The organism is Pseudomonas sp. LB1P83, assembly GCF_054897885.1.
The window spans coordinates 4,603,169-4,659,343 of sequence record NZ_CM142709.1 but is presented as its reverse complement, the minus strand read 5'-3'; the positions used below and the strand labels follow the sequence as shown (position 1 = coordinate 4,659,343).

The 56,175-nt window shown below is 59.1% G+C and carries 55 protein-coding genes and 1 pseudogene (2 of these 56 only partly in view); 37 read left to right on the top strand and 19 right to left on the bottom strand.

Features of this window, described 5'->3' with window-relative positions; all coding sequences use genetic code 11:
* From ACYZTY_RS21400 to gap, 6 genes are all read right to left on the bottom strand, one after another.
* Positions 1-63 carry the 5' portion of a biliverdin-producing heme oxygenase gene (locus tag ACYZTY_RS21400; RefSeq protein WP_461955365.1) on the bottom strand. It extends 546 nt beyond the left edge of the window, so 63 of the gene's 609 nt are visible here — the first part of the coding sequence; it begins with the start codon at positions 61-63; its stop codon lies beyond the left edge, outside the window.
* A 113-nt stretch (positions 64-176) separates the two neighbouring features.
* Positions 177-2,741 carry a TonB-dependent receptor gene (locus ACYZTY_RS21395; protein WP_461955364.1) on the bottom strand — a complete coding sequence of 855 codons (2,565 nt, stop codon included), beginning with the start codon at positions 2,739-2,741 and terminating at the stop codon, positions 177-179.
* A 122-nt stretch (positions 2,742-2,863) separates the two neighbouring features.
* On the bottom strand, positions 2,864-3,772 hold the full coding sequence (locus ACYZTY_RS21390) for a FecR family protein (RefSeq protein ID WP_461955363.1): 909 nt from the start codon (positions 3,770-3,772) through the stop codon (positions 2,864-2,866).
* A gap of 195 nt (positions 3,773-3,967) precedes the next feature.
* Entirely contained in the window at positions 3,968-4,486 is a 519-nt protein-coding gene (locus ACYZTY_RS21385; protein WP_461955362.1) for an RNA polymerase sigma factor, read from the bottom strand.
* Positions 4,487-4,563: 77 nt separating this feature from the next.
* Entirely contained in the window at positions 4,564-5,028 is a 465-nt protein-coding gene (locus tag ACYZTY_RS21380; protein WP_109634252.1) for a methylglyoxal synthase, read from the bottom strand.
* A gap of 183 nt (positions 5,029-5,211) precedes the next feature.
* Positions 5,212-6,213, bottom strand: a complete 1,002-nt coding sequence (gene gap / locus ACYZTY_RS21375; RefSeq protein WP_010457403.1) for a type I glyceraldehyde-3-phosphate dehydrogenase — start codon at positions 6,211-6,213, stop codon at positions 5,212-5,214.
* 220 nt (positions 6,214-6,433) lie between these two features.
* Between gap and edd the strand changes: the two genes are divergently transcribed.
* The 11 genes from edd (at position 6,434) to ACYZTY_RS21320 (ending at position 20,193) form a co-directional block, all read left to right on the top strand.
* Positions 6,434-8,260, top strand: a complete 1,827-nt coding sequence (gene edd / locus ACYZTY_RS21370; RefSeq protein WP_461955361.1) for a phosphogluconate dehydratase — start codon at positions 6,434-6,436, stop codon at positions 8,258-8,260.
* Positions 8,257-9,216 (top strand): glucokinase, encoded by a 960-nt coding sequence (locus ACYZTY_RS21365; protein ID WP_461955360.1) that lies wholly within the window; start codon positions 8,257-8,259, stop codon positions 9,214-9,216. The genes edd and ACYZTY_RS21365 overlap by 4 nt, the downstream gene beginning before the upstream one ends.
* A gap of 177 nt (positions 9,217-9,393) precedes the next feature.
* Positions 9,394-10,122 (top strand): response regulator, encoded by a 729-nt coding sequence (locus tag ACYZTY_RS21360; protein WP_131059773.1) that lies wholly within the window; start codon positions 9,394-9,396, stop codon positions 10,120-10,122.
* Positions 10,112-11,581, top strand: a complete 1,470-nt coding sequence (locus ACYZTY_RS21355; RefSeq protein WP_461959372.1) for an ATP-binding protein — start codon at positions 10,112-10,114, stop codon at positions 11,579-11,581. The genes ACYZTY_RS21360 and ACYZTY_RS21355 overlap by 11 nt, the downstream gene beginning before the upstream one ends.
* A 225-nt stretch (positions 11,582-11,806) precedes the next feature.
* Positions 11,807-13,066 (top strand): D-mannose isomerase, encoded by a 1,260-nt coding sequence (locus tag ACYZTY_RS21350; RefSeq protein WP_461955359.1) that lies wholly within the window; start codon positions 11,807-11,809, stop codon positions 13,064-13,066.
* A gap of 117 nt (positions 13,067-13,183) precedes the next feature.
* Complete coding sequence (locus ACYZTY_RS21345) at positions 13,184-14,485, top strand: ABC transporter substrate-binding protein (RefSeq protein ID WP_010457391.1); 1,302 nt, start codon at positions 13,184-13,186, stop codon at positions 14,483-14,485.
* A gap of 148 nt (positions 14,486-14,633) precedes the next feature.
* Positions 14,634-15,542: a carbohydrate ABC transporter permease gene (locus ACYZTY_RS21340; protein ID WP_010457390.1), complete on the top strand. Its 909-nt coding sequence runs from the start codon at positions 14,634-14,636 to the stop codon at positions 15,540-15,542.
* Positions 15,535-16,380, top strand: a complete 846-nt coding sequence (locus ACYZTY_RS21335; protein WP_403107319.1) for a carbohydrate ABC transporter permease — start codon at positions 15,535-15,537, stop codon at positions 16,378-16,380. Before ACYZTY_RS21340 ends, ACYZTY_RS21335 begins: the two co-directional genes overlap by 8 nt.
* A 2-nt stretch (positions 16,381-16,382) precedes the next feature.
* Complete coding sequence (locus tag ACYZTY_RS21330) at positions 16,383-17,543, top strand: ABC transporter ATP-binding protein (RefSeq protein ID WP_461955358.1); 1,161 nt, start codon at positions 16,383-16,385, stop codon at positions 17,541-17,543.
* A gap of 173 nt (positions 17,544-17,716) precedes the next feature.
* Positions 17,717-19,063, top strand: a complete 1,347-nt coding sequence (locus ACYZTY_RS21325) for a carbohydrate porin (protein ID WP_461955357.1) — start codon at positions 17,717-17,719, stop codon at positions 19,061-19,063.
* A 275-nt stretch (positions 19,064-19,338) separates the two neighbouring features.
* Entirely contained in the window at positions 19,339-20,193 is an 855-nt protein-coding gene (locus ACYZTY_RS21320; RefSeq protein ID WP_461955356.1) for a D-hexose-6-phosphate mutarotase, read from the top strand.
* 150 nt (positions 20,194-20,343) lie between these two features.
* On the opposite strand, the gene ACYZTY_RS21315 is transcribed toward ACYZTY_RS21320, so the two are convergent.
* The gene (locus ACYZTY_RS21315) at positions 20,344-21,204 is read right to left on the bottom strand and encodes a MurR/RpiR family transcriptional regulator (RefSeq protein ID WP_178083825.1); all 861 of its coding nucleotides are present in this window, start codon (positions 21,202-21,204) and stop codon (positions 20,344-20,346) included.
* A gap of 228 nt (positions 21,205-21,432) precedes the next feature.
* Here ACYZTY_RS21315 and zwf point away from each other — a divergent pair, with 228 nt between their 5' ends.
* The 4 genes from zwf to ACYZTY_RS21295 all read left to right on the top strand — a co-directional run bounded on the left by zwf (position 21,433) and on the right by ACYZTY_RS21295 (position 25,281).
* Positions 21,433-22,902, top strand: a complete 1,470-nt coding sequence (gene zwf, locus ACYZTY_RS21310) for a glucose-6-phosphate dehydrogenase (RefSeq protein ID WP_461955355.1) — start codon at positions 21,433-21,435, stop codon at positions 22,900-22,902.
* Positions 22,889-23,602: a 6-phosphogluconolactonase gene (gene pgl, locus ACYZTY_RS21305; RefSeq protein WP_461955354.1), complete on the top strand. Its 714-nt coding sequence runs from the start codon at positions 22,889-22,891 to the stop codon at positions 23,600-23,602. Before zwf ends, pgl begins: the two co-directional genes overlap by 14 nt.
* A 17-nt stretch (positions 23,603-23,619) precedes the next feature.
* Positions 23,620-24,285 (top strand): bifunctional 4-hydroxy-2-oxoglutarate aldolase/2-dehydro-3-deoxy-phosphogluconate aldolase, encoded by a 666-nt coding sequence (locus tag ACYZTY_RS21300; protein WP_461955353.1) that lies wholly within the window; start codon positions 23,620-23,622, stop codon positions 24,283-24,285.
* Between the two features lie 270 nt (positions 24,286-24,555).
* Positions 24,556-25,281 (top strand): intradiol ring-cleavage dioxygenase, encoded by a 726-nt coding sequence (locus ACYZTY_RS21295; protein ID WP_461955352.1) that lies wholly within the window; start codon positions 24,556-24,558, stop codon positions 25,279-25,281.
* 2 nt (positions 25,282-25,283) lie between these two features.
* Here ACYZTY_RS21295 and ACYZTY_RS21290 read toward each other — a convergent pair whose 3' ends face one another.
* Both ACYZTY_RS21290 and ACYZTY_RS21285 read right to left on the bottom strand, forming a co-directional pair.
* Positions 25,284-26,465: an aminotransferase class V-fold PLP-dependent enzyme gene (locus ACYZTY_RS21290; protein WP_461955351.1), complete on the bottom strand. Its 1,182-nt coding sequence runs from the start codon at positions 26,463-26,465 to the stop codon at positions 25,284-25,286.
* A 22-nt stretch (positions 26,466-26,487) separates the two neighbouring features.
* The gene (locus ACYZTY_RS21285; RefSeq protein ID WP_007949456.1) at positions 26,488-26,724 is read right to left on the bottom strand and encodes a DUF3820 family protein; all 237 of its coding nucleotides are present in this window, start codon (positions 26,722-26,724) and stop codon (positions 26,488-26,490) included.
* A gap of 203 nt (positions 26,725-26,927) precedes the next feature.
* On the opposite strand from ACYZTY_RS21285, the gene ACYZTY_RS21280 reads away from it, so the two are divergent.
* The 4 genes from ACYZTY_RS21280 (at position 26,928) to ACYZTY_RS21265 (ending at position 30,694) form a co-directional block, all read left to right on the top strand.
* Complete coding sequence (locus ACYZTY_RS21280; protein ID WP_461955350.1) at positions 26,928-27,395, top strand: ferritin-like domain-containing protein; 468 nt, start codon at positions 26,928-26,930, stop codon at positions 27,393-27,395.
* A 246-nt stretch (positions 27,396-27,641) separates the two neighbouring features.
* A complete protein-coding gene (locus ACYZTY_RS21275; protein ID WP_461955349.1) occupies positions 27,642-29,630 on the top strand; it encodes an FUSC family protein in 1,989 nt (662 codons plus the stop codon).
* Positions 29,617-29,823, top strand: a complete 207-nt coding sequence (locus ACYZTY_RS21270; protein WP_461955348.1) for a DUF1656 domain-containing protein — start codon at positions 29,617-29,619, stop codon at positions 29,821-29,823. Before ACYZTY_RS21275 ends, ACYZTY_RS21270 begins: the two co-directional genes overlap by 14 nt.
* A gap of 10 nt (positions 29,824-29,833) precedes the next feature.
* On the top strand, positions 29,834-30,694 hold the full coding sequence (locus tag ACYZTY_RS21265; protein WP_461955347.1) for an efflux RND transporter periplasmic adaptor subunit: 861 nt from the start codon (positions 29,834-29,836) through the stop codon (positions 30,692-30,694).
* Between the two features lie 116 nt (positions 30,695-30,810).
* Here the strand turns inward: ACYZTY_RS21265 and ACYZTY_RS21260 are convergent, their stop codons facing one another.
* Complete coding sequence (locus tag ACYZTY_RS21260; protein WP_008151121.1) at positions 30,811-31,281, bottom strand: MaoC family dehydratase; 471 nt, start codon at positions 31,279-31,281, stop codon at positions 30,811-30,813.
* Positions 31,282-31,322: 41 nt separating this feature from the next.
* Positions 31,323-32,267, bottom strand: a complete 945-nt coding sequence (locus ACYZTY_RS21255) for a lysophospholipase (protein WP_461955346.1) — start codon at positions 32,265-32,267, stop codon at positions 31,323-31,325.
* Positions 32,268-32,517: 250 nt separating this feature from the next.
* Between ACYZTY_RS21255 and fadD2 the strand changes: the two genes are divergently transcribed.
* Both fadD2 and fadD1 read left to right on the top strand, forming a co-directional pair.
* Complete coding sequence (fadD2, locus tag ACYZTY_RS21250; protein WP_461955345.1) at positions 32,518-34,206, top strand: long-chain-fatty-acid--CoA ligase FadD2; 1,689 nt, start codon at positions 32,518-32,520, stop codon at positions 34,204-34,206.
* Positions 34,207-34,586: 380 nt separating this feature from the next.
* Positions 34,587-36,287, top strand: a complete 1,701-nt coding sequence (gene fadD1 / locus ACYZTY_RS21245) for a long-chain-fatty-acid--CoA ligase FadD1 (protein WP_461955344.1) — start codon at positions 34,587-34,589, stop codon at positions 36,285-36,287.
* A 209-nt stretch (positions 36,288-36,496) separates the two neighbouring features.
* Here fadD1 and ACYZTY_RS21240 read toward each other — a convergent pair whose 3' ends face one another.
* Complete coding sequence (locus tag ACYZTY_RS21240) at positions 36,497-36,874, bottom strand: hypothetical protein (protein ID WP_109634211.1); 378 nt, start codon at positions 36,872-36,874, stop codon at positions 36,497-36,499.
* Positions 36,875-37,074: 200 nt separating this feature from the next.
* Between ACYZTY_RS21240 and ACYZTY_RS21235 the strand changes: the two genes are divergently transcribed.
* The 3 genes from ACYZTY_RS21235 (at position 37,075) to def (ending at position 38,930) form a co-directional block, all read left to right on the top strand.
* Positions 37,075-37,266, top strand: a complete 192-nt coding sequence (locus tag ACYZTY_RS21235) for a CsbD family protein (protein WP_400507342.1) — start codon at positions 37,075-37,077, stop codon at positions 37,264-37,266.
* Between the two features lie 171 nt (positions 37,267-37,437).
* Positions 37,438-38,394, top strand: coding sequence for a YihY/virulence factor BrkB family protein (locus tag ACYZTY_RS21230; protein WP_461955343.1), 957 nt, complete (start codon positions 37,438-37,440; stop codon positions 38,392-38,394).
* Complete coding sequence (gene def, locus ACYZTY_RS21225) at positions 38,391-38,930, top strand: peptide deformylase (RefSeq protein WP_461955342.1); 540 nt, start codon at positions 38,391-38,393, stop codon at positions 38,928-38,930. Before ACYZTY_RS21230 ends, def begins: the two co-directional genes overlap by 4 nt.
* Positions 38,931-39,052: 122 nt before the next feature.
* Here def and ACYZTY_RS21220 read toward each other — a convergent pair whose 3' ends face one another.
* A complete protein-coding gene (locus ACYZTY_RS21220; protein ID WP_461955341.1) occupies positions 39,053-39,478 on the bottom strand; it encodes a GNAT family N-acetyltransferase in 426 nt (141 codons plus the stop codon).
* 399 nt (positions 39,479-39,877) lie between these two features.
* On the opposite strand from ACYZTY_RS21220, the gene ACYZTY_RS21215 reads away from it, so the two are divergent.
* The 4 genes from ACYZTY_RS21215 (at position 39,878) to ACYZTY_RS21200 (ending at position 43,584) form a co-directional block, all read left to right on the top strand.
* Positions 39,878-40,819 (top strand): fatty acid desaturase, encoded by a 942-nt coding sequence (locus tag ACYZTY_RS21215; RefSeq protein WP_461955340.1) that lies wholly within the window; start codon positions 39,878-39,880, stop codon positions 40,817-40,819.
* A 192-nt stretch (positions 40,820-41,011) separates the two neighbouring features.
* Entirely contained in the window at positions 41,012-41,803 is a 792-nt protein-coding gene (locus tag ACYZTY_RS21210; RefSeq protein ID WP_461955339.1) for a phosphate/phosphite/phosphonate ABC transporter substrate-binding protein, read from the top strand.
* A gap of 246 nt (positions 41,804-42,049) precedes the next feature.
* A complete protein-coding gene (locus ACYZTY_RS21205; protein ID WP_461955338.1) occupies positions 42,050-42,574 on the top strand; it encodes a sigma-70 family RNA polymerase sigma factor in 525 nt (174 codons plus the stop codon).
* Positions 42,571-43,584, top strand: a complete 1,014-nt coding sequence (locus tag ACYZTY_RS21200) for an ABC transporter substrate-binding protein (protein ID WP_461955337.1) — start codon at positions 42,571-42,573, stop codon at positions 43,582-43,584. Before ACYZTY_RS21205 ends, ACYZTY_RS21200 begins: the two co-directional genes overlap by 4 nt.
* A gap of 142 nt (positions 43,585-43,726) precedes the next feature.
* Here the strand turns inward: ACYZTY_RS21200 and gstA are convergent, their stop codons facing one another.
* Positions 43,727-44,326 carry a glutathione transferase GstA gene (gstA, locus tag ACYZTY_RS21195; protein ID WP_461955336.1) on the bottom strand — a complete coding sequence of 200 codons (600 nt, stop codon included), beginning with the start codon at positions 44,324-44,326 and terminating at the stop codon, positions 43,727-43,729.
* Positions 44,327-44,425: 99 nt separating this feature from the next.
* Here gstA and ACYZTY_RS21190 point away from each other — a divergent pair, with 99 nt between their 5' ends.
* From ACYZTY_RS21190 to ACYZTY_RS21180, 3 genes and pseudogenes are all read left to right on the top strand, one after another.
* Positions 44,426-45,319, top strand: a complete 894-nt coding sequence (locus ACYZTY_RS21190; protein ID WP_461955335.1) for a LysR family transcriptional regulator — start codon at positions 44,426-44,428, stop codon at positions 45,317-45,319.
* 362 nt (positions 45,320-45,681) lie between these two features.
* Positions 45,682-46,410, top strand: a pseudogene (locus ACYZTY_RS21185) (PAS domain-containing protein); the annotation flags it as partial.
* Positions 46,411-46,428: 18 nt separating this feature from the next.
* Positions 46,429-47,001, top strand: coding sequence for a methyl-accepting chemotaxis protein (locus tag ACYZTY_RS21180; protein WP_461959371.1), 573 nt, complete (start codon positions 46,429-46,431; stop codon positions 46,999-47,001).
* An 80-nt stretch (positions 47,002-47,081) separates the two neighbouring features.
* Here ACYZTY_RS21180 and ACYZTY_RS21175 read toward each other — a convergent pair whose 3' ends face one another.
* The 4 genes from ACYZTY_RS21175 to gntR all read right to left on the bottom strand — a co-directional run bounded on the left by ACYZTY_RS21175 (position 47,082) and on the right by gntR (position 50,205).
* On the bottom strand, positions 47,082-47,495 hold the full coding sequence (locus ACYZTY_RS21175) for a hypothetical protein (RefSeq protein ID WP_461955334.1): 414 nt from the start codon (positions 47,493-47,495) through the stop codon (positions 47,082-47,084).
* 188 nt (positions 47,496-47,683) lie between these two features.
* The gene (locus tag ACYZTY_RS21170) at positions 47,684-48,235 is read right to left on the bottom strand and encodes a hypothetical protein (RefSeq protein ID WP_461959370.1); all 552 of its coding nucleotides are present in this window, start codon (positions 48,233-48,235) and stop codon (positions 47,684-47,686) included.
* Between the two features lie 163 nt (positions 48,236-48,398).
* The gene (locus ACYZTY_RS21165) at positions 48,399-49,031 is read right to left on the bottom strand and encodes a glutathione S-transferase family protein (protein ID WP_461955333.1); all 633 of its coding nucleotides are present in this window, start codon (positions 49,029-49,031) and stop codon (positions 48,399-48,401) included.
* Positions 49,032-49,173: 142 nt separating this feature from the next.
* Entirely contained in the window at positions 49,174-50,205 is a 1,032-nt protein-coding gene (gene gntR, locus ACYZTY_RS21160) for an HTH-type transcriptional regulator GntR (RefSeq protein ID WP_131059738.1), read from the bottom strand.
* A gap of 215 nt (positions 50,206-50,420) precedes the next feature.
* Between gntR and ACYZTY_RS21155 the strand changes: the two genes are divergently transcribed.
* Positions 50,421-50,954, top strand: a complete 534-nt coding sequence (locus tag ACYZTY_RS21155) for a gluconokinase (RefSeq protein WP_461955332.1) — start codon at positions 50,421-50,423, stop codon at positions 50,952-50,954.
* Positions 50,955-51,036: 82 nt separating this feature from the next.
* Positions 51,037-52,389, top strand: coding sequence for a GntP family permease (locus ACYZTY_RS21150; RefSeq protein WP_461955331.1), 1,353 nt, complete (start codon positions 51,037-51,039; stop codon positions 52,387-52,389).
* Between the two features lie 100 nt (positions 52,390-52,489).
* On the opposite strand, the gene alaC is transcribed toward ACYZTY_RS21150, so the two are convergent.
* Complete coding sequence (gene alaC / locus ACYZTY_RS21145; RefSeq protein ID WP_461955330.1) at positions 52,490-53,710, bottom strand: alanine transaminase; 1,221 nt, start codon at positions 53,708-53,710, stop codon at positions 52,490-52,492.
* A 138-nt stretch (positions 53,711-53,848) separates the two neighbouring features.
* Between alaC and ACYZTY_RS21140 the strand changes: the two genes are divergently transcribed.
* The 4 genes from ACYZTY_RS21140 to kdpA form a co-directional block, all read left to right on the top strand.
* Entirely contained in the window at positions 53,849-54,511 is a 663-nt protein-coding gene (locus ACYZTY_RS21140; RefSeq protein WP_461955329.1) for a LysE family translocator, read from the top strand.
* 68 nt (positions 54,512-54,579) lie between these two features.
* A complete protein-coding gene (locus ACYZTY_RS21135) occupies positions 54,580-55,065 on the top strand; it encodes a GyrI-like domain-containing protein (protein WP_461955328.1) in 486 nt (161 codons plus the stop codon).
* A gap of 263 nt (positions 55,066-55,328) precedes the next feature.
* Positions 55,329-55,427: a K(+)-transporting ATPase subunit F gene (gene kdpF, locus ACYZTY_RS21130; RefSeq protein WP_095130908.1), complete on the top strand. Its 99-nt coding sequence runs from the start codon at positions 55,329-55,331 to the stop codon at positions 55,425-55,427.
* Between the two features lie 167 nt (positions 55,428-55,594).
* Positions 55,595-56,175 carry the start of a potassium-transporting ATPase subunit KdpA gene (gene kdpA, locus ACYZTY_RS21125; protein ID WP_461953587.1) on the top strand. 1,126 nt of this gene lie beyond the right edge of the window, so the window shows 581 of its 1,707 coding nt (coding positions 1-581); it begins with the start codon at positions 55,595-55,597; its stop codon lies off the right edge, out of view.

Sequence of the window (56,175 nt, the reverse complement as noted above, 5' to 3'; positions counted from 1 at the left end):
GGTGATCTGGTTCAAACGTTGTGAACGCAAAGCAGCGCGTTGAGCGGTGTCCTGAGTGGTCATGAGAATCCTTGAGAAAAAGAGGCGCTTGGTAACGAGACGAATAAGAAGGGGCAGGACAGTAAAAAAACCTCACAGCACCGCTTCTAGAAAGCGGCGCAGTGAAGTGATTAATGTCAGATGTCCCAGACCAGATTGATCGCGAAGTTGCGGCCCGGTTGGGTCAGGCGATCGAGGTTGGCCGGTTGCGTCACCGAGGCCTCGCCGACGCTGTCGTAGCCGCGCACGTCGTCCCACTGCCAGTATTTTTTGTTGGTCAGGTTGTACAGGCCGGCGTTGACGGTCACGTCGTCGGTCACCTTGTAGAAACCGGCCAGGTCGAGCACGCCATAACCCGGGGTCTTGAACTGGGTGCTGGTGCCGTCCGGGGTTTTGAAGCTGGTGCTGTCGACGCGGGTCTTGCGTTTGACCAGGGTCCAGCTCAACAGGGCGCCGTAGTTATCTTGGTCGTAGCCGAGTCCGAACACGCCGGTCAACGGGTTGATGCTGTTCAACGGCTGACCGTTGTCGTCGTTGCGGCCGTACAGGTAAGCCACCGAGCCTTGAGTGTAGAGGCCGGTCGGGGCGCCGAAGCTGTCGAGGTTCAGGCGACCCTTGAGCTCCACGCCCTTGATGGTGGCGTGGGCAATGTTATTGCTCTGGAACGTGGTCTCGGTGTAGCCGGGGGTGATGGCGTTTTCATCGATGAAGTCGCGGTATTTGTTATAGAACACCGCCACATCGAACGTGCCTGCGTCGAACTGACCGCGCAGGCCGGTTTCATAGCTCTTGCTCTTTTCCGGTTCCAGGTCCGGATTCGGCGCGACCTGGTAGCCGCCCGCCAGGTTTTCGAAACGACCATACAAGGCCTTGGCGGTCGGCGTGCGGAAGCCTTCGGCGTATTGGCCGTACCAGGTGTAGTTGTCGTTGAAGCTGTAAGTGGTGCCGAATTTTGGCGACAGACGATGCCAGGTCTTGGTGCTGTCGCTTACCACGCCATTGCCGCTCTGGTCGGCGGTGGCCAGGAACTCGTCGGTGATGTGCGGCTTGAGTTCGGTGTAGTCGTAGCGTGCGCCAGGCAGGAAGGTCCAGTTGCCCCAGCTGATCTGATCCTGGGCGAACAGGCTGTAGCTGTTGATGGTCGGGTCCGGGAAGTCGCTGGCCGGTTTCAGGGTGTCGGCGGCACTCGGCGCACCGATGACCCGGCAAGCACCGGCCACGGTCAGGCAAGTGCCGCTGCCGGTACGCAGGCCGGTGACTTTGTCCTGCTTGATGGTGGTGCCATAGGTGACCAGGTGATCGGTGTCGGCGATGGCAAACGACTTGTCAGCCTGGGCATCGAACACCCATTGGCGATCCTTGTAATTGGTATCGCGGTTACGCAGCACGGTCCGCGACGGCGCGTAGATCTCTTCGGTGCTCTGGTCGGTCTTGGCGATCTGGTAATTCAGCGACCACTTGATGTTGTCGGCCAGCAGACTGTCCAGGCCGAAACTGTGCTCCAGGCCGAAGCGCTCGCGGGTGACTGTGTCATTGCCGGTGCGCGATTTATAGAAGCCGAAACCGCGTCCCGCGTTGAACGGGCCGCCGACTGCGCTCATCTGATTGGTGTCGCGGTCGTCTTTGTAGTGCTCGTAGGTCAGGCCGAAGCGCGCGTCGTCGGCATAGTTCCAGCCCAGCTTGGCCAGCACGTTGGTGGTGCGCACGTCTTCGGGGTTGGCTTCGGTGCGGTTCAAACCGATGCCGCCAGTTTCGCCGTAGGATTCGGTTTCATGACCGTTGCGTTGGCTCAGGTGCAGCAAACCGTCGAAGTCGCCGGTGCGACCAGCGACTGTGCCGGAGGTCAGCCAGCTGTCATCCGCCGAGCTGTAACCGGTTTTCAGACGTGCGCCGACGTCCTTGCCCGGTTTGATGATGTCGTCCGGGTCCAGCGTGTAATAGCTGACTGCGCCGCCGATGGCGTTACTGCCGTAAAGCACAGACGCCGGGCCGCGCAGGATTTCCACGCGTTTGACGATCTCGGGGTCGACGTAGTTGCGGTTGGTCTGAGCGTAAGGGCCGTTGAAGAAACTGTCAGGCACTTGCACGCCGTCGACCTGAGTCAGCACGCGGTCGCCGTCGATGCCACGGATGTTGTAGCCGGTGAGACCGGCACGCTGACCAGCACCACCGACCGATACACCCGGTTCGTAGCGCACCAGATCCTTGATGTTATTGACGTTGTTGCGGTCCAGGTCTTCGCGGGTCTGGACCGTCACCGTGCTCGGCACACTGCTCATGTCCTGTTCATTACGGGTGGCGCTGATCGTCACCTGGTCCAGGTTGAGCGCGTTACTGTTGCTGCGCTTTTCCAGCACGATGTTGTTGCTGCCCAGTTTGCGATAGCTCAGGTTGGTCCCCACCAACAGGCGATCGAGGGCTTTTTCCGGCGGCAACGAGCCGCGCACACCCGGCGAGGCCACACCGTCCGCCAGTTCGGCGGGCAAGCCGACTTGCCAGCCTGTCACCGCCGTAAAGGCATTCAGTGCCGAGACCAGCGACTGCTGCGGGATGGCAAATGAGTAATCGCCCATGTTGCGGGTCGGCTGCCCGGCGGCGGTGGCGGCCATCAGCGGCGCGCTGCCGGCCATCAGGATGGCGGCCGTCAGCAGCGACAGCACGCGGGAAGGTGAAGAGGACTGGCGGGTATGGCGAGAGGACATCGATAGCGCTCCGTGTCGCACGAATCTTTATAGGTGCTGATTGGCATGTCGAGATGCGAATCAATTGCATTGGCTATAACGAGACGAACGAGCTTCGGCTATCGAGTAAAAATAATTCTCATTTAGTTCAAGATCACCAGCGCGGGGAATTCCTGAAGGCGCGCCGAGGTGATGTGAGCGAGGGAGCGGACCACGTCCAGCGGCTGGTCGAGACGGTAATTGCCAGTCACGGCGACGTCGGCCAGCTGCTCGTTGTTGTTGATGATCCAGCCCGGATAATAGCGCCGCAACTCCGCCAGCACCTGGCTCAGCGGGCAGTTCTCGAACACCAGTCGGCCCTGGACCCACGCCAGGTCCGTGGCGGCATCGAGCTTGGCCGGGCGGTCGAAACCGTTGGGACCGATGCGGATGCTTTCCCCGGCAGAGAGTCGTACCCGGGCATCGTCGCGGGTGGCCCGCAGATCGACATCGCCACGCTGCACCCGAACCTGTGCCACGCCGTCCAGATAGCGCACGGCAAACGCGGTATCGCGCACGCTGGCCTTGACCGGTCCGGCGTCGATTTCCAGTGGCTGGCCGCGATTGGCCGGCACCTCGAAAAACGCCTCGCCCTGATACAGTCGGGCCACGCGCTGTTGATCGTTGATGGTGCTGGAGAACGCCGAGTTGGTATTGAGCAGGACTTTCGAACCGTCCTCCAGTTGCAGGCGCTGGCGTTCACCGACCACGGTCAAGTGATCGGCCTGGAGGCGCATCGGCAGGTTGCTGAAACTGAACAGACCGAGAACCAGCACAGCAGCCGTGGCCAGCGGTTTCCAGTGCGGACGCAGGCGCGACAGCACCGTCACTTTCGGCGGCCGGTCGGCCAGGCTTTGTGCACATTGCACCACTTGCGGGCCATCCCAGATCGCCTGGGCCTTGGCGAATGCCTCGGCGTGCAGCGGATCGGCGGCCAGCCAGTCATGAAACTGTCGGGTCTGTTCCTCGCTCGGACTGCCCAGCACGATCAGCCAGTCCAAAGCCTGGTCCATCGCGCTTGCGGCATCCCGCGCCGGGGAGGGCGGAGGGGGGGCGGGGGGAGGCACTGGAAGCGTGTCCGTCACGGTGTTTCCTCGGCAGTGTCTGTGCACGGCTGTTTTATGAGTGAAGCTTGAAAGTGGGCAAGGGTAGCAAAGCCCGAGTGTCAGCGCAGTCGATCCCGGCAGGTAGAGAATAAGCCTGCAGAATCAGTCGCCGTTTAACCGTTCGGCAACACCGATGCAGATCGCCATGATCAACTTCAGTTCTTTTTGCACGGTGCTCAATGAGACGTCGAGCTTTTCGGCGATCTCCAGATAACTGTGCCCGTGCAGCCGGCTGAGGATGAAAATCTGCTGCTGCCGATGGCTGAGTTCACTGAGGCTCACGTTCAAACGCTCCAGCAATTGTTCGGCATGGGCAGCATCCTCGGCACTGCTGACGGGGGCGGCAACGCTTTCCACCACGTCCAGTGGCACGTCGTCGAGCATCGTGCGCGACTGAATGCGCCGCGCACGCAAATGATCCAGCGCCAGGTTGCGGGCGGTCTGGAAAACGAAGGGTTCAAGGTGATCGATGGCCCGTTCACTGAGCGCCCGGGTCACTCGCAGGTAGGTCTCCTGCAAGAGGTCTTCGGCGGTGCTGTGATTGTTGACCATCCGCTCCAGCGTGCGCAGCAGAGAGACTCGCTGGGCGATGAAGACGTGATTGAAGCGAGATTGACTCACGGGAGGACCTGATCCATTTCGAGCGAATGATAATGCTTATCATCCGCTCGAGTGGTCAAGTGCTGATTTGTGAAGCTTTACGCGCGGCCCAGCAGATAGGTCGCGTAATCGGGGATGCGGTGTTCGTGTGCCTGCTCCATCATCGGGCTGCTGAGCAGGTAGTCGGCGCTGCATTCGTTGCACGCCACCGGAATGTTCCAGACCGCAGCGACTCGCAACAATGCCTTGATGTCCGGGTCATGCGGTTGCGGTTCGAACGGGTCCCAGAAGAACACCAGCATGTCGACCCGCTGCTCGGCGATGCGCGCACCCAGTTGCTGATCGCCGCCCAAGGGGCCGCTGATCATGCTCTCCACCGGCAGATCCAGGCGTTGTTGCAACAACAACCCCGTGGTGCCGGTGGCGACCAGTTCATGCTGCGCGAGCTTGTCTTTCTGCCGCTCGGCCCAGTCCAGCAAAAACACTTTGCAGTGGTCATGGGCGACCAAGGCGATACGCTTGCGCGCCGCCATGGTCTTTTGCGTGAAGCTGATACCGATCATGGTTTATTCCACAGGCGATTTTCGAGGCTGATTCTGAGGACGCCTTCGCCTGTAGGAGCGAGCGGGCGGCGATCCGACTTGCCCGCGAACCAAGCGGCGCGATGTATCTGTCAGACCGCGTCATCGTTCTTCGCCGGCAAGCCTGGCTCCTACAGACGCGGGTACGGCGCAACAGGCACTGAGTTACTCTGCGTTGCACAGCGCCAGGCAGTTATCGAGCATGCGGTTGGAGAAGCCCCACTCGTTGTCGTACCAGGCCAGCACCTTGAGCAGCTTGCCGCTGGACTTGGTGTGGTTGGCGTCGAAGATCGACGACAGCGGGTTGTGGTTGAAGTCGCTGGAGACCAGCGGCAGGGTGTTGTAGCCGAGAATCTTCGAGTGCTGGCTGGCTTCTTTCAGCAGCGCATTCACTTCATCGGCCGACGCTTCACGCTTGAGCTGCACGGTCAGGTCCACCAGCGACACATTGATAACCGGAACACGTACCGCCATGCCGGTCAGCTTGCCGGCCAGTTCCGGTAGCACCAGGCCGACCGCTTCAGCGGCGCCGGTCTTGCTCGGGATCATGTTCTGGGTGGCCGAACGGGCGCGGTACGGATCGGTGTGGTAGACGTCGGTCAGGTTCTGGTCGTTGGTGTAGGCGTGGATCGTGGTCATCAGACCGCTTTCGATACCCAGTTCGCGGTGCAGCACCTGAGCCACCGGGGCCAGGCAGTTGGTGGTGCACGACGCGTTGGAAATGATCTGGTGCGATTGGCGCAGAATGTCGTGGTTGACCCCGTAAACCACGGTGGCGTCGGCGCCTTTGGCCGGTGCCGAAATGATCACTTTGCGCGCGCCGGCCGTAATATGCGCGGCGGCTTTGGCACGGTCGGTGAACAGACCGGTGCATTCGAACACGACATCAATTTTTTCCGCGGCCCAAGGCAGCTCGGCCGGGTTGCGAATGGCGCTGACTGCAATACGGTCGCCGTTGACGGTCAGGCTTTCCTGATCGTGCTGGACATCGGCGTCGAACGTGCCGTGAACAGTGTCGTACTTGAGCAGATGAGCGTTCATCGCGCTGTCGCCCAGGTCATTGATGGCAACGATCTGCAAATCTTGGCGATAGCCTTGGGTATACAGTGCGCGGAGGACGTTACGGCCAATTCGGCCAAAACCATTGATTGCGATTCGAAGAGTCATTTAACAGGGCCGCCGTCGTTTTGTTGTTGGAATTACAAGATTATTCGCATAAAAATAGAAAACAAGCCTTTTTAATGGCAATATTTTGTTCAATCTACAACGAGTGACCTGAATCAACTGGTCCGACCGATCAAGAAAACCGTCTGTCATCCCATCGACACCGGCTCTTGCTCAGCATAGACAATCAGGTCGCCACATCCGTTAGCCTGGAGTTCTACACATGCATCCCCGCGTCCTTGAGGTCACCGAACGGCTTATCGCCCGCAGCCGTGCAACCCGTGAGGCTTACCTTGCGCTCATTCGCGGTGCAGCCAGCGACGGTCCGATGCGCGGCAAGCTGCAATGCGCCAACTTCGCCCACGGCGTGGCCGGTTGCGGCACCGAAGACAAAAACAGTCTGCGGATGATGAACTCCGCCAACATTGCGATTGTTTCGTCATATAACGACATGCTCTCGGCGCACCAGCCGTACGAAGTCTTCCCTGAACAGATCAAAAAAGCCCTGCGCGAGATCGGCTCTGTCGGCCAGTTCGCTGGCGGCACTCCAGCGATGTGCGATGGCGTGACCCAGGGCGAGCCGGGCATGGAACTGAGCCTGCCAAGCCGCGAAGTGATCGCGCTGTCCACCGCCGTGGCGCTGTCCCACAACATGTTCGATGGCGCGCTGATGCTCGGCATCTGCGACAAGATCGTGCCGGGCCTGATGATGGGCGCGTTGCGCTTTGGTCATCTGCCAATGATCTTCGTACCGGGCGGACCGATGGTCTCCGGCATTTCCAACAAGCAGAAAGCCGATGTGCGCCAGCGCTATGCCGAAGGCAAAGCCTCGCGTGAGGAGCTGCTGGAATCGGAAATGAATTCCTACCACAGCCCCGGCACCTGTACTTTTTACGGCACCGCCAACACCAACCAGCTGCTGATGGAAGTCATGGGCCTGCACTTGCCGGGCTCTTCTTTCGTCAACCCGAACACGCCATTGCGCGATGCCCTGACCCGCGAAGCGGCGCATCAGGTCACTCGTCTGACCAAGCAAAATGGCAACTTCATGCCGATCGGTGAAATCGTCGATGAGCGTTCGCTGGTCAACTCCATCGTGGCGTTGAACGCGACTGGCGGTTCGACCAACCACACCTTGCACATGCCGGCTATCGCGATGGCTGCCGGTATTCAATTGACCTGGCAAGACATGGCCGACCTCTCCGAAGTCGTGCCGACCCTGAGCCACGTCTACCCGAACGGCAAAGCCGACATCAACCACTTCCAGGCGGCGGGCGGCATGTCGTTCCTGATCCGCGAACTGCTGGAAGCTGGCTTGCTGCACGAAAACGTCAACACCGTGCTCGGCCATGGCCTGAGCCGCTACACCCAGGAACCGTTCCTCGATAACGGCGAACTGGTCTGGCGCGAAGGCGTGACCGACAGCCTCGATGAAACCATCCTGCGTCCGGTGGCGCGTGCGTTCTCGCCAGAAGGCGGACTGCGCGTGATGGAAGGCAACCTCGGTCGCGGTGTGATGAAAGTCTCCGCCGTCGCCCTGGAAAACCAGATCGTCGAAGCGCCAGCGATGGTGTTCCAGGATCAGCAGGATTTGGCCGATGCGTTCAAGGCCGGTTTGCTGGAGAAGGATTTTGTTGCGGTGATGCGCTTCCAGGGCCCGCGCTCCAATGGCATGCCGGAGCTGCACAAAATGACGCCGTTCCTCGGCGTGCTGCAGGATCGCGGCTTCAAAGTGGCGCTGGTGACTGACGGGCGCATGTCCGGCGCGTCGGGGAAAATCCCGGCGGCGATTCATGTCAGTCCCGAAGCTTATGTCGGCGGTGCTCTTGCGCGGGTGCAAGAGGGCGATATTATCCGCGTCGATGGCGTCAAAGGCACCCTGGAGCTTAAGGTGGACGCCGAAGAATTCGCAGCGCGCACCCCGGCCAAGGGCCTGTTGGGCAATAACATTGGCAGCGGTCGCGAACTGTTTGGTTTCATGCGCATGGCCTTCAGCTCCGCAGAGCAGGGCGCCAGCGCCTTTACTTCTGCCCTGGAGACGCTTAATTGAAACTGGCTTTGGTCGGTGACATCGGTGGGACCAACGCACGTTTCGCGTTGTGGAAAAACCAGCAACTGGAAGCGATCCAGGTGCTGGCGACGGCCGATCACGCCAGCCCGGAAGAGGCGATTGCCCTCTACCTGAGCGGGCTTGGCCTGGCGTTGGGTTCGATTGGCTCGGTGTGCCTGTCGGTGGCCGGCCCGGTGAGCGGTGACGAATTCAAGTTCACCAACAACCACTGGCGGCTCAGTCGCAAAGGTTTCTGCAAGACCTTGCAGGTCGATCAACTGTTGCTGGTCAATGATTTCTCGGCAATGGCGCTGGGCATGACCCGTTTGCAGCCGGACGAGTTTCGGGTGGTCTGCGAAGGCACGCCGGAACCGTTGCGCCCTGCCGTGGTAATCGGTCCTGGCACGGGCCTGGGTGTTGGCACCTTGCTGGATCTGGGCGAAGGCCGTTTCGCCGCGTTGCCGGGGGAGGGCGGTCACGTCGATCTGCCCTTGAGCAGCCCGCGTGAAACGCAACTGTGGCAACACATCTTCAATGAGATTGGGCATGTCAGCGCTGAAACCGCATTGAGCGGCAGCGGTTTGCCTCGGGTCTACCGGGCGATTTGCGCGGTGGACGGTCATGAACCGGTGCTCGATACCCCGGAGTCGATTACCGCTGCCGGTCTGGCCGGCGATCCGATTGCGCTGGAAGTGCTGGAGCAGTTCTGCTGCTGGCTCGGCCGTGTGGCCGGCAATAACGTGCTGACCACGGGTGGACGTGGTGGCGTGTACATCGTCGGCGGGGTGATTCCACGGTTTGCCGATTTCTTCGTCGAAAGCGGTTTCGCCCGGTGCTTCGCCGACAAGGGCTGCATGAGCGATTACTTTAAAGGCATCCCGGTGTGGCTGGTGACGGCGCCGTATTCCGGGTTGATGGGGGCGGGTGTGGCGCTGGATCAATCCATCCCGACTTGAAATGCAATCAACCTGTAGGAGTGAGCCTGCTCGCGATAGCGGTGTATCAGTCAACCAATGTGTTGAATGTAAAACCGCAATCGCGAGCAGGCTCACTCCTACAGTGGTTTTGTGGTGTTTGTAAAATCGGTGCTTAAGGCATAATCCGCCCAATTCAAACAACAAGGACGCCGCCCCGTGAGCTCAGTCAGGTCGATTTTGTTGGTCGATGACGATCAAGAGATACGCGAGTTGCTGGACACCTACCTGACCCGCGCCGGTTTCCAGGTCCGTACCACGCCCGATGGTGCAGGCTTTCGCCAAGCGATGAACGAAGCGCCGAGCGACCTGGTGATCCTCGACGTGATGCTGCCGGACGAAGACGGTTTCAGCCTCTGCCGCTGGATCCGCCAGCACCCGCGTCAGGCGCAGGTGCCGATCATCATGCTCACCGCCAGCTCCGACGAGGCCGACCGCGTTATCGGCCTGGAGCTGGGCGCCGACGACTACCTCGGCAAACCCTTCAGCCCCCGTGAATTGCAGGCACGCATCAAGGCCTTGTTGCGTCGTGCGCAGTTCGGTCAGGAGCGTTCCGGCGGTGAAGTGCTGGCGTTCGATGACTGGCGGCTGGACATGGTCAGCCACCGGTTGTTCCACATCGACGGCGAAGAAGTGATTCTCTCCGGCGCCGATTTTGCGCTGCTGAAACTGTTCCTCGATCACCCTCAGGAAATCCTCGATCGCGACACCATCGGCAACGCCACCCGTGGCCGCGATCTGATGCCGCTGGATCGCATCGTCGACATGGCGGTCAGCCGTTTGCGTCAGCGTCTGCGCGATACCGAAAAACCGCCGCGACTGATCCGTACCGTGCGCGGCAGCGGCTACCAACTGGCAGCCAATGTGGTTGCCAGCAATGGCCACTGAGTTTCTCCGTCAGCTCGCCGCCCGCGTGCCGGTGCCGCGTTCGCTGCTCGGGCGCATGTTGCTGCTGACCTTGCTGGCCGTGTTGTTCGCGCAGACCTTGTCGAGCGTGATCTGGGTGTCGCAACTGCGCGCCACCCAGCTCGAAGGCCTGGTGACCAGCGCCCGCAGCCTCGCCCATTCGATGACGGCCAGCGTCAGTTACTTTCGCTCGCTGCCGGTGGCGTTTCGTCCCTTGGTGCTCGATCAATTGCGCAGCATGGGCGGCACCCGTTTCGTGGTGACGCTCAACGACAAGCCCTTGGGCATGGACGTGCTGCCGATCACCCCGCGCAAGGAAGCCGTGCTCAAGGCGGTGGACCAGGTGTTGCGCGAGTCTCTCGGCCAAGACACGGATATCTCGGTGACCTTCGTCAGCCCCGAAGACCTGCGGATCTTCAACAGCGGGCTGAAACTCGATGAATTGCCGCGCTCATGGGCGCATTACGCGCTCACGCTGGAGCCGGTGAACCCGCCCGTGCTGGTCACGCAAATCCAGATGGCGCCGGGCGAGTGGCTGTACATCGCCTCGCTCTTGCCCGAGCCTTACACCAGTCTTGAAGAGCAAGGCCTGCCGGCGCAGCAAGTTTGGTTCATCGTGCTCACCAGCGGCTTCTTGCTGTTGTTCATTGGCCTGCTGGTGCACTGGCAGAGTCGTCCGCTCAAGCGTTTGGCGCGGGCGGCGCGGGACATGTCCCTCGGTGCCGAAGTCGAGCCGGTGGCCGAAGGCGGCGGCAGTGAAGTGGTCGAAGTGGGCCGCGCTTTCAACGCGATGCGTGAACGCATCAGCCGTTATCTGACCGAGCGCAGCCAATTGTTCAGCGCCATCTCCCACGACTTGCGCACGCCAATCACTCGCTTGCGGTTGCGGGTCGAATTGCTCGAAGACGAAACGCTGCAAGCCAAATTCGGTCGCGATCTGGATGAGCTGGAGCTGCTGGTCAAGGGCGCGCTGCAATGCGTGAAAGACACCGACATTCACGAAAACATCGAACCGGTGGACCTCAATCATGTGCTCGACTGTCTGGTGGAACCGTACCTGGCGCCTAATGGCAATGGTCGCGTGACCCAGCAGGGCCGGGCGCTGGCGGCGTATCCGGGCAAACCGCTGGCACTTAAGCGCTGCATCGGCAACCTGATCGACAACGCGTTGAAGTATGGGCAGAACGCGCATTTGCATATCGATGACGACGAGAGCGCCTTCATCCTGCATGTCGATGACGAAGGGCCGGGCGTACCGGAGCAACGGATGGAACAGGTGTTCGAACCGCACTTCCGCCTGAGCGGGCAGCAGCAGGGATATGGGTTGGGCTTGGGGATTGCGCGCAATATCGCGCATAGCCATGGCGGTGAGGTCAGCCTGCAAAACCTGCGTGAAGGCGGGTTGCGGGTGACGTTGCAGTTGCCGCGCAGTGTTGATTAATTAGACCGCGTTATCGTTCATCGCGAGCAGGCTCACTCCTACAGTGGATTTGTGTAGGACGCATAACCCCTGTAGGAGTGAGCCTGCTCGCGATGGCGTCAGATCATTCAACACATCATTTGACTAATGTCACAACCCGGTGACATAACTCGCCCCCTTCGTTACATGCCCGCCCCCGCCCGTTGTTTAGACTGCCCCCAGTCATAACAACAAAAAAGGCACCCCATGGACACCTTCCAACCTGCTTTCAGCAGTTGGCTCAACGCACCTGCCCACCAGCAATGGCTCGCCGCCGAAGGCTTGCGCCTGCTCGCATTTGCCAAGGCTTCAAAGCTTGCCGAAGGCTTCGGCAATCTCGATGAAAAGGGCCGTCTCCCGGCCAACGCTCAAGCCGAAACCATGAACACCGCCCGCATGACCCACAGCTTCGCCATGGCGCACATCCAGGGCTTGCCGGGTTTTGCCGAGCTGGTCGATCACGGCATCCAGGCGCTCAGCGGCCCGTTGCGCGATGTCGAGCACGGAGGCTGGTTTGCAGTGGCCCATCATCGCGATGACAACACCGGCAAGGCTGCTTACCTGCACGCCTTCGTGGCCCTTGCCGCCAGTTCCGCAGTGGTCGCCCGGCGCCCCGGCGCACAAGCCTTGCTCGACGATGCGATCAATATCATCGACACGCATTTCTGGAGCGAGGAGGAGGGCGCGATGCGCGAATCCTTCAACCGCGACTGGAGCGAAGAAGAAGCCTACCGCGGCGCCAACAGCAACATGCACGCCACCGAAGCCTTTCTCGCCTTGGCGGATGTCACCGAAGACAACCGCTGGCTATGCCGCGCTCAACGCATCGTCGAGCGAGTCATTCATGGTCACGCCGCGGCCAACGATTACCTGGTGGTCGAGCATTTCGATCGCGACTGGCAGCCGCTGCGCGAGTACAACCACGACAATCCAGCCGACGGTTTTCGACCCTACGGCACCACGCCGGGCCACGGGTTCGAGTGGGCGCGGCTGTTGCTGCACCTCGAAGCCGCGCGGGGGCAGGCCGGGATGCTCACGCCGGGTTGGCTGGCCACCGACGCGCAGAAACTCTTCGATCACAATTGCCGTCACGGCTGGGATATCGACGGGCTGCCCGGGATCGTCTACACCCTCGACTGGGACAATCGCGCGGTGGTTCGCCATCGCTTGCACTGGACCCATTGCGAAGCCAGCGCCGCCGCCAGCGCGCTGCTTAAACGCACGGGCGAGGCGCAATACGAAACCTGGTACCGACTGTTCTGGGAATTCTGTGACAGTCATTTCATCGACCGCTGCGACGGCAGTTGGCACCATGAACTCGATCCGCAAAACCGCCCGAGCGCCGATATCTGGGCCGGCAAACCCGATCTGTATCACGCCTGGCAAGCTGTTCTTATTCCGCGCCTGCCGTTGGCGCCGAGCATGGCGACTGCCTTGGGGCAGTTGTCCCAGAGCGCTCCTGTGTAACCATGTGGTGACATTCAAGCGTCCCTTCGTTACCTGCGAGGGGATAATTCCTGTTTAAAATCCTATGCAGCGCAAGCACCAGACTTGCATGCATAACAACAAGAAAGGTAATTCTAGATGAATGCGATTTCTCGCCTCGCTACTGTCATTTCTCTTGCCTCATTGCTTCCTATCTCTGCATTCCCTGTCAGTGCACTTGCCGCCGATTCCAAAGGATCGGTAGAAGTCGTTCACTGGTGGACGTCCGGTGGCGAAAAAGCTGCTGTTGATGTGCTCAAGGCCCAAGTCGAAAAAGACGGTTTCACCTGGAAGGACGGCGCAGTCGCCGGTGGTGGCGGTGCTACTGCCATGACCGTACTCAAAAGCCGCGCCGTTGCCGGTAACCCGCCGGGCGTAGCGCAGATCAAAGGTCCGGACATCCAGGAATGGGCGTCTACCGGTCTGCTCGACACCGACGTCTTGAAAGACGCTGCCAAGACCGAGAAGTGGGACAGCCTGCTCGACAAGAAAGTCTCCGATACCGTGAAGTACGAGGGTGACTACGTGGCCGTGCCGGTGAACATTCACCGCGTCAACTGGCTGTGGATCAACCCGGAAGTCTTCAAGAAAGCCGGCATCGAAAAAGCGCCAACCACCCTTCAGGAATTCTACGCAGCCGGTGACAAGCTCAAGGCGGCGGGTTTCATCGCGCTCGCCCACGGCGGCCAGCCTTGGCAGGACAGCACCGTGTTCGAAGCGGTGGTCCTTTCGGTCATGGGCGTCGACGGCTACAAGAAAGCCCTGGTAGACCTGGACAACGCAGCACTGACCGGTCCTGAAATGGTCAAGGCGCTCACGGAGCTGAAGAAAGTCGCGACCTACATGGACGCCGACGGCAAGGGCCAGGACTGGAACCTGGAAGCGGCCAAGGTCATCAACGGCAAGGCCGGCATGCAGATCATGGGTGACTGGGCCAAGAGCGAGTGGACAGCGGCCAAGAAAGTCGCCGGCAAGGACTACGAGTGCGTAGCGTTCCCGGGCACCGACAAGGCCTTCACTTACAACATCGACTCCCTGGCCGTGTTCAAGCAGAAAGACAAAGGCACTGCTGCCGCTCAGCAGGACATTGCCAAGGTCGTGCTGGGTGAGAACTTCCAGAAAGTCTTCAGCATCAACAAGGGTTCGATCCCGGTTCGAATCGACATGCTGAACGACATGGGCAAGTACGGTTTCGACTCCTGCGCCCAGACCGCTGCCAAGGATTTCCTGGTGGACGCCAAGTCCGGCGGCCTGCAGCCAAGCATGGCGCACAACATGGCGACCACGCTGGCAGTACAAGGCGCGTTCTTTGATGTCGTGACCAACTTCATCAACGATCCGAAAGCCGATCCGGCCACTGCCGCCAAGCAACTCGGCACTGCCGTCAAAGCGGCCAAGTAATGCTTGGCCCCTGTAGGAGCGAGCCTGCTCGCGATAGCTGAGTGTCAGACGCTGGATGTATCAACTGACACACCGCGATCGCGAGCAGGCTCACTCCTTCAAGGGGAGCATTTTCAACGTAACTTTTTCTCTCGTACTGGATTTTCCCATGAGTTCTGTTGCTGTGTTCAGCAAGGCCTCGCCGTTCGATGCATTGCAACGCTGGCTCCCAAAACTGGTGCTGGCGCCGAGCATGTTCATCGTCCTGGTGGGCTTCTATGGCTATATCCTGTGGACGTTCATCCTGTCGTTCACTACGTCGACTTTCCTGCCGACCTACAAATGGGCAGGCCTGGCGCAATACCAGCGGCTGTTCGACAACGACCGTTGGTGGGTAGCGAGCAAGAACCTGGCAGTGTTCGGCGGCATGTTCATCGGCATCACCTTGGTGATCGGTGTGCTGCTGGCGGTGTTTCTTGACCAGCGCATTCGTCGCGAAGGCTTCATTCGCACCATTTACCTGTACCCGATGGCGCTCTCGATGATCGTCACCGGTACCGCGTGGAAATGGCTGCTCAACCCGGGTATGGGCCTGGATAAATTGCTGCGGGACTGGGGCTGGGAAGGCTTTCGCCTGGACTGGCTGATTGACCCGGATCGCGTGGTGTATTGCCTGGTGATCGCTGCGGTATGGCAAGCCTCGGGCTTCATCATGGCGATGTTCCTCGCCGGCCTGCGCGGCGTTGATCAATCGATCATCCGTGCCGCCCAGATCGATGGCGCGAGCATGCCGCGCATCTACCTGAAAGTGGTGTTGCCGAGCCTGCGTCCAGTGTTCTTCAGCGCAGTCATGATCCTGGCTCACATCGCAATCAAGAGTTTCGACCTGGTGGCGGCAATGACTGCCGGCGGCCCGGGTTACTCCTCCGACTTGCCTGCGATGTTCATGTATTCGTTCACCTTCAGCCGCGGCCAGATGGGCATGGGTTCGGCCAGTGCGATTCTGATGCTCGGTGCGATTCTCGCAATCATCGTGCCTTACCTGTACTCCGAGCTGAGGACCAAGCGCCATGACTAGTTTCTCTGCCAAACCTTCCATCAGCCTGAGTCGCATCGCGATCTACGGCGTGCTGATCCTGGCCGTATTGCTTTACCTGATACCGCTGGTGGTCATGCTGTTGACCAGTTTCAAGACGCCCGAAGACATCAACTCCGGCAACCTGTTGAGCTGGCCGACCGTGGTCAGCGGCATTGGCTGGGTCAAGGCCTGGGGCACGGTGGACGGGTACTTCTGGAACTCGATCAAGATCACCGTCCCGGCGGTGCTGATCTCCACCGCCATCGGTGCACTGAATGGCTACGTGCTGTCGATGTGGCGCTTCCGTGGCTCGCAACTGTTCTTCGGTTTGCTGCTGTTCGGTTGCTTCCTGCCGTTCCAGACCGTCCTGCTGCCGGCCTCGTTTACCCTCGGCAAGATGGGCCTGGCGAGCACCACCACGGGCCTGGTGTTCGTGCACGTGGTCTACGGCCTGGCGTTCACCACGCTGTTCTTCCGTAACTACTACGTCAGCGTTCCCGATGCGCTGGTGAAGGCGGCACGGCTCGATGGCGCGGGTTTCTTCACCATCTTCCGCTTGATCATCCTGCCGATGTCCACCCCGATCATCATGGTCTGCCTGATCTGGCAGTTCACCCAGATCTGGAACGACTTCCTGTTCGGCGTGGTGTTCTCCAGCGGTGATTCGCAACCCATTACGGTGGCGTTGAACAACTTGGTCAACACCAGTACCGGGGCCAAGGAATACAACGTTGATATGGCGGCGGCGATGATCGCCGGGCTGCCGACCCTGCTGGTCTATGTGGTCGCAGGCAAGTATTTCGTGCGCGGGCTGACGGCCGGCGCAGTCAAGGGGTAATCATGGCTACGCTCGAACTTCGCAATGTAAACAAGACCTATGGCCCCGGCCTGCCGGACACCCTCAAGAACATCGAACTGTCGATCAAGGACGGTGAGTTCCTGATCCTGGTCGGACCTTCGGGTTGCGGTAAATCGACCCTGATGAATTGCATCGCCGGCCTGGAAACTATCACCGGCGGCGCGATCATGATCGGTGATCAAGACGTCAGCGGCATGAGCCCGAAAGACCGCGACATCGCCATGGTGTTCCAGTCCTACGCGCTGTACCCGACCATGAGCGTGCGCGAGAACATCGCCTTTGGCTTGAAGATCCGCAAAATGCCCGCCGCCGACATCGAAGCGGAAGTGGCGCGGGTGTCCAAGCTGCTGCAGATCGAACACTTGCTCAACCGCAAACCCGGCCAGCTCTCCGGTGGCCAGCAACAGCGCGTGGCCATGGGCCGTGCCCTGGCGCGTCGGCCGAAGATTTACCTGTTCGACGAACCGCTGTCCAACCTCGATGCAAAGCTGCGCGTCGAAATGCGCACCGAAATGAAACTGATGCACCAGCGCCTGAAAACCACCACGGTCTACGTGACCCACGACCAGATCGAAGCGATGACCCTGGGCGACAAAGTGGCGGTGATGAAGGACGGGATCATTCAGCAGTTCGGCACGCCGAAAGACATCTACAACAACCCGGCCAACCTGTTCGTGGCGAGCTTCATCGGTTCGCCACCGATGAACTTCATCCCCCTGCGTTTGCAGCGCAAGGACGGCCGTCTGGTGGCACTGCTCGACAGTGGCCAGGCGCGCTGCGAATTGCCAATGGGCATGCAGGACGCCGGCCTTGAAGACCGCGAAGTGATCCTCGGCCTGCGCCCGGAACAGATCGTGCTGGCGAACGGCGAGCCGAATGGTTTGCCGACCATTCGCGCCGAAGTCCAGGTCACCGAACCGACCGGTCCCGACACCCTGGTGTTCGTCAATCTCAATGAAACCAAAGTCTGCTGCCGCCTGGCGCCGGACGTCGCGCCGAACGTGGGCGAGACCCTGACCCTGCAATTCGATCCATCGAAAGTGCTGTTGTTCGATGCCAAGACCGGGGAGCGTCTGGGGGTGGCCGGTCTGCCAAAAGCCGAGAGCCACAGCGCCAACGTCACCCAATTCAAAGGCCGGTAAAGATCAAAAACTGTAGGAGCCAGGCTTGCCGGCGAAGGCGATTTCAGGGACGCCTTCGCCGGCAAGCCTGGCTCCTACAGGGGGGATATGCGGTGAGCGGCCTGTCGCTCTCCGCAACTGATGTAACCGCGTTAAATAAAAACAGTTAATAACAATAAAACGAGGATGTAGGGATGAAGAAGAAGAACAACGCTCAGCTTATCTGCCAGTTGTCAGCAGTAGCGGCAATGATGCTGGCCGGCAGTGTGCATGCAGCTGACGCGTTCAGCGCCGATTCCGAATGGATGACCGGTGATTGGGGTGGCGAGCGGACCAAGCTGATCGAGCAGGGCATTGACATCAAGATGGACTATGTCGGTGAAGTCGGCGGCAACCTCCACGGTGGCTACAACAACGACAAGACCGCGCGTTACGCTGACCAGTTTGGCCTGGGCGTGGCGTTGGACCTGCAAAAACTGTGGGGCTGGGATAACACCCAGGCCAAGGTCCAGTTCACCAACCGTAACGGCGAAAACATCTCCAATGACCGTGTCGGCGACCCGCGTGCCGGCACCTTGAGTTCCTCCCAGGAAGTCTACGGTCGTGGCCACATGGTCCGCCTGACCCAGTTGTGGATCAAACACCAGTTCCTCGACGGTAAACTGGACGTCAAGGCCGGTTACTTCGGCGAAGGCGAAGACTTCAACACCTTCCCTTGCGAGTTCCAGAACCTGGCGTTCTGCGGTTCCCAAGCGGGTAACTGGGCCACCAACATCTGGTACAACTGGCCGGTCATGCAGGCTGCGGTCCGCGTGAAGTACAACATCTCGCCTGAGTTCTATGCGCAGATCGGCGCGTACAACCAGAACCCGTCGCAACTGGAGCACGGTAACGGCTTCAAGCTCAGCGGCAGTGGCACCAAGGGCACCGTGTTGCCGGTCGAACTGGTCTGGTTGCCTAACCCTGGCAACCTGCCGGGCGAATACCGTGTCGGTTACTACAAAAGCACGGCCAATGCCGATGACGTCCGCGAAGATGCCAACGGCAATGATGCGGCCACCAGCGGCAACGCCTATCGCAGTCACGATAGCAAGTCCGGCTACTGGTTCGTGGCGCAACAACAACTCACCACCCACAACGGTGACGCGTCGCGCGGTCTGAACATCGCAGCCAACGCCACCTTCCACGACAAGGACACCAACTTCGTCGACAACTACCAGTCGCTGATGTTGGTGTACAAGGGCCCGTTTGATGCACGTCCGAAGGATGACTTCGGTATCGGTGCCGCCCGTATCCATGTCAACGATGACGTGAAGAAAAACTCAGAGTTGGTCAACGCCTCCAACAATGTCACGGACTATCAGGACCCGCTGTTCGCGCCGCTGCGTAACACTGAGTACAACTACGAAATCAACTACGGCTTCCACGTAACCAACTGGCTGACCGTACGTCCTAACCTGCAATACATCACTCACCCGGGCGGTGTCGATGAAGTCGATAACGCGCTGGTGGCCGGCCTGAAAATTCAGTCGGTGTTCTAACGCTGTTGCGATAAGCTCCTCTCTATGTGCGCATTTTTGCGGACAGCCCAGGCTGTCCGCTTTTTTTTGTGTGGGTCGATGAGGGCCTGTGGCGAGGGAGCTTGCTCCCGCTGGGCTGCGAAGCAGCCCCAAAACCAGCCACCACAGTGTTTCAGGCAAACCGCGTTCAACGGGTTTACGACTGCTTTGCAGCCGAGCGGGAGCAAGCTCCCTCGCCACAGTGAGTTCGCTGATACAGCGTATGAGTACACCCATGATTTTCAGGACCGTGGCACATGCATGAGCATCCGCTACAACGCTTCTTCAAATCCTTGCGCGAACGTCCGGTGTTTGCGTGGGAGCGCTATCAGAAGCGCGACGTGCTGGTGATCGACCATCCGCTGTGTCAGGCGGTGTTCAGTCGGCAGGGTGCACAGTTGCTGCACTTCCAGCCAAAGGGCCAGAAGCCCTGGCTCTGGTGCGCGGCGAAGTGGCCGCAAGTCGGCGCGATTCGTGGCGGCGTGCCGGTGTGCTGGCCGTGGTATGGCCGTCATCCGAGCGAAAACGCCTGGCCTTCCCATGGCTGGGCACGGTTGATCGACTGGAAGCTGCTCGACAGCAGCCATGACGACGATGGCGTGCGGCTGCACTGGCAGCTTCAACTGTGCGACTGGCAAGTGGACCTCCACGCACACCTTGGCGAACGCATGGATTTGCGCCTGAGCACCGAGCATCAGGACAGCCTGCCGTGCCAATTGAGCCAGGCGTTGCATGCCTATTGGCGTATTGGTGATGTCGGTGAGGTAGCGCTGTCTGGGCTCGATGGCGCGCAGGGCTACGACCAGTTGAACCGCCAGGTTTGCCAGCAGGAAGGTGAGTTGCGAGTTGACGGTGGGTGTCAGCGGGTGTTCCAGCATGACGGTGAATTGCAGCTCAAGGACCACGCCTGGCAGCGGGAATTGTGTATCGACACCGGTGACCATGCGGACACGGTGGTCTGGCATCCCGGCTCGCGGCCGCTGCTGGGGGTGAGCTGGAACGAGATTTCAGAATTTGTCTGTGTTGAAGCGGCGAGTGGCGGGACGGACAGCTTGAGCCTGGCACCGGGGCAGAAGGCGCATTTGAGTTTGCAGGCGCGGGTTGGGGTTTAGTTCAAAGTCTATGGTGTTGCCGCTGACGCCTTCGCGGGCAAGCCTCGCTCCTACAGGGTTGATGCTGGCCGCGAATGGATGGCCAACCGAAAACTTGTAGGAGCGAGGCTTGCCCGCGAAGAGGTCAGCACAGGCAATGAAGATCCTGGCCTAGTTGAACTCGTCACCCACCGGATACCGGCTCGCATTCAGGCTCTCTTTGATCTTGCGCAAATGCGGCTGGAAATCCACGCCCCGGCGCAAGGTCATGCCGGTCGCCAGCACATCCAGCACGGTCAGCTGAATGATCCGCGACGTCATCGGCATATAGATGTCGGTGTCTTCCGGCAGCGGAATGTTCAGGCTCAACGTACTGGCCTTGGCCAGCGGCGAGTTCTCCGCGGTCAAGCCGAGCACCGAAGCACCGTTCTCCCGGGCAATGCGCGCCACCTCCACCAGTTCGCGGGTGCGGCCGGTGTAGGAAATGATCACGAACAACTCGCCGGTATGCGCCACCGACGCAATCATGCGCTGCATCAGCACGTCGGCATGGGCGGTGACGGCCAGGTTGAAGCGGAAGAACTTGTGCTGCGCATCCAGCGCCACCGGGGCTGAGGCGCCGAGGCCGAAGAAGTGGATTTGCCGGGCCTGGATCAGCAGGTCGACGGCGCGGCTGATCAGGTTCGGATCCAGCGCCTGCAAGGCACTGTCCAAAGAAGCGATGGCGCTGCCGAAAATTTTCTTCGTATACGCTTCAGGATTGTCATCGGCCTCGACCGCACGGCTGACATAGGCCGCGCCACTGGCCAGGCTCTGGGCCAACTGAAGTTTGAGTTCCGGGTAGCCGCTGACGCCGAACGAGCGGCAGAAACGGTTGACCGTCGGCTCGCTGACCTTGGATGCCTGGGCGAGGGCGGCGATGCTGAACCGGGTGGCCTGCTGTGGGTTGAGCAGGATCACTTCGGCGACTTTGCGTTCAGCCTTGTTCAGGTCTTCAAGGCGATTCTGGATCTGTTCCAGTAAATTTCGCACGCGGTCCATTTCATGTTCCTTAGGTCAGCAGCGCAAATAAGCGTTCGGCTAATGCAAATTGGGCCTTTGATACGGCCCGTAACGGTGGCCTATCCTACTGATGGCTCCGACCGACCACCACTCGGAATCTGTATTTTGCGAAAATGTTGTGGTTATTACTACATTTTCCCTTGAGTGATGCCTTGAAAAAAGGTATTTGTAGCTTAACTTGATAAAAGAACAAACATCATGCCTTCGATTACGGTTGAACCGTGCACCTTTGCCTTGTTCGGCGCCCTCGGCGATCTGGCCCTGCGCAAACTGTTTCCTGCCCTTTATCAACTCGATGGCGCAGGCCTCTTGCACGAGGATACGCGCATTATCGCGCTGGCCCGTGAGCCTGGCAGCGAGCAGGAGCACCTGGCGTTCATTGCCTCCGAACTGCGTCGATATGTGGGTGCCAAAGAGCTGGACGAAGCTGTGGTCGAACGCTTCCTGGCCCGCTTGAGCTACCTGCATGTCGACTTCCTCAAGGCTGACGATTACGTCGCCCTGGCCGAAATGGCCGGCAGCGCTCAGCGTGTGATTGCTTACTTCGCCACGCCGGCGGCTGTTTACGGTGCGATCTGCGAGAACCTGGCGAAGGTCGGCCTGACCGAAAACACCCGCGTCGTGCTGGAAAAACCCATCGGTTCGGACCTGGAATCCTCGCGCAAGGTCAACGACGCCGTGGCGCAGTTCTTCCCGGAGAACCGCACCTACCGCATCGACCACTACCTGGGCAAAGAGACCGTCCAGAACCTGATCGCCCTGCGTTTCGCCAACAGCCTGTTCGAAACCCAGTGGAACCAGAATTACATCTCCCACGTGGAAATTACCGTGGCCGAGAAGGTCGGTATCGAAGGCCGTTGGGGTTACTTTGACAAGGCCGGTCAGCTGCGGGACATGATCCAGAATCACCTGCTGCAACTGCTCTGCCTGATTGCCATGGACCCGCCGGCCGACCTGTCCGCCGACAGCATCCGTGACGAGAAAGTCAAAGTGCTCAAGGCCCTGGCGCCGATCAGCCCGGAAGGCCTGACCACGCAAGTGGTGCGCGGCCAGTACATCGCCGGATACAGCGAAGGAAAATCAGTACCGGGGTATCTGGAAGAGCCGAATTCCAACACCCAGAGCGACACCGAAACCTTCGTCGCCCTGCGTGCCGACATCCGCAACTGGCGCTGGGCCGGCGTGCCGTTTTACCTGCGTACCGGCAAGCGCATGCCGCAGAAACTGTCGCAGATCGTCATCCATTTCAAGGAACCGTCGCACTACATCTTCGCCCCCGAGCAGCGCCTGCAAATCAGCAACAAGCTGATTATCCGCCTGCAACCGGACGAAGGCATTTCCTTGCGCGTGATGACCAAAGAACAAGGCCTGGACAAGGGCATGCAGCTGCGCAGCGGTCCGTTGCAGCTGAATTTTTCCGACACCTATCGCAGCGCGCGGATTCCCGATGCCTACGAGCGGTTACTGCTGGAAGTAATGCGCGGCAATCAGAACCTGTTTGTCCGTAAAGATGAAATCGAAGCCGCGTGGAAGTGGTGTGACCAGTTGATCGCCGGATGGAAAAAGTCCGGTGATGCGCCCAAGCCGTACGCGGCCGGGTCCTGGGGACCGATGAGCTCCATTGCTCTGATCACGCGGGATGGGAGGTCGTGGTATGGCGATATCTAATTTGCAACTGCCTCAGGGCGTCAGCGCCCATGAGTTCAAGAGCCCGGTGCTGCTGGCCGATGGTTTGGCGCTGAATGTGGCCAAGCACCTGAGTGACGCCATCGACGCTCGCGGCACTGCGACGCTGGTGGTGTCCGGTGGCCGCAGCCCCGTGGCGTTTTTCCAGAACCTGGCCAAGCAGAAACTGGACTGGTCCAAGGTTGTCATCACCCTGGCGGACGAGCGCTGGGTGCCGGTCGAGCACGCCGACAGCAATGCAGGTCTGCTCAAGCGTTACCTGCTGCAAGGCCCGGCGGCCAAGGCTCAGTTTCTGAGCCTGTACAGCGCCACTGCGAACCTTGAGCTGGCAGCCGAGCAGGCCGACCGCTTGCTCGCCGAGTTGCCGCCGATCGACGTGTTGATCCTCGGCATGGGCGACGACGGTCACACCGCCTCGCTGTTCCCGAACAGCCCGAACCTGGCCGACGCCTTGAAAGCCGACGGCACCCGTCGTTGCTACCCGATGCTGGCGCCGACCGTGCCGCATCAGCGCCTGACCATGAGTCGCGCGCTGCTGGCTTCGGCCAAACACACAGTTCTATCGATTTCCGGTCAGTCCAAGCTGACTACCCTGAGTGCCGCATTGGCCGGTGACGATGTCGCCGCCATGCCGATTCGCGCGTTTCTGCAACCCACGTTAGAGATTTACTGGTGCCCATGAGCCAAGGATCAGCCGCTATGACAATGACATCCCCGACCGTTTCCATGGCGGACAAAGTTGCCCTGATCGACAGCCTCTGCGCCAAGGCGCGGATCCTGCCGGTGATCACCATCGCTCGCGAACAGGACGTCTTGCCACTGGCCGACGCCCTGGCCGCCGGTGGCCTGACAGCCCTGGAAGTGACGCTGCGTTCGCAGTTCGGTCTCAAAGCCATCCAGATTCTGCGTGAGCAGCGTCCGGAGCTGGTGACCGGTGCCGGTACGGTGCTGGATCGCACCATGCTCGCCGCTGCCGAAGCCGCCGGCTCGCAGTTCATCGTCACGCCGGGCATTACCCGTGACCTGCTCGAAGCCAGTGTCGACAGCCCGATCCCGCTGTTGCCAGGCATCAGCAACGCTTCCGGCATCATGGAAGGTTATGGTCTTGGGTATCGCCGCTTCAAGCTGTTCCCGGCGGAAGTCAGCGGTGGCGTTGCCGCCATCAAGGCCCTCGGCGGCCCGTTCGGTGAAGTGAAATTCTGCCCGACTGGCGGCGTCAGCCCGGCCAACATCAAGAGCTACATGGCGTTGAAAAACGTGATGTGCGTGGGCGGTAGCTGGATGCTTGATCCGGAGTGGATCAAGAACGGCGACTGGGCCCGCATTCAGGAATGCACCGCCGAGGCACTGGCGCTGCTGGACTGATCGGCTTTTACCCAACACTTCGTTGTGTGTTCTACGGCTTTACGGTGCGCTTGGTCGGTGCACCGTTTTTTTTGCCCGCAAAAAAACACTCATTTGTAGGAGCGAGGCTTGCCCGCGAAGGCGTCAGACCAGTCACCTTCAATGCTGACTGTACCGATGCCTTCGCGGGCAAGCCTCGCTCCTACAGGGGACATCACGCGATACATAGTTACCGCATCTCGCCGCTCGACCAGCGTTAACCTGCGTTCATCTTAAGGAAGAGAGAACGTCATGGACGACAACACCTCCGCTGCACCCACATCCCCGGTTTACCTGCTGTCTCCCGAGCAAATCGCCGGCCCGTATTTCCGCAATCCGAAACTGATCCGACGCAACATCAGCGAAAGCGCCGATGGCATTCCCTTGGTGCTGCGACTGGCGATTGTCGATGCCATGACCGGCGAGCCTGTGACCGGGGCCCTGGTCGACATCTGGCATTGCAATGCTCGAGGTGCGTACTCGGGCTGGAGCAAGATCAACCCGGACAAGGAAGTCGATGTCGGTGACATCGGCTCGGTCCCGCGTACCGACGACGACACTTATCTGCGTGGCGGGCAATTCACCGACAAAAAAGGCGTGGTGCGGTTTACCACCATCTACCCGGGGTTCTATGCCGGTCGAGCCATGCACATTCATGTCGCGGTACGCATCACGTCCGGCAACAATTTTCTCGACGAGCGCCACGTCGCCTGGGTCGGCCAGCTGTACTTTCCCGAACCCGCCTCGCGCTCGGTGCTCAATGCCCGAGAGTACAGCGGTCGGTCCGCCTTACCGCTGTCCAACGATGAAGACGTTCATTACCGGCATCAGGGTGGCGAGGTCTCGACGTTAATCGTCCACACCCTCGGTCGAGATTCGAACGAGGATGGGTTTTTCGGGCACACGACCATCGGTATCGACACGTTCGCCGCTTCGACGCAAATCAAACCGGAGGACTTCGACAAGTACACGGTCTGACCTCAGCGCAGTTCCGTCAGCGCCCGCGCCAGCAGATCCATGTCGGCAGCGGTGGTGGTGAGCCCCGGCGTAATGCGTATGCATGGCCCACTCGCGGCGCCGCTGCGGGCCACGGTGAACAGGTTGTAGTCGCTGAGCAGCCGTTCGACCGTCGCCTGTTGATCGTTATGACGGGTAAAGCGCATCGAGGTAATGCCGCAATAGAGTCGCGGGTCATCGGGTGTCATGACATCGATCCCCGGCAGCTCGCGAACCGCATTGACCCACCGGTTGCGCAAGTAGTTGAGCCGTGTGCTCTTGGCAGCAGCGCCGCCCATGGCGAGATGCTCCTCGAACACCAGCGGCAGCGTCAGCAGTGCCGGGATGTTCGGCGTGCTGTAAGGCGTGCGGGCGCGAATATCGGTGACCGGGAAATGCATCTCGCCCATGTCCGGATCGATGTCGGCCAGGCGCTCAGGGGCGATGTAAATGAAGCCCAGCGTCAGCGGTGCGCCGATCCACTTGTGCAGGTTGAAGCCGGCGAAGGAAACGCCCAGTTCATTCAGGTTGAACTCGATCTGGCCGAGGGCATGCGCGCCATCGAGGATCACGTCGATGCCGTGTTCCTTGGCGGCAGCAGCGATAGCCTGCACCGGCATGACCAGTCCGGTGCGATGGGTGACGTGGGTCAGGGCCATTAATTTGAGCTTGGGGTAGCGCACGAAGGCGTCGCGATAGGTGGCCAGCAAGCTGTCGAAACTCGCGGGGTGCGCGTGGTCGATTTCGATCACTTCCACGCCGCGATGCCGGGCCAGCCAACGCATTGCGCCTTTTACCGTGTCGTACTCCAGATCGCAAATCAGCACCTGATCGCCCGGCTGCAGGCGATTGTAATTGCGGATCAGCGACTGCAGGCCGTCTGAAGCGTTACGGGTGAGGGCCATGGTGTCAGCGGGAACGCCCATCATCCCGGCAAGCTGCGCCCGGATCTCAAGGCTTTCGACCTGTTCGAAACGCTGGCGCACATGCACCGAGTTGCTGCGGTTGATCAGCTCGATGTTGCGCTGATACTCCTCGACCACGGTGCGCGACATTCGCCCGAAGTAACCGTTTTCAAGGTTGATAGGCCCGGGTTCTACCGCGTAGCGGTCGGCAAAGGTCTTCCAGAAATGTTCATCACGGGCGCGACGGGTGTTATCAGGCATGGGCTACTCGGTTTCGGCAATTTCAGTGGCGCGGGGCAGGTTTGCCGTGTTTGGCGCGCAGCGGTTCGAGCAGTTCCGACAGACCGTTGTGATCGATCTCCTGCATCAGGGCCAGTAAACCGCCCAGTTCGCCATGGGGGAAACCTTCCCGGGCGAACCAGTTCAGGTATTGGCCGGGCAGGTCGGCAATGATTCGCCCCTTGTATTTGCCGAAGGGCATTTCACGGGTGATCAACAGTTCGAGTTTTTCTGGGTTCATCATGGGTCGTCTGAATTCATTCGATCGGGAAAATACAGGCATTCTGCATGCAGGCCAATTGACAGATCATGCAAAAAAAGCGGATACAGATTTTGTCGTTAAACCTATGTCGTTGAAATGTAACGAGTAAGTTATCTATTCGAAGCTGGCATGCAGGGTGCAACAGCTATTGCATCTTTCATCAACCCGCAAGGAATTGAAAAATGACCGACATGAATAAAGAAGCGATCTCTGTACTCAACGACCTGATTGAAACCAGCAAAGACGGTCAGGAAGGGTTCAAGACTTGCGCTGAAGACATCAAACACCCTGAACTCAAAACCCTGTTCGTGCAACGCTCCACTGACTGCGCCACCGCAGCTGCCGAACTCCAGAGCGCCGTGCGTTCGATGGGTGGCGATCCGGAAACTTCCACCAGCGTCAGCGGTGACCTGCACCGTCGTTGGGTCGATGTGAAAGCGATGTTCACCGGCAAGGATGAAGAAGCCGTGCTGAACGAAGCCGAACGCGGTGAAGACCATGCACTGAAGGCTTACAAAGAAGCCATGGAAAAAATCAACAAGCACAACCTGGTGGGCATTCGTGACATGGTTGAACGTCAGTACCACGGCGTGCAACGCAATCACGATCAGGTGAAAGCCCTGCGTAACCAGGCTCGCGCACGCTCTTAAGCGCTCGCAACCTGTCAAAAACGCCAGCCAGTCTGGCGTTTTTTTGTGCCTGGCGTTTAATCATGAATCATCCGTTGTAGCAGATGTCGAGTGAAACGAGGCTGCGATCTTTTGATTTGCTTTCAAGAACAAGATCAAAAGATCGCAGCCTCGTTTCACTCGACAGCTCCTACATAAACTGTGCGTTGTTGATGAATACTCGCCGAACCCGACTATCGTTAAATCGTTCTTCCAAGAGTGTTTTACGTGCCTATCACTTTGCAGGCTTTATTCGCGCCGGACCGCCGCGCGCTGCAGTTCGCGATCAAGACCTTGATCGGCGGCGGCCTGGCACTGTGGCTGGCATTGCGCTGGGGCCTGGAGCAACCCGCCTGGGCGCTGATGACGGCGTTTATCGTCGCTCAGCCGTTGTCCGGCATGGTGGTGCAGAAAGGGCTGGCGAGATTGCTGGGCACGCTGATCGGAACGATCATGTCAGTGGTGTTCATGGGCCTGTTCGCCCAGACGCCCTGGCTGTTTTTACTGGCGTTGGCGTTGTGGCTCGGGCTGTGTACGGCGAGTTCGACGCTGTTGCGCAGCGCCTGGTCCTACTCATTTGTGCTGGCCGGTTACACGGTGGCGATCATTGCGTTGCCAGCCATTACCCATCCGCTGACGGTGTTCGACCAAGCCGTGGCGCGCTGTACGGAAATCTGCCTGGGCATACTGTGCGCCACGGCGGCCAGCGCGTTGATTTGGCCGATGCGGGTCGAGCGGCAACTGGCGGATCAGGCTAAAGCCGCCTGGCACAGCGGAATGAATGCGGCGCGTGCCACCCTGGCCGGCGATGCTCAGGCGCGCAAAGGCTTGCTGGAAATTCTCGGTCGCATTGTCGCCGTCGATGCCCAGCGAGAACATGCCTGGTTTGAAGGTGGCCTCGGTCGGCAACGCGCACGCGCCATCAGTGGTTTGAGTCAAAAGCTCTTGATGCTGTTGCGTATCGCCCGTTCGGTGCGTCGGCAGTGGAAGCAGTTGGAACCACAGGAAGCCGAGCAACTGTTGCCTTGGATGATCGAGGTTCAAGCCGGGCTCAGCGGTTGCGATACCGCGACCCTGCAAGCGTTGCGCCCGAGGTTGCTCGATGCCTGCCATGATCCGCTCATCAGCTCCGCGCAGAGTTATTGCCTGGCCCGTTTCACCTTGCTGCTCGATACCGTGATGGCGGCGACGGCGGCGTTGAAAGCGGTGGAGGAGGGCCGCGAAACGGTCGATCCGCCACGTACCCTGACGCCGCACCGCGACCTTTCATTGGCGCTGGTTTTCGGCGCACGCAGTGCCTTGGCGTTTCTGGTGGTGGCGTGCTTCTGGCTGGCAACGGCCTGGCCCGCCGCGGCGGGAGCGTTGGTGCTGACTTGCGTGGTGTGCAGCCTGTTTGCCAGTCGCGAGAACGGTGCACAGATTGGCATGAGTTTTATGCGGGGGATTTTTCTGGCGATTCCAGCGGCGTTTTTTGTCGGGCAAATTCTGCTGCCACAATGGAGCGGATTTGCATTGCTGTGCATGGGCATGGGCGTGCCGTTGTTTCTCGGTGCGCTGGGCATGGCCAAGCCGCAGATTGGTGCCACGGCCACTTCGTTCTGTCTGCACTTCATCGTGCTGGTGGCGCCGCTGAACGCGATGAAGTTCGACGTCGCCACGTTTTTCAATAGCGCCCAGGCGATGGTGGTCGGTGTCGGCGCAGCGGTGCTGGCGTTTCACTTGCTGATCCTGCGTAACCCGGCGTGGCATGGCCGCCGCTTGCTGGCGGCGACGCTCGACGATCTGGTGCGGCTGACCCGACGCAACCTGCGCGGTGCCGAAAGCTGGTTCGGCGGGCGCATGGCCGACCGCTTGCTGCAACTGGCGCGGCACTATCCTGAACTGCCGGAACCAGCGCGGAGTCGCTGGGATGACGGCTTGCTCGGTCTCGACATTGGCGATGAATTGCTGCATCTGCGGTTGAGCCTGGCGGTGGCGCAATCGCCAGTCAGCGCGCCACAGCGACGTTATCTCGAGCAGCTGGAAAAAGTCCTCGAGCACGGCCCCACAGGCGACTGCGCCGATGCGCTGGAACAACCCAGTGAAGAATTCTTGAAGACCTTGTACGCGTTGCCGCCCAGCGACGCGGTGAAACTGGCCCAGGGTGCCGTGCTGCAATTGCAAAGCAGCTGGCGCGCCTGGTGCCGCCAACAGGAGCAAAGACATGGGCTTGCGTGAGTGGTCGGTGGGCGGTGTGCTGCTCAGTCCTTTTCTGATTTATGTGCTGCTGGCACTGCTCGTCACCGCAGCCTTTCGCATGCTGTTGCGCCTGACCCCGGTCGGCCGCTGGATCTGGCACGAAGCATTGTTTGATTGCGCCTTGTACGTCTGTGTATTGACCCTGATCACCGTCGTCCTCGGACCTTTATAAGGAGTTGAACATGCGTACCCCCGTACGTGTCGCGATAACCCTGTGCCTGGTGGCGGTGGCGATCTTTGCCGGCTTCCATTTGTGGCAGTACTACATGCTCACGCCCTGGACCCGAGATGCGCGGATCCGTGCCGACGTAGTGGTGATCGCCCCGGACGTCTCGGGTTGGGTGCGTGAGCTCAAGGCGTTCGATAACCAGCAGGTCAAGGCCGGCGATCTGTTGCTGAGCATCGATCGTGATCGTTTCGAAGCGGCGCTGGAGAAGGCCCAGGCGGTGGTACAGACCCGCCAGCAACAACTCAATCTGCGCGAACGCGAAGCCAGCCGCCGCGCCAGTCTCGGGCCGCAAGCGATCAGCGCCGAACTGCGCGAGAACGCGCAAATCAACGCCGGCATTGCCCGTGGCGAACTGCGTGAAGCTCAGGCGGAAGCCAAAGTCGCGGAACTCAATCTGGCGCGCAGTCAGGTCCATGCACCGCGCAGTGGCCACATCACCAACCTGCGTCTGGCCCAAGGCAATTACGTAAATGCCGGGCAACCGGTGATGGCGTTGATCGATGATTCGACTTTCTATGTGCAGGCATATTTCGAGGAAACCAAGTTGCCGCGGATTCGTGTCGGCGATCCGGTGAAGGTCTGGTTGATGAGCGCGGGGGAAGCGCTGGACGGGCATGTGGAAAGCATCAGCCGCGGGATTACCGATCGCAATACCACGCCGGATGGGCAGTTGTTGGCAGAGGTCGAACCGACGTTTAACTGGGTGAGGCTGGCGCAGCGGATTCCCGTGCGGATCAAGATTGATCAGTTGCCGGAGGGGATGAATTTGAGTTCGGGGATGACGGCGAGTGTGCAGGTGCAAGAAAGGCAGTGATACCGAGGTGTCGCCCATCGCGAGCAGGCTCACTCCTACATTAGATCGCAGTCATTCCGAGAGAATGCGGTCGAATGTAGGAGTGAGCCTGCTCGCGATGGGCGCCGATAGGCGCTTTAACCGATGCTGATCGCCGGCAACGTCGGCAATGTCACCGTCTGCTGCTTGCGTGGCGCCAGAATCTCGGCCTCGCCATCCACCACCAATTCATCGCGCTGGTTAAACACCCGAGTCGCAATCCGCACACGAAACTTTGGCAGTTTCTCCAGGATCTCCAGGCGCACGGTCAGGGTGTCGCCGATCTTCACCGGCTTCTGAAAGCTCATCTGCTGACCGATATAAATAGTCCCCGGCCCAGGCAATTCGCAAGCCACGGCGGCACTGATCAGCGCACCGCTGAACATGCCGTGAGCGATGCGCTCCTTGAACATGGTGCCCGCGGCGAATTCGGCGTCCAGGTGCACCGGGTTGTGATCACCGGACATCGCGGCGAACAACTGAATGTCACGCTCTTCGACCGTCTTGCTGTAGCTGGCGGTCTGGCCGACTTCGAGGGCTTCGTAAGGGGTGTTGGTAACCTGGGTCATCTGTTTCAATTCCTGTGACGAATAAAAAAATCCACAAAAAACTATTCCGATCTGGGTGGCCGGCGGTGGCTCAGCGCCTGGGCGATCCAGTTCAACACGTCATCGATCACTTCATCGCGGTTGCTTTCGTTGAACAGTTCATGCCGTGCCTGCGGGTAAATAGTCAGTTGCAGGTTCTGGCTGCCGGCCGCGCGCAGCGCATGGGCCAGATCATTCAGACGCTTGCCTTCGCTCACCGGATCACATTCACCGCCAATCACCAGCAACGGCAGGCCCGGATCAATCTGAGCGAGATTGGACGCTTTGCTGATTTGCTGCAAGCCGCCGAGCAAATCGATCCACAGCTGATTGGTGCAACGAAAGCCGCAGAGCGGGTCGTTGGCGTACAGATCCACTTCTGCCGGGTCACGACTGAGCCAGTCGAACCGCGTGCGCGCCGGTTTGAATTTTTTGTTGAACGAGCCAAACGACAACCACTCGATCAGCGCACTTCGACCTGTGGGGCCTTGGCGCAGACGTTCGAGCCGGGCAATTTGTCGCGCCGCGCGATAGAGCGCGATCGGCTGGAAGTTCGAACCGCTGAGCACCGCGCCGTGCAGGCTGGCGCTGTGATGCAGCAGATAGGCCTGGGCGATGTAGCTGCCCATGCTGTGGCCGAGCAGCACGATCGGTGTACCGGGATGTTGCTGGCCGATGTGCTGGTTGAGGCTGGCCAGGTCGCCGACCACTTTGCACCAGCCATCGTCGTCGGCGAAATGGCCGAGTGTCCCGTTTTCGGCAGTTTTGCCATGTCCCCGCAGGTCCGGCGCGTAGACGCCGTAGCCCTGCTCGCAGAGTTTTTCTGCCAGGCGAGCGTAGCGACCACTGTGTTCCGCCATGCCATGGGCCAGCAGGATCACGGCTTTTAAAGGCGGATCGGGCAGCCACTGGTTGACGTAGAGGCGGCTGCGGTCACTCGCGGTCAGCCAGAAAGTGTCATGGATCATGGCGATTCCTTTGCAGGGGGGCTGCCGGGTGGGGAAACAGCCTCGATGCAGTTTATAGCGCATCCTGCGCTTGCCGTCTGATCAGGCCACGCCGCTGCAGCAAGATTCACGCGGTCAATGACGCCCTTTGTCATATTTGCCTGATTCGCCATAACTGCTAGTGTCCGTGGAGCCCCGCTTTTTCGCTCCTTGTTTTTGAAGACGGACAGAAAGCGGCCCCGGATAGGCTCAGGTAAAGAGGACAAGAACAATGCAACCTGATTTCTGGAATGACAAACGCCCGGCCGGCGTGCCCCTGGATATTGACCTTGGGGCCTATAAGTCGGTGCTTGAGGTGTTCGAGCGTTCCTGCAAGAAATTCGCTGATCGCCCCGCCTTCAGCAACATGGGCGTGACCCTGACCTACGCCGAACTGGAACGCTACAGCCTGGCGTTCGCCGGTTACCTGCAAGCCCACACCGACCTGGTTCCGGGGGATCGCATTGCGGTGCAGATGCCCAACGTCCTGCATTACCCGATTGCCGTGTTCGGTGCCTTGCGCGCCGGGCTGATCGTGGTCAACACCAACCCGCTGTACACCGCGCGGGAGATGCGTCATCAGTTTAAGGACTCCGGCGCCCGGGCGCTGGTGTACCTGAACATGTTCGGGCAGAAGGTCCAGGAAGTGCTGCCCGACACCGATATCCAGTACCTGATCGAAGCGAAGATGGGCGACTTGATGCCCAGTGCCAAGGGCTGGCTGGTCAATACCATGGTCAGCAAGGTCAAGAAAATGGTCCCGGCGTATTCCTTGCCGCAGGCGATTTCCTTCAAGAGCGCGTTGCGTCTGGGCCGGGGCCTGGGCATCAAGCCGCTGAACGTCAGCCTCGACGACATCGCGGTGTTGCAATACACCGGCGGCACCACCGGCCTGGCCAAGGGCGCGATGCTGACCCACGGCAACCTGGTGGCGAACATGCAGCAGGCGCGGGCGTGCCTCGGGCAGTTCGGCAGCGACGGTCAGCCGCTGTTGCGCGAAGGTCAGGAAGTGATGATCGCGCCGCTGCCGCTGTACCATATCTACGCGTTCACGGCGAACTGCATGTGCATGATGGTGACCGGCAACCACAACGTGCTGATCACCAATCCTCGCGACATCGGCGGCTTCATCAAGGAGCTGAAGAACTGGCGGTTCTCGGCGCTGCTGGGGCTGAACACGCTGTTCGTCGCGCTGATGGATCACCCGGACTTCAAGACCCTGGATTTCTCCAGCCTCAAACTCACCAACTCCGGCGGCACCGCGCTGGTCAAGGCCACCGCCGAGCGTTGGGAACAGCTCACCGGTTGCCGCATCACCGAAGGTTACGGCCTGACCGAAACCTCCCCGGTGGCTTGCACCAACCCGTACGGCGACAAATCGCGCATCGGCACGGTTGGCCTGCCGGTGCCGGGCACCACGCTGAAAGTGATCAACGATGAAGGCGTCGAGCAGGCCTTGGGCGAACGCGGCGAACTCTGCATCAAGGGCCCGCAGATCATGAAGGGCTATTGGCAGAAACCGGAGGCCACCGCCGAAGTGCTGGATGCCGAGGGCTGGTTCAAGTCCGGCGATATCGCGGTGATCGACCCGGATGGATTTGTGCGCATCGTCGATCGCAAGAAAGACATGATCATCGTCTCGGGTTTCAACGTGTACCCGAACGAGATCGAAGACGTCGTGATGGCTCACCCGAAAGTCGCCAACTGCGCAGTGATCGGCGTGCCGGACGAGCGTTCGGGGGAGGCGGTGAAGTTGTTTGTGGTGGCCCGCGAATCGGGGGTCAGCCTTGAAGAGCTGAAGGCGTACTGCAAGGAAAACTTCACGGCGTACAAAGTGCCCAAGCACATTGTGTTGCGTGAGTCGTTGCCGATGACGCCGGTCGGGAAAATTCTGCGACGGGAGTTGCGTGATATCGCGTAGCCGTTGAATGGCCGCGCTTCGCGCGTTCGCGGGCAAGCCTTGCTCCTACAGATTTTGTGTCGTTCACTTCATTTGTGAGCGCCACCGGTCCTGTAGGAGCGAGGCTTGCCCGCGAAGCTTTTAAGGGAATGTCCCGAATTACGCGGCTTTCAGGGCTGTATAGAATCTTTGCTCTAAAATGACCGCTAGCAATTCTTGAGTCACTATTGTGACCATAGAGGCCGCTTTTGGCTCTGGTCGACCCTTGGCAAAGCTGCTACTCTCGGCGCGCTTTGTGACTTCTCGGGCTTGTAAAAGCGCTAGATTCACCAACAAACACACACCAATAATAATCGCATCAAATGCGGTGCTGAATTCGCGTTGCTGAGGAGTGGGCTTCCATGAACGAAGACTTTTGGAAGGATAAGTACCCTGCCGGGATTGCTGCCGAGATCAATCCTGACGAGTATCCGAATATTCAGGCAGTGTTGAAACAATCCTGCCAGCGCTTCGCCGACAAACCGGCATTCAGCAACCTGGGCAAGACAATCACCTACGGTGAACTGTACGAATTGTCCGGGGCCTTTGCCGCTTACCTGCAACAGCATACCGACTTACAGCCGGGCGATCGAATCGCCGTGCAACTGCCCAACGTGTTGCAGTACCCGGTCGCTGTGTTCGGTGCCATCCGCGCCGGGCTGATCGTGGTCAACACCAACCCGCTGTACACCGCGCGGGAAATGGAACATCAATTCAACGATTCCGGTGCCAAAGCCCTGGTCTGCCTGGCCAACATGGCGCATCTGGCCGAGACCGTGGTGCCGAAAACCGGCGTCAAGCACGTGATCGTCACCGAAGTAGCCGACCTGCTGCCACCGCTCAAGCGCCTGCTGGTCAACAGCGTCATCAAGTACGTGAAGAAGATGGTCCCGGCGTATCACTTGCCCAAGGCCATCAAGTTCAACGACGTGCTGAGCAAGGGCCACGGCCAGCCAGTGGCGGAAGCCAACCCGGCCAGCAGCGACGTTGCCGTGCTGCAATACACCGGCGGCACCACCGGCGTGGCCAAGGGCGCGATGCTGACCCATCGCAACCTCGTCGCGAACATGCTGCAGTGCAAGGCGCTGATGGGTTCCAACCTCAACGAAGGCTGCGAGATCCTGATCACGCCGCTGCCGCTTTACCACATCTATGCCTTCACCTTTCATTGCATGGCGATGATGCTGATTGGCAACCACAATATCCTGATCAGCAACCCGCGCGATTTGACGGCGATGGTCAAGGAACTGTCGAAGTGGAAGTTCAGTGGGTTCGTCGGCCTCAACACTTTGTTCGTGGCGCTGTGCAACAACGAAAGCTTCCGCAAGCTGGATTTCTCCGCACTGAAAGTCACCCTGTCCGGCGGCATGGCCCTGCAACTGGCCGCGGCCGAGCGTTGGAAAGCGGTCACCGGTTGCGCCATCTGCGAAGGTTACGGCATGACCGAAACCAGCCCGGTGGCCACGGTGAACCCGATTCAGCACATCCAGATTGGCACCATCGGTATTCCGGTTCCGTCGACCGTGTGCAAAATCATCGACGATACCGGCGTCGAGCAGCCGTTGGGCGAAATCGGCGAACTGTGCGTGAAAGGTCCGCAAGTGATGAAGGGCTACTGGCAGCGTCAGGACGCTACCGATGAAATGCTCGACAGCGAAGGCTGGTTGAAGACCGGTGATATCGCGGTGATCCAGCCTGACGGCTACATGCGCATCGTCGATCGCAAAAAAGACATGATCCTGGTTTCGGGTTTCAACGTTTACCCGAACGAACTGGAAGATGTGCTGGCGACCCTGCCGGGCGTGCTGCAATGCGCAGCCATCGGCGTGCCGGACGAGAAGTCGGGCGAGGCGATCAAGATCTTTATCGTTGCCAAACCGGGCGTGACGCTGACCAAGGAGCAGGTGATGGAGCACATGCGTGCGAACGTGACCGGCTACAAGGTCCCGCGCTCCGTGGAATTCCGCGATGCACTGCCGACCACCAACGTCGGCAAGATCCTGCGCCGCGAATTGCGCGACGAAGAGCTGAAGAAGCTGAACGCGAAGAAAGTAGGCGCGTAAACCAAAAAAGCCCCGCAGATGCGGGGCTTTTTGTTTATAACGATGTCAGAAGTGCTTTTGTGGCGAGGGAGCTTGCTCCCGCTCGGCTGCGCAGCAGTCGTAGTCTCATCCAGTCGATGGAGATACACCAAAAATACCGCAGCGCCTGATTTGGGGCCGCTTCGCAGCCCAGCGGGAGCAAGCTCCCTCGCCACAGGGGATGTGCAAAGTTACAGGCGGAACGGCGCAAAATTGACGTTGGTGCCCGCCGGGCGCATGTCCTGCAGGTACGAATCCTTGTCCGCGCTCAGTTCCAGGCTCAACGCGGCTTTGCGTTTGCCTTCGTTGCGCACCACCAGGCCTTCAAGCTTCTCGCGCAGGAACACCGTCGGCACTTTCAGGTGCAGCAGTTCGTCGGTGTCCGGCGTGTGCATCAGCAGGTGAACCCATTCGTACTGACCAATGGCCAGGCGCGCCACCGGGATATCGAACCACCAAATGTTGCGGTTGCGGTTCAGTTCGGTGAAATGGCAGTTGTTGACGCCAAGCACAGCACCGCCGAGTTCCTGGTTTCTGCGGGCAATGGCCTGCTTTTTATCGAGTTTCATAACATTCCTACGGGATTGGATCTTCAGCGCCATGGCCTGAATACGTTGCGCATTCTCGGGGGTTGGCCGGCAAACATAAAGCCTGATCTGCACTGAACGATGAAATGTGTGGCTGAAAATAAATGAAACTCCGTGCAAACGCCTCCGGTCAATCTTTGTGTAACGACTTTTCTCATTGATTTGTTCACAGGAGAAACACCATGAGCAGCACTGGCGATAAAGTAAAAGGCATGGCCAACGAAGCCGTCGGCAACGTCAAGCAAGGTGTCGGCAAGGCAACTGACAACACCAAGCTGCAAGCCGAAGGCAAAATTCAGGAAAAGAAAGGTGAGGCCCAACAAGCGGTCGGCAAAGCCAAGGACGCCATCAAGAAAGGCGTCGACAAGGCTTGAATCGGCCTTTGATGAGCAACATGAACGGCCATCCACGGATGGCCGTTTTTGTGTCAGCCTGAACTTGCGCACGGAAATTGTTTCAAAGTCGCCAAGTAGGCTACTTTGATGTAGAAAACGGCCCCTGAGTCGCCTCGACTTCTACCCATTTTGCGGCGAAAGGAGACGCTAATGTTTTTCCCTCACATGAAAGGTCTGCGCCTGCACCGTGTCATGGTGCGCACGGTCACCGAGTTCGTCGACGACGAGATGTCGACCTATGCCTCGGCATTGGCCTATCAAATGCTGTTTTCGCTATTTCCCTTCATTCTGTTCCTGATCGCCCTGATCGGTTTCCTGCACCTGCCGGACTTCTTCTCTTGGTTGCGCCTGCAATCCGAGCTGGTCCTGCCGCCACAAGCGCTGGAGCAGGTGAACCCGGTGATCGACCAACTCCAGCAGTCCAAGGGTGGCTTGCTGTCGATTGGTATCGTGATTGCCCTGTGGACCGCGTCCGCCGGCGTGCGGCTGATGATGAGCGCGATGAACGCCGCCTACGACGTCGTCGAAGGCCGGCCCGCGTGGAAGCGTTTTCCGCTGTCGATTATCTATACCGTTGGCATCGCCGGCATGCTGTTGGTGGCCGCCGCGCTGATGGTGCTCGGGCCGCAGGTGATGGAATGGATCGCCTCGCAAGTCGGCCTTGAAGAGTTCATCGTGACCCTCTGGACCATCGTGCGCTGGCCGGTGGTCGTGATTCTGTTGATGATGGCGGTGGCGCTGATTTATTACGTCATGCCCGACGTTAAACAGGAGTTTCGTTTTATCACCCCAGGCTCGGTGCTGGCGGTGGTGGTATGGATCATCGCGTCGCTGGGTTTCGGTCTGTACGTGAAGGAGTTCGCCAACTACAACGCCATGTATGGCAGTATCGGCGCGATTATCGTGCTGTTGCTCTACTTCTATATTTCCGCCGCGGTGCTATTGCTCGGCGCCGAAATGAATGCGGTGATCGAGCACATGTCGACCGAAGGCAAAAATGACGGCGAAAAAGTCCCGGGCGAGAACGACCACGAACACAAACAGCATGTTTCGGGACTGGGTCGGGATCACTCGATCAAGCCCACCACTGACGAAGTCATCAAATGATCCGTGAAATTCTGAAAATGGGCGACGAACGCCTGCTGCGCATCGCCCCGCCGGTCCCGGCTGAAATGTTCGACAGCCCTGAGCTGTGGCAGTTGATCGACGACATGTTCCAGACCATGGAAAGCGTCGGTGGCGTTGGCCTGGCCGCGCCGCAGATCGGAGTCGATCTGCAATTGGTGATCTTTGGGTTCGAGCACAGCGAACGCTATCCCGATGCTGAAGCGGTGCCGCAGACCATTTTGATCAATCCGCTGATCACGCCGTTGAGCCCGATGATGGAAGAGGGCTTTGAAGGGTGCCTGTCAGTGCCCGGCCTTCGTGGCGCGGTGGACCGTTATCAGCAGATTCGCTACGAAGGTTTTGATCCCAAGGGACAGCCGATTGTGCGGATTGCCGAGGGATTCCATGCGCGAGTGGTACAGCATGAATGCGATCACCTGATCGGCCGGCTGTACCCGTCGCGGATTACCGACTTCAGCAAGTTCGGGTTTACCGAAGTGATGTTTCCGGATCTCGACCCTAACGCCGACGACTGATCCGAAAACACCACAACCCCCCTGTGGGAGCGAGCCTGCTCGCGAAAGCAATTTGTCATTCAACATTGATGTCGTCTGACACTCCGATTTCGCGAGCAGGCTCGCTCCTACAGGGGGCTCCATCAGTCTGAAGTGTGCTGTTTAGCCAGGCCCATGGCGATCATCGGTTTGCTGCGCGCGTAACGGCTCAAGCGTTCGGTCATGGCGTATGGCATGTGCGGATCGAAGGAAAACCCTTGGCGTTCATAAAAGCCACGCAAGTCGGGATGGCAGAACAGCCAGACCGGTAGCTCAAGACCGCTCACCGCTGCGGCCATCAACGCCGCCGCGATCCCTTGTTGCCGACACGCCGGGTCGACGAACAACCCCGTCAACCAATGCCCGCCCGAGACCGGCCGCAAACACAGCGCGCCAACGATCTCATCGCGCCTTGCGACCCACAGCTGAGCGTCGCGGACCGCTTTCATCGGCGATTGGTGGGCGCGATAAAACTTGTTCATCAACGGCCATAACGGCTCGGCGAGCAGGGTGTACTGGGTGTCGGGCATGGGTTTGGTCTTTCGGTGCGCAAAGCGGGGGATTATAAAAGAACGCGCGGCCGGGGATAGGTGTATACCTGATCTCACATCCCGTATGAGTGGAGTACGTATCATGGCCAAAGGCATGGATTCAAAAAAAGCAGCAAAGAAGAAACCGGCGAAAACCGCCGATGAAAAACGCGCAGACAAGAAGGCCAAAAAGGTGGATGTGTTCGGTCATTGATCCCGCGTTAATCGATCGTTCCCACGCTCTGCGTGGGAATGCAGCCCGTGACGCTCCGCGTCACTGGACGCGGAGCGTCCCTAGAGGCATTCCCACGCAGAGCGTGGGAACGATCACCAAATAATCTGCAAGATTTCCCTGCGCCATTGCACAGAAGGGGACTGGTCCCCGATCTGAGCAACGCCATGCCCCATTACTTCGATGCTGCCCACCGAGAAGAAATCGAAACCCTGCGCCAACGCCTGACCGCTCGCACCGAGTGGCCGACCTGGCTGTTGCTGGTCGGCGTGTATGTCGGTTGGTTCAGCATTGTCCTGACGAGTGATCGGCTGGGGCTGTGGTGGAGCACTTTTCTGCTGATCCCGCTGGTGGTGCTCTGGTTATCGGTACAGCACGAATTGCTTCACGGGCATCCGACCCGTTGGACGGCGCTGAACAAAATCCTCGGCTACGCACCATTCGCCGTCTGGTATCCCTACACCCTGTATCGCGACAGCCATTTGCTGCATCACCGCGACGAAGACCTGACCCTCCCCGGAATCGATCCGGAAAGCCGTTACTTGACGGCCGCGCAGTGGCAGGGCAGTTCGCTCCTCGAACAAGGCCTGCACAGGCTGAACAAAACCGTGCTCGGGCGCTTCATGCTCGGTGCGCCGCTGGCCCTGCTGGCGTTGGCGAAGGAAGAGCTGCAGCGGCTGATCAACGGTGAGCGACAAGCATGGTTGATGTGGCTGACCCACGGTGCGCTGACCCTGCTGATGCTGGTGTTCATCGCGCGCTACAGTGTGCTGCCGGTCTGGCATTACCTGTTATTGATCAGCGTGCCGGCGCTTTCGATTGCGATGATTCGCTCCTACTATGAACACCGCCCGCACGCCGAACCCGAGCAACGCTCCGTGCTCAACGAAGCGGCCTGGCCGTGGCGCGGGCTGTTCCTGAACCTCAATTTTCACCTGGTGCATCACGACTTGCCGGGTTTGCCCTGGTACGACTTGCCACGCGCCTACCACGCGCGCCGCGAGCAATGGCTGGCGCGCAGCGGCGGGTTTCTGGTGCAGGGTTATGGGCAGTTGTGGCGGGAGAATGGAGTGAAGGCCATCGATAGCCCGAGGCATCCATTCCACTGATTTTTTATGATCGACACCTGAACCCTGTGGGAGCGAGCCTTTGTGGCGAGGGGATTTATCCCCGTTGGGTGGCGCAGCCGCCCCAAAATCTTGGGCCTGCTTCGCAGTCCAACGGGGCGGTGCGACGTTTCGCTAAATCCCCTCGCCACAGCTCACTCCCACAGGGGGATTTCGTTGTCGGGGAGATTTTTGATGACTGAACACATCGCCGAACTCTTGATGTACGTCGCCCCCGAGCCGATACGCGCGGCGAACGAGCGCTGGCTTTCGCGCATCCTCGAACACCTGGGCCATGCCCGTTTAAGTGCCGAAGGCCTGTCGCTGCCCAAACTCTGGCTCTCGCCGGATCTGCTGCTGACTCAAACCTGCGGCTACCCGCTGATGACCGCATTGCGCGGCAAAGTCCGGGTCGTCGGCCGGCCTCGTTATGAACTCACCGACAGCAATGGCGGCAATCATTGCAGCCTGCTGCTGAGCCGCGCCGATGATCCACGGCGAACCTTGCCGGCCTTTCGCGACAGTCGCGGGGTGATCAACGGCGAAGACTCCAACAGCGGCATGAACCTCTTGCGGCATCGACTGGCGCCGCTGCATCGCGACGGTCAGTTTTTTTCCAGTGTCGCTATCAGTGGGAGTCACCGCGAGAGCCTGCGCTGGCTGCGCGAAGAACTTGCAGACCTGGCAGCCATCGACAGCGTGACCTTCGCCTATCTGGCGCGGCATGCCGACAACGAGGTCGCAGGTCTGCACGTCGTGGCCCGAAGTGCATTCAGTCCGACGTTGCCGTTCATCACGGCCGCGACGCTGACCGATGAGCAGGTTGAAGTGCTTCGGCAGGCGATGAACGCCTCATTGCATGAGTTGCCCGATGTCGCGGAAATCCTCGGCCTCCAGGAAGTGCTGCGGGCCAGCGAGAGCGACTATCAAGTCATTCTCGATTATCAGCAGGAAGCCGAAGCGTTGGGTTATGGGCGGTTGCGTTGACCGTTAGAATTTTCGCGGGCAAGCCTCGCTCCTACAGGGCTAGTGTCGGCCGCGGGATTGATCATCGACACTAACCCTGTAGGAGCGAGGCTTGCCCGCGAAAGCGATTGATCGGACGCCACCAATCTAAATTCATTTAAGGAATATAAAAATACTTTTTAAGTATTATTAAAGAATAAGGCTCCTTGCTAGGATCGCGCCACCGGATCACCGGACATTCAGCGACCCCTAACCCTTGGAGCCTCTATGTCCGGCACCGACGTCTCCCATCGCAATAACGTGGGCGGATTGTTCCGCGCTCATTACCCCTGGCTGTGCGCACGCTTGCGCCGGCATTCAGGTGTCGGTTTCAGCGTCGAAGACATCGCCGCCGAAACCTTCGTGCAACTGCTCGAATCCCCAGGCCTGACACCGATCCGCGAGCCTCGCGCCTTGCTCACCACCATCGCCCACCGGTTGATTTATCAGCTATGGCGCCACCGGGATCTGGAGCACCAACACCTCAATCAGTTGCAACATATCGATGTGAAATCCCCCGAGGAACTGGTGCAACTCAGCCAGTCATTGCATGGCTTGGATCGCACACTTGATCGCTTGCCAGGCAAGGTCAGGGCGACCTTCCTGTTGTCGCGAATCGACGGTCTGACCTACCCGCAAATCGCCGCCGAACTGAGCATTTCCCAGCGCTCGGTCAGCGTCTACATGACCCGCTCCCAGGCACTGTGCGCCCAGCACAGCGCCAACCAACCCCTGACCCAGAGGTCCGTATGAGATCGATCAAAACCCTGCTCGGCAGTTCGCTGCTGGCCCTGAGCCTTGTGGCAACCCATGTTCCGGCCGCCGAAAAAACTGCACCGATTCACTTCGGTGACATCACTTGGGAGAGCGGGAGCCTGATCACCGAAATCCTGCGACTGATCGTCGAGAAGGGTTACGGCTACCCCACCGACACCTTGCCGGGCAGCACCGTCAGCCTCGAAGCGGCGTTGGCCAGGAACGACATTCAGGTAATCGGCGAAGAATGGGCCGGGCGCAGTCCGGCGTGGGTCAAGGCGTCAGCCGAGGGCAAGGTGTTTGGTTTGGGCGACACGGTCAAAGGCGCCACCGAAGGTTGGTGGGTGCCCGAATACGTGATCAAGGGCGACCCGGAACGCGGCATCAAACCACTGGCCCCGGAACTGAAGTCCGTTGCCGACCTGGCCCGTTACAAGGACGTGTTCCGCGATCCGGAAGACCCAAGCCGCGGGCGTTTCCTCAACAGCCCGACCGGCTGGACTTCGGAGATCGTCAACAGCCAGAAACTCAAGGCTTATGACCTGACCGCCAGCTACGTCAACTTCCGTACCGGCTCCGGCGCGGCGCTGGATGCCGAGGTCGCTTCGTCGATCCGCCGCGGCAAACCGGTGCTGTTTTACTACTGGTCGCCAACACCGCTGCTGGGCCGATTCAAGCTGGTGAAACTCGACGAGCCGCCGTTCGATGCCGAAGCCTGGAAGACCCTGGCCGATGCCAAAAACCCCAACCCCAAAGGCACGCGCTCGATGCCGGCAAGCCTGGCGATTGGCGTGTCCGCGCCGTTCAAGGCGCAGTACCCGGACCTGGTGGCGTTCTTTGAAAAGGTCGATTTTCCAATCGATTTGCTGAACCAGACGCTGGGGCAGATGAGCGAAAAGCGCCAGCAACCACGCCAAGTGGCCGAGGCGTTTTTACGCAATCAGCCGCAGATCTGGAAAGCCTGGGTGCCGGGGGAGGTGGCGACCAAGGTGAGTGCGAGTTTGTAGTTTTTTCCTGATGATTTTGCGGTGTAAGAACTACCGCATTCGCGAGCAGGCTCACTCCTACAGGGATTTCGGGTGCACGCAAATACTGTGTCCACGGAATATCCCCATGTGGGAGTGAGCCTGCTCGCGATGGTCTCAAGACTTACAAAGATTCAGCAGCCAACGCCGCCTTAATGGCTGGCCTCTGGTCAATTCTGGCCTGAAATCGCACCAACGCCGGCCACTGACCCAAATCAATCGCAAACAGCGGCACCCAACGCAGCACCGTAAACAAATACGCATCAACCACGCTGAACTCGCCCATCAAATAATCTTGCCGCTCCAGCGTCTGGCTCAGCACCGACAACCGCTTGAACAGCTTCTCTTTGATCTGCGCCTTCACTTCATCCGCAAATTGCGAATTGAACAGCCAACCCAACCCTCCATGAATCTCCGTCGAGACGAAATTCAACCACTCCTGCAACCGTACCCGCTCGAACGTCCCGTTCGCCGGAGCAAGTTTCGACTCGGGTCGCAGATCCGCCAGGTATTGCAGGAGTGCCGGTCCTTCAGTCAGCACCTCGCCGTTATCCAATTGCAAGGCAGCGACATACCCTTTGGGGTTGATCGCGAGGAAGTCAGCGCCGGTCTCGGTTTTCTTGGTCCTGTTATCGACACGTACCAACTCGAAGGGCAAATCCAGTTCACGCAGCACAATGTGCGGCGCCAGCGAGCAGGCGTGTGGGGCGTAATACAACTTCATCGGCAGGGCTCTGGTTGGGGATTTGCGCCAGTGTCATAGTGCGCGGCACCCTCGGTAAAATTAATCTTTCAGAGCCCTGCCATAAGGAAAGCTACTGCCATGATGAATCTGATGCACTGGCGAATGGTGGTGGCGGTGGCCGATACCGGCAACATCACCCGGGCTGCCGAGCGCGTCGGCATGACCCAGTCAGGGGCCAGCCAGGCGTTGGCCCTGATCGAAGACACCCTGGGTGTTCAGCTGTTCAGTCGAGAGAATCGCCAGACCCTGCCGACGGCCATCGGCCTTCCTGTGATCGAGCATGCGCGGACCATGCTCGACGCTCTGGAATCGATTCGCAGCACCGTCGATGCCGCCAAAGGCATTCAACGCGGCACTATTCGCCTGGCCAGTTTTCCCATGGTGCTGGCAACGTTCCTGCCGCCGCTGCTGCGCCAGTTCAATCGGCTGTATCCCGGTATTCAAGTGGTGGCGCTGGAAGTCAGCGACGATGAAGTCGAAACGCTGCTCGCTGCCGGGCTGGTGGATGTCGGCGTGGTGTTAAACCCGGCACCTGAGCGCAATGCCGGTCATTTGGGGCGTGATTCCTGGATGGCGGTTCTGCCGGGGGGCCATCCTTTGGCGCGTCGTTCGAATGAAGAAGGCATCACCCTCGCGGAGTTGGCGGAGCAACCTTTTGTGCTGGCCACCGGTGGTTGCTCGACCAACGCCCGCAGCCTCGCCGCCGATGCCGGGCTGCACTTGCGTGACGTTCGGGTCGAGGTCCGGGAATGGAGCAGTGCGTTCACGCTGGTGCGGGAAAACATCGGCGTGACGCTGGTGCCCGAGATGACGCTGCCAAGTAATCGACAAGGCTTGCGCGTGGTACCGGTCCATCCGCGCATCGATCGTGAGTTTGCCCTGGCCGCATCGAACAAAAAACCTTCTGCGGCCGTACTAGCGTTGCTGGACATGCTCGCTGAACCGATTTTGTCCTCAATACTGGCCGACTAGTGGCCTTGCTTCCCTCAAGCGGCTGTCTAAGCTGACTCGTAGCTAACGATGTCGTTCGCAATATGAAAATTGCAGCGCAAGAGTGCTTAACCCAAGGCACCGACACGTAGCAACCAAGGAGCTGGCCGGTAAAGGGAGTTACTTTTGAAAACGTTAGGGCTGGCCCGGTCCCGGGCTATCAAGAGAAGGATGTCTTGATAAGAGCGTTGCTGCATGGACTCTCCGATTGAACATCATTGATCACCTGACAATTCCTCCCCTGGAGGAACGCGTGTGCCTGTTCCATAGAACGATGTGGTGGATCCGTTGAAAGACCAAAGAACTTTCATCAATCAAAAAACGCGCTGAAGGGTGATACGACCATGTTTAACCTACATCACAAGGCTGACCTGCTGGAAATCCAACGATTCAGCTGTGCGCTGACCGAAGCCAACGCCAAGTTGGCGGCTGTCAGTCGATCGATGGCGATGATCGAGTTCACCCCGGAAGGCATCGTGCTTGATGCCAACGACAACTTTTGCAGTGTCATGGGTTATAACGCAGACGAAGTGCGCGGCAAACATCACCGAATATTTTGTGAAGAAGGGTTCTACCGCAGCGAGTCGTACGCGAAGTTGTGGCGAGACCTGGCCCGTGGCGAACCGATCAGCGGGACTTTTTTACGCTTGAACAAGAGCGGCAAGGATATCTGGCTCGAAGCCAGTTACATGCCGGTATTCGGTCCCGATCGCCAGGTTAAAAGCGTGATCAAAGTCGCCTCGGACATCTCCGCACGGATCTATCAGGAGCACGAAAACGTTAGCCTGCTGGCGGCGATAGGCCGTTCCATGGCCGTGATCGAATTCAGTCCCGACGGCAAAGTCATCACGGCTAATGAAAACTTCCTGAAGACCATGCATTACTCGCTCAACGAAGTGGTCGGTCAGCACCACAGCCTGTTTTGCCACCGCGCTGAAGCCGAGTCGCAGGCTTATAAAGCGTTCTGGGCTTCACTCAATCGCGGCGAATATCACTCCCATCGTTTTGAACGCAAAGACAAATACGGCCATACCGTATTTCTCGAAGCCTCCTACAACCCCTTGTTCGACGCCAAGGGCCGGCTGTACAAAGTGGTGAAGTTTGCCAGCGACATCACCGAGCAAGTGACCACTTTGCAGACCGCTGCGGAATCGGCTCACAGCACCTCGGTGCAAAACGATGCCTGTGCGCAGAAGGGTTCTCAGGTAGTGCAGCAAACGGTGCAGATCATCCAGGACATTTCCCGGAACTTGAACGAAGCCGCGCTCAGTATCGATGCGGTCAGCAAACAGTCCGACATCATCGGCACCATCGTCCAGACCATTCGCGGCATTGCGGACCAGACCAACTTGCTGGCGCTGAACGCGGCCATCGAAGCGGCGCGAGCGGGGGAGCACGGGCGAGGGTTTGCCGTCGTGGCCGATGAAGTGCGCAGCCTCGCGGCACGCACGAGTCAGGCGACGCTGGAGATTGTCGACGTGGTGCGCAAGAACCACGATCTGTCGTTGAGTGCGGTGTCGAGCATGCAGTCGAGCTTGAGCCGAACCGGACTCGGGGTGGAACTGGCGAACGAGGCGGGGGAGGTGATCTTGGAGATTCAGCAAGGGTCGCGGCATGTGGTGGATGCGATCAGTCAGTTTAATTCGACGTTGCGGATAGGCTAGTGTTTTGCTGGATTGCCCCTCCTGCGTGGAGGGGCAAATTTGTTCGGCGAAACATTCTTGAATCACCGGTTACCTCAGGCTTATTCAGTGAGCGAAAAATCACCTCTGACTTCTGCGGACTGCGGAGGGGTGTGGCGACTTACAGCGGTGAAGTTGAAACTCCCTTTCACATATTTTTTATCAAGGTCTACCGCATCTAAAATGATTTCACCGTCTTTCGCCATCCACGAGGAGCCGGGATTTTCTTTTGAGTTGTAAAATGCAAAGGTCCTTAAATCGTCGCTGATTTTGTATGACCCAGGTTTTATTTCTTGGTTGATTTCAATTTGGGCCCCCCAGTTTGCCGGAAAGAAGTCTGGGTTGTTTCCGCCGACAATCAGTTCGCGCTCCTTAACTAAGAGGACGATATCTGTAGTTGGGATAGAAACCTCATCTCCACCGTTTTCTTTGACTTTCACGCTGAACAGTCCAACCGCAGTTTTTTTTGTGGTCATGATTTTTCTTCCTTGCCAGTAATGGATGAAACCGCGGTAATCCTGGAAACGCGGTGAAAACATGATTTTCCAAGCGAGGGAGGCCGTCTACTGTCATAAATTACAGTATTGCTTTTTAGGTGATGAACGGTCGGGAGGTTTCAGAGCAAAGACTCCTGGGCGGGACTCTTTTTTGGAAGCAATGAAAATCAAAGCGAAGCAAGAAACTTGTCGACTACCTGGCTACTGCCTTTCTCACTATTTCCGTTTTCTTTCTCGGCCTGCACCAGTTTGATCTTGTGCTCCATGCGCTCGGTGATCTCTTTAGCGATCGCCTGCTGTTTTTCAGGCGGCATGGCGTTTACTTCGTCTTCTGTCAGTCCCATCTCTTGCAGAATACTGTCGCGTAGACGCTGTTCCGGCGTTTTGCTCATGTATTCCTTGAAGGCGTCTCCGGCCGGGCTATCACTGGTCCTGAATTGGGCATCGGCGGGCAGTTTGGATGACTCGGCAGCTTGCAAGGCCACGCGGGTTTTCGCGAACGCTTCATCAACGTTGTCGCTGATCTTGCTCGCCTCACTGACTTGTTGCGTGGCTTGCTGGGTCGCGGATGCCTGAACCTGCGCCTGCACGTTGGTTTGCAGGGCTTGCATCATCGAGCCCTGAAGGTCGGTTCCGGCCGCAGCTTCGGCGAGTGGATCCTTGCCCCACTGCTTGGGCAAGGGAAGGTTTTGCATGTGTTGTTTTGCACTGACCAACATGATGAGTAGACCTTGTAGGTGTTTGTGGTGCAGTGCTTTCAGCAAATAGTATGCCTATATAGAAAATTATCTATATATCAGTTGGTTATGGTCTTTTTGGCTGGCGCCCAATGCAGGTTTTGCGGTGAACCTTTGCCGCCTGGCGGCAAGCAAAGGCATGGCATCAAGGCAAGCCGTTGCAGCCGTGTTTGAGGAAGCCCGAGCGTTGTGCCAATCGCTGAAAATACTCGTCGATGGCCGGGTAGTCGGGCCGCTCCATCGGCGTCATCAGCCAGCGGTTGACTGACAGCCCGATGACAATGTCGGCCAGGGTGAACCGTGGCCCGGCGACGTAAGCTTTGGTCATCGCGAGCTGATGCTCGAGAATGCCCATCTTCTGGTTCCAGCCTCGTACACCGGCAGCGATGTGATGCGGGTCCTGGAACTCCGGATCCTTGCGGACCAAGGCCGTGAATGCATAGCTCCATGAGGCATTGAGTTCGGTGGCCTGCCAATCCATCCACTGCTCCACCCGAGCGCGCGCGGCCGGTTCGTGGGGTAACAGATCGGTGTTCTGGTGTTTGCCTGCCAGATAACGGCAGATGGTGTTGGACTCCCACAGCACGCCAGCTTCGTCGATGATCACCGGCACCAGCGCGTTGGGATTGAGCCGGAGAAACTCTGGCGTGTGGGTGGACGCATAACCGCCGCCCCAGTCCTCACGTTCATAGGCAACAGCCAGTTCCTCACAGGTCCACAGGACCTTTCTGACGTTGATGGACGATGCTTTACCCAGAATCTTCAGTGCGTGTTCCATTGAGCTACTCCGTTAGCGATTCGACGCTTCAGGAATCTGACAGACATTGCGCGGTTTTCAAACCGGATCGGCAGTGCCGAGGCCGGCAGGCAATCAACGGGATGAGAAACACTATCAAGGTTAGTTGAAATCCCACCACAGGTTATGTGCTTTCGCGCACCTTCAACTCAAACCCCATGTCCTGCACCGGTTTGGCCACCGCATTCCCCGCCAGCAGCGTCAACATCAACTCCGCCGAACGCCGGCCAATCGCCTCGCGCGGCGTACTGATGCTGCTCAGACGCGGCACCATGTGCGCCGAGGCGGGCAGGTCGTTGAAACCGAGGATCGCCACACGTTCGGGGATTTTGATCCCGCATCGCATGGCTTCAAGCAATGCACCCTGGGCCAGGTCGTCGTTGCCGAAGAAAATCGCGTCCACGTCGGGATGACTGGCCAACAGTTGCAGAAACAGCTCGCCACCCAAGCCGACGGACGACGCGCGTGGCGTCAGCACTTCCAGGTCCGGGTCATACAAACCGGCCTTTTGCAGGGCTTTGCGAAAACCTTCGCCGCGCAGCAAGGTGCGTTGATCCAGCTGCGCACCAATGTAGGCCAGGCGTTTACGCCCACGGGACAGCAAATGTTGCGCCGCCGTTTCACCCGCCGCGAGCTGCGAAAAACCCACGCAATTGAGGCCGGCCGCGCTGTCCAGTTCCATCATGTACACGCACGGAATGTTGCTCGCCTCGATCATCCGCCGCGAACTTTCCGTGCGGTCAAAACCGGTCAGCAATAAGCCACGGGGCTGATAAGCCATGTAATTGCGCAGCAGGTTTTCTTCTTCATCGCGCGAGTAATGGAAGTTGCCGATGAGCACTTCGAAGCCCTTGGGACGCAAAACCTGATGAATGGCTTCCAGCGTATCGATGAACAGCAGGTTGGACAGTGAAGGCACCAAAACCACCACCGAATGGCTCTGGGCCGAGGCCAATGCGCGGGCGGCAGGGTTGACCACGTAGTTCAGTTCAAGGGCCGCTTTCTGCACTTTTTCCACCAGTTCGGTGGCCACCGTGCTGACGCCGCGCAAGGCGCGGGAAGCGGTGATCGGGCTGACACCGGCCAGACGTGCCACTTCGTTCAGGGTAGGGCGGCCAGTGGTGCGCGTATTTTTATCGTTTTTAGGAGAGATCATCGGACGGCTTGCCAAACAAAATTCGAGGCACTAAGGTAGCGCTGTCTCGACGCAGCTGCAAATGCGTGAGCGGGGTTTGCCTGATCCCCGTTTTTTGGCGTTGGGAACGAACATGCTGCAACCCACAAAAATGACAAGAAGGCGTCGGCAACTTCTGCTTTTGAACGAGTGTCACAGCTTTCAAAGGTAGCGCTGTCTGCGCGCTGAGGTGTTACATGAATCATCCCATCACCGCCCTGGTCATCATGGGCGTTGCCGGTTGCGGCAAGACTTGCGTCAGCGAGGCCTTGTGCCAACTCAGCGGCGCGACCGCCATTGAAGGCGACACTTTCCACCCTGCCGCCAATATCGAAAAGATGAGCGCGGGGATCCCCCTGAACGACGAAGACCGTGCCGGCTGGCTCGACAGCCTGTGCGAAGAGCTGCGCCGCGTCGATGCCCAGGGCCAGCGCCCGGTGCTGACGTGCTCGGCCCTCAAACACATTTATCGCGAACGCCTGCGCAGCGCCTTGCCTGGCCTGGGCTTCGTGTTCCTGGAACTGACCCCTGAAGTCGCCGCCGATCGTGTCTCCCATCGGCCGGGCCACTTCATGCCTTCGACCTTGATCGACAGCCAGTTCGCCACGCTTGAATCGCCCGTTGGCGAGACCTTGACCCTGGCTCTGGACGCTTCGAACCACAGCGTTGAGCAACTGGCGCAACAGGCGCATGTCTGGTGGCTGGAACATGGCCTGAAACGCGCGTCATGATTTTTGCCCCGAGAGACAGCGCTGTCCTTACGGCTTGCGAATTACCCGCATTAATAACAACAACAACCAGGAGACACCCCTAATGTTTGGCATGTCCCACGAGACGTTCCTGCTGCTCGATGCAGTGGTCACGGTGATCGGGCTTATCGTCCTGATCACCAAGTTCAAGTTCCACCCCTTCATTGCCCTGATTATTGCCGCAGCCTTTCTCGGGCTGACCTCCGGCATGCCGATCGGCACCATCATCAAGGCGTTCCAGGACGGCTTTGGTGGGGTGCTCGGTTTCGTCGGGATCATCCTGGCGCTGGGCACCATGCTCGGCAAAATGATGGCCGAGTCGGGCGGGGCGGATCAGATTGCCCAGACGCTGATTCGTGCGTTCGGCAAGGACAAGGTGCAGTGGGCGATGATGTTCGCCGCGTTCCTGGTCGGCATTCCGCTGTTCTTCGAAATCGGCTTCGTGCTGCTGATCCCGCTGGTGTTCATCGTCGCCCGGCGTACCGGCGTGTCGATCATCAAGATCGGCATCCCGCTGCTGGCCGGTCTGTCTGCCGTACACGGTCTGGTTCCGCCGCACCCGGGTCCGTTGCTGGCCATTGGCGTGTTCGGCGCCGACATCGGTAAAACCATTCTCTACGGCCTGATCGTTGCGCTGCCGACGGCGATCATTGCCGGCCCGATCTACGGCACGTTCATTGCCAAATACATCCCCGGTCATCCTAACCAGGAACTGGTGGATCAACTGGCACGTGAAAACGATTCTGCCGATCTCCCGAGTTTCTCCATCACCTTGATCACCGTGCTGTCGCCGGTGTTCCTGATGCTGCTCAAGACCTTTGCCGATGTGGTGCTGCCGGACGGCAACTTCTTCCGCACCTTTATGGACCTGATCGGTCACCCGATCTCGGCACTGCTGCTGGCGTTGCTGCTGTCGCTGTACACCTTCGGTTACAAGCAGGGCATTGGCTCCAACCAGATGCTCAAATGGCTGGATGCGAGCCTAGCGCCGACCGCAGCGATCATCCTGATCATTGGTGCCGGCGGTGGCTTCAAGCAGATGCTGGTAACCAGCGGCGTTGGTAATGTCATCGGCAACATGGCAGTGGCCGCGCAGATCTCGCCGATCCTTCTGGCTTGGCTGGTGGCGGCGGTGATCCGTATCGCGACCGGTTCGGCAACCGTGGCGACCATTACCGGCGCGGGCATCGTGGTGCCAGTGGTGGGGATGATTCCGGGTGTGAACCGTGAGCTACTGGTGCTGGCCACCGGAGCCGGTTCGTTGATCCTGTCTCACGTCAACGACGCGGGTTTCTGGCTGGTGAAGCAGTACTTCAACATGACCGTGGCTGAAACCTTCAAAACCTGGACCGCGATGGAAACCATCCTGTCCATCGTTGCGCTGGGCTTTATCCTTCTGCTGTCGATGTTCGTTTAAAAAGCTTCGCGGGCAAGCCTCGCTCCTACAGGGTTGAGTCGATCACACCATTTCGATTCGACTCTGAACCGTAGGAGCGAGGCTTGCCCGCGAAGGCGATTTAACTGGCGCTGGTTTTCTGAACGAGCCCATCAGCCCGAAACATCCCGCGAATCCCGCGCACAGCCTGACGAATCCGGTCCTGGTTTTCGATCAGCGCAAAGCGCACATGATCATCCCCATACTCACCAAACCCGACACCCGGCGAGACGCAGACCTTGGCCTCGGCGAGCATTTTCTTGGCGAATTCCAGCGAGCCCATGTGTGCGTACGCTTCGGGAATCTTGGCCCAGACATACATCGACGCCTTCGGGTTTTCAACCATCCAGCCCAATTCATGCAGGCCTTTGACCAGCACGTTGCGGCGCTGCCGATACTGCTCGGCGATGTCTTTGACGCACTGCTGATCGCCTTCCAGCGCCGCAATGGCCGCGACCTGCAACGGGGTGAACGTGCCGTAGTCGTGGTAACTCTTGATCCGCGCCAGGGCGTTGACCAGCTCAGCGTTGCCGACCATGAAACCGATCCGCCAGCCCGCCATGTTGTAGCTTTTGGACAGGGTGAAAAACTCCACCGCGATGTCCTTGGCGCCCGGCACTTGCATGATCGACGGGGCTTTCCAGCCGTCGTAGACGATGTCGGCGTAAGCCAGGTCGTGTACCACCAAGACGTCGTACTGCTTGGCCAGCGCAATCACTCGCTCGAAGAAATCCAGCTCCACGCATTGAGCCGTGGGGTTCGACGGGAAGCCGAGGATCATCATCTTCGGTTTCGGGATCGAGCCACGAATGGCGCTTTCCAGTTCGGCGAAGAAGTCCACGCCAGGGATCAGCGGCACCGACCGTACCTGGGCGCCGGCAATCACGGCACCGTAGATGTGAATCGGGTAACTCGGGTTCGGCACCAGCACGGTGTCGCCCTGATCGAGGGTGGCCAGCATCAAATGCGCCAGGCCTTCCTTGGAACCGATGGTGACAATGGCTTCGCTTTCCGGGTCGATGTCGACCTCGTAGCGATCCTTGTACCAATTGGAGATGGCCCGGCGCAGACGCGGAATGCCCTTGGACGTCGAGTAGCCGTGGGTGTCTTCGCGCTGGGCTACGGTGACCAGTTTTTCGACGATGTGCGGCGGAGTAGGGCCGTCAGGGTTGCCCATGCTGAAGTCGATGATGTCTTCGCCACGACGACGGGCGGCCATCTTCAGCTCGGCAGTGATGTTGAATACGTAAGGGGGGAGTCGATCTATGCGCGCAAAGCGGCGCGGCGAACCTGGGTTAGCCATTGTTGCCTCGGTAACGTGAGCGCCCGGAACCGTCCGAGCGACGCTGGCCACTGCGGTGGCCTGTGGCGGAATGTAAGGGCTGTTGTGGCACACTGTCCAGCCACTATGTAAACAAATTTGTCCGAAGGAAATCGGTTGATGGAATTTACCAGCGGCTTTTTGCTGAGCCTTTCGCTGTGCCTGGATATCGGCGTGGCCAATATCGCGATGATCACCCTGGCCATGCAACGCGGCTATTTTCAGGGCTTTGCGCTGGGGTTGGGGACGTGCGTCGGTGACCTGATTTACGCGGTGTTGGCACTGGCGGGCATGACCGTTTTGCTGCAATACGAAACCGTGCGCTGGGTGCTGTGGATTGGCGGTTCGGTGTTGCTGATGTATTTCGCGGCGAAGATGATTTATTCGGCGATTCACCATGAGGCGGTGCTGGCTCAGTCCGCGGAGGTGGGGCAGAACTCCCACCGTAAGGAGTTTTTCCGCGGGATCTTCCTGGCCATGTCGTCACCCAGCGCCATCCTCTGGTTCGCGGCGGTGGGCGGCACGCTGATCGCGCGTTCCGGTGGCGGTGATGCTGTCAGTTCGGCGCTGTTTCTCGGTGGGTTTCTCTGCGCCGGCGTGCTCTGGTGTGTCGCTTTGTGCTTCGCCGCGAGCCATGGCGGCAAGTTGCTGGGCGACAAACTGCTGCGTTACTCCTATATGGCATCGGCGGCGATCTTCTGCTATTTCGCGGTCTACGTGATCCTATCGGGTTATAACGAGTTCGTCGGCACAGGCGCCGTCGAACAGTTGCACGCCCTGTAATTGGGCGAATCGGGTTTGGCTTCTATACTCCCAGCCGAACCCACTTTTTTCGTCTCAGGAGTTGAGTCATGGATGAGCAAACAGGCGTAAAACCGGCCGATCCCCGCTTCGAACACGGGCACTTCCTGCTCATTGCAGGGTTTGGTGGCCGATTTACCCAGCAGACCACGCAAGGCATCCCCGACCTTTGGGAGAAGTTCGTTCCCGAGATTGGCAAAATTCCCGGTCAAAAAGGTGAAGTGACCTACGGCATCTGCTGCAATCCCGATGGCAAAGGTGGTTTCGAATACATCGCCGGCGTGGAGATCGACAAACTGGATGACCTGCCCGAAAAGTACCGCTGGGTCGAAGTTCAACCCCAGCATTACGCGGTGTTCGAGCACAAAGGCACGCTGGACCAGTTGCCCGCGACCTTTCAGTACATCTGGAAAACCTGGCTGCCGCAGTCCGGTAAAGAAGCGGCGGACGCCCCGGAGTTCGAACGCTACAGCGAAGACTTCAACCCGAAGCTCAATACTGGCGTGCTGGAAATCTGGTTGCCGCTCAAATCGTAATGAACCGAGCCTGGAACGGGCACTTCACAGTGCCCGTTCGTGACTGTCGTTGCTCCCTCGCATCACCTCCCGCCTACCACCCGTTTCGCTCGATCTATACGCCGTCTTAATACCGCTGCCCCCAATCAGTGTCTGTCCTTGATACCCCCTCACATAACCTGCACTGCGCAGAAAAGAGCGCGTATTCAGTGCGTTTTGTGCTCTGACGCGCTCTACCGGGGCCCGATTGCGGGTGCCCATTCGTTAAGTCAGGGGGAGCTGTCTTGTTAACACTCGAGTTCATTTACATCGCCAGCGGCCTGTGCGCCGCCCTGTTGTTCGCCTACCTGGGTTACGCCCTTATCCGTGCAGAAAAGTTCTGATGGCCGCAGTCATTGCGGCACAGGCGTTTTTATTCGTCCGCCAGGGCGGTCTTGAGAAAGGAAAACGGCAATGTACGACCTGATTTTCATGGGGGTTAGCGTGGTGTTTTTTGCTGCGACAGCCATGGTCATCGTCGCCATGGGCAAGATTTGAACGGAGCATCGACATGTTGAGCACTATGCTGGAATTTGCGGTGATTCTCGGGTTGATGACCGGGCTCGCCGTTCTGATGGGGAAGTGGCTGACGCTGGTATTCACCGGGCGAAATCATGCCTTGGCGGAGCGCGCCACGTATCGTTTGCTGGGGATCGATTCGACCGAAACCATGGGCTGGGCACGTTATGGCTCGGCCCTGTTGCTGTCGAACGCGGCCATGATGTTGCTGGGTTACATCGTGTTGCGTCTGCAAGGTTTCATGCCACTCAATCCCTTGGGGCTGAGCGCGCAAACGCCGGATCTGGCGTTCAATACCGCGGCGTCTTTTATCACCAACACCAACTGGCAGGCTTATTCAGGTGAGACCAGCCTGTCCAACTTCAGCCAGATGGCGGTTATCACCTTCCTGATGTTCGTCGGCGCAACAGCGGGCGTTGTGGCCGCGGCGGGATTCATTCGCGGCCTCAGTCGGTCGAACTCCGCTGACATCGGCAACTACTGGGTGGACTTCACTCGCACGCTGTACCGGGTGATGCTGCCACTGTGTTTTGGCATGGCGCTGGTTTATGTCTGGCAAGGCATGCCACAAAC

Bases quoted from the DNA above. Each gene is read 5' to 3' on its own strand.
- ACYZTY_RS21380 (WP_109634252.1), bottom strand. From the start codon at position 5,028: ATGATCGGTATCAGCTTCACGCAAAAGACCATGGCGGCGCGCAAGCGT.
- ACYZTY_RS21260 (WP_008151121.1), bottom strand. From the start codon at position 31,281: ATGACCCAGGTTACCAACACCCCTTACGAAGCCCTCGAAGTCGGCCAG.
- ACYZTY_RS21240 (WP_109634211.1), bottom strand. From the start codon at position 36,874: ATGAAACTCGATAAAAAGCAGGCCATTGCCCGCAGAAACCAGGAACTC.
- ACYZTY_RS21155 (WP_461955332.1), top strand. From the start codon at position 50,421: ATGAATCATCCCATCACCGCCCTGGTCATCATGGGCGTTGCCGGTTGC.
- ACYZTY_RS21190 (WP_461955335.1), top strand. From the start codon at position 44,426: ATGATGAATCTGATGCACTGGCGAATGGTGGTGGCGGTGGCCGATACC.
- ACYZTY_RS21290 (WP_461955351.1), bottom strand. From the start codon at position 26,465: ATGCCTGATAACACCCGTCGCGCCCGTGATGAACATTTCTGGAAGACC.
- ACYZTY_RS21165 (WP_461955333.1), bottom strand. From the start codon at position 49,031: ATGGAACACGCACTGAAGATTCTGGGTAAAGCATCGTCCATCAACGTC.
- ACYZTY_RS21350 (WP_461955359.1), top strand. From the start codon at position 11,807: ATGGACACCTTCCAACCTGCTTTCAGCAGTTGGCTCAACGCACCTGCC.
- gntR (WP_131059738.1), bottom strand. From the start codon at position 50,205: ATGATCTCTCCTAAAAACGATAAAAATACGCGCACCACTGGCCGCCCT.
- ACYZTY_RS21320 (WP_461955356.1), top strand. From the start codon at position 19,339: ATGCATGAGCATCCGCTACAACGCTTCTTCAAATCCTTGCGCGAACGT.
- ACYZTY_RS21135 (WP_461955328.1), top strand. From the start codon at position 54,580: ATGGATGAGCAAACAGGCGTAAAACCGGCCGATCCCCGCTTCGAACAC.
- pgl (WP_461955354.1), top strand. From the start codon at position 22,889: ATGGCGATATCTAATTTGCAACTGCCTCAGGGCGTCAGCGCCCATGAG.
- ACYZTY_RS21270 (WP_461955348.1), top strand. From the start codon at position 29,617: ATGGGCTTGCGTGAGTGGTCGGTGGGCGGTGTGCTGCTCAGTCCTTTT.
- ACYZTY_RS21200 (WP_461955337.1), top strand. From the start codon at position 42,571: ATGAGATCGATCAAAACCCTGCTCGGCAGTTCGCTGCTGGCCCTGAGC.
- ACYZTY_RS21355 (WP_461959372.1), top strand. From the start codon at position 10,112: ATGGCCACTGAGTTTCTCCGTCAGCTCGCCGCCCGCGTGCCGGTGCCG.
- ACYZTY_RS21340 (WP_010457390.1), top strand. From the start codon at position 14,634: ATGAGTTCTGTTGCTGTGTTCAGCAAGGCCTCGCCGTTCGATGCATTG.
- ACYZTY_RS21285 (WP_007949456.1), bottom strand. From the start codon at position 26,724: ATGAACCCAGAAAAACTCGAACTGTTGATCACCCGTGAAATGCCCTTC.
- ACYZTY_RS21170 (WP_461959370.1), bottom strand. From the start codon at position 48,235: ATGTTGGTCAGTGCAAAACAACACATGCAAAACCTTCCCTTGCCCAAG.
- ACYZTY_RS21345 (WP_010457391.1), top strand. From the start codon at position 13,184: ATGAATGCGATTTCTCGCCTCGCTACTGTCATTTCTCTTGCCTCATTG.
- ACYZTY_RS21235 (WP_400507342.1), top strand. From the start codon at position 37,075: ATGAGCAGCACTGGCGATAAAGTAAAAGGCATGGCCAACGAAGCCGTC.
- ACYZTY_RS21395 (WP_461955364.1), bottom strand. From the start codon at position 2,741: ATGTCCTCTCGCCATACCCGCCAGTCCTCTTCACCTTCCCGCGTGCTG.
- ACYZTY_RS21390 (WP_461955363.1), bottom strand. From the start codon at position 3,772: ATGGACCAGGCTTTGGACTGGCTGATCGTGCTGGGCAGTCCGAGCGAG.
- ACYZTY_RS21230 (WP_461955343.1), top strand. From the start codon at position 37,438: ATGTTTTTCCCTCACATGAAAGGTCTGCGCCTGCACCGTGTCATGGTG.
- fadD1 (WP_461955344.1), top strand. From the start codon at position 34,587: ATGAACGAAGACTTTTGGAAGGATAAGTACCCTGCCGGGATTGCTGCC.
- def (WP_461955342.1), top strand. From the start codon at position 38,391: ATGATCCGTGAAATTCTGAAAATGGGCGACGAACGCCTGCTGCGCATC.
- ACYZTY_RS21280 (WP_461955350.1), top strand. From the start codon at position 26,928: ATGACCGACATGAATAAAGAAGCGATCTCTGTACTCAACGACCTGATT.
- alaC (WP_461955330.1), bottom strand. From the start codon at position 53,710: ATGGCTAACCCAGGTTCGCCGCGCCGCTTTGCGCGCATAGATCGACTC.
- ACYZTY_RS21215 (WP_461955340.1), top strand. From the start codon at position 39,878: ATGCCCCATTACTTCGATGCTGCCCACCGAGAAGAAATCGAAACCCTG.
- ACYZTY_RS21205 (WP_461955338.1), top strand. From the start codon at position 42,050: ATGTCCGGCACCGACGTCTCCCATCGCAATAACGTGGGCGGATTGTTC.
- ACYZTY_RS21140 (WP_461955329.1), top strand. From the start codon at position 53,849: ATGGAATTTACCAGCGGCTTTTTGCTGAGCCTTTCGCTGTGCCTGGAT.
- ACYZTY_RS21265 (WP_461955347.1), top strand. From the start codon at position 29,834: ATGCGTACCCCCGTACGTGTCGCGATAACCCTGTGCCTGGTGGCGGTG.
- ACYZTY_RS21300 (WP_461955353.1), top strand. From the start codon at position 23,620: ATGACAATGACATCCCCGACCGTTTCCATGGCGGACAAAGTTGCCCTG.
- fadD2 (WP_461955345.1), top strand. From the start codon at position 32,518: ATGCAACCTGATTTCTGGAATGACAAACGCCCGGCCGGCGTGCCCCTG.
- ACYZTY_RS21325 (WP_461955357.1), top strand. From the start codon at position 17,717: ATGAAGAAGAAGAACAACGCTCAGCTTATCTGCCAGTTGTCAGCAGTA.
- ACYZTY_RS21255 (WP_461955346.1), bottom strand. From the start codon at position 32,267: ATGATCCATGACACTTTCTGGCTGACCGCGAGTGACCGCAGCCGCCTC.
- zwf (WP_461955355.1), top strand. From the start codon at position 21,433: ATGCCTTCGATTACGGTTGAACCGTGCACCTTTGCCTTGTTCGGCGCC.
- edd (WP_461955361.1), top strand. From the start codon at position 6,434: ATGCATCCCCGCGTCCTTGAGGTCACCGAACGGCTTATCGCCCGCAGC.
- ACYZTY_RS21210 (WP_461955339.1), top strand. From the start codon at position 41,012: ATGACTGAACACATCGCCGAACTCTTGATGTACGTCGCCCCCGAGCCG.
- ACYZTY_RS21220 (WP_461955341.1), bottom strand. From the start codon at position 39,478: ATGCCCGACACCCAGTACACCCTGCTCGCCGAGCCGTTATGGCCGTTG.
- ACYZTY_RS21330 (WP_461955358.1), top strand. From the start codon at position 16,383: ATGGCTACGCTCGAACTTCGCAATGTAAACAAGACCTATGGCCCCGGC.
- gap (WP_010457403.1), bottom strand. From the start codon at position 6,213: ATGACTCTTCGAATCGCAATCAATGGTTTTGGCCGAATTGGCCGTAAC.
- ACYZTY_RS21175 (WP_461955334.1), bottom strand. From the start codon at position 47,495: ATGACCACAAAAAAAACTGCGGTTGGACTGTTCAGCGTGAAAGTCAAA.
- ACYZTY_RS21295 (WP_461955352.1), top strand. From the start codon at position 24,556: ATGGACGACAACACCTCCGCTGCACCCACATCCCCGGTTTACCTGCTG.
- ACYZTY_RS21150 (WP_461955331.1), top strand. From the start codon at position 51,037: ATGTTTGGCATGTCCCACGAGACGTTCCTGCTGCTCGATGCAGTGGTC.
- gstA (WP_461955336.1), bottom strand. From the start codon at position 44,326: ATGAAGTTGTATTACGCCCCACACGCCTGCTCGCTGGCGCCGCACATT.
- ACYZTY_RS21335 (WP_403107319.1), top strand. From the start codon at position 15,535: ATGACTAGTTTCTCTGCCAAACCTTCCATCAGCCTGAGTCGCATCGCG.